Here is a 57671-nt window from a genome sequence, read left to right as displayed (position 1 = left end):
GCTCTCCCCGATGCCGAAGCGGATGAAGACGCCCGCCGCGACGACGACGATGCTCAGCAGGAACGGCACCCGCCAGCCCCAGGACAGCAGTGCCTCGTCCGGCAGGCGCGTGATCAGGGCGAAGACTCCGGCGGCGAACAGGGTGCCGAGGATGATCCCGGCGAAGGCGAGGGAGCCGACGAAACCGCGCCGGTCGCGGGGCGCGAACTCCGTGCAGATCAGGGAGGCCCCCGCCTGTTCGGCGCCGCTGCCGAAGCCCTGGAGCACACGCAGCAGGAGCAGCAGGGCCGGCGCCCAGACCCCGATCTGGCTGTAGGTGGGCAGCAGGCCGATCAGGAGGGTCGCGGCGCCCATCAGCAGCACGGTGGAGAGCAGGACCAGCTTCCTGCCGTAGCGGTCGCCGATGTAGCCGAAGAACAGGCCGCCGAGCGGGCGGGCGCAGAACCCGACGGCGTAGGTGCCGAGGGTGGCGAGCAGCGCGGTCTTGCTGTCGAGGCCGGGGAAGAAGAGCTGGCTGAACACGAGCGCCGACGCGGTGCCGTAGATGGAGAAGTCGTACCACTCCAGAGCGCTGCCGGCGGCGCTCGCGGCGACCACCCGGCGCAGCTCTTTCGGGGGCACCTCGCGGGTGGAGTGCTGTGTGGACATGGCTGATGACGCGGTCGGCACGGTGCCTCCGGGGTGGGTGCGGCTGGGGGGATGCCGGGGACAGTACGCCTTCCTGACTGAAACCGGTATCCCTCTGCGTGAGATCTCCGGGGAAGGGTCTTCAAGTGCCCTTGAAGTTTTCTCTCTCGTGATTAAAAGGCCAGTTCATCGCGGTGAATGGTTGCGGCTTCCATGCTCTCGACCCTTGTCATGGACGGCAGGTGCGTGCTCCACTGTGCCGCGAACTGAAACCGCTTTCAGTGATGGAGCTGGCATGAGACTGACCGGGAAGACCGCCGTGGTGACCGGCGGCGCTTCGGGTATCGGGCGGGCCGTGGTGGACGCCTTCCTCCGGGAGGGGGCACGCGTCGGTGTCGTCGACCTCGACGAACGGGCGGCCCTGGCCGACGGCCCGGAGTTCACCGTCGTCGGCGACGCGGGAGCGCCGCGGACCTGGCAGCGGGTCCACGACCAGGTCGTGGAGCGCTGGGGACGGCTGGACGTCCTGGTCAACAACGCCGGGTACGGGATCCGCGCCTCGGTGACCGACACCTCCTGGGCGGACTGGCAGGCCATCGTCACCGCCAACGTGAGCAGCGTCTTCCTCGGCTGCCGTACCGCGATCCCCCTCATGCGCGAGGCCGGCGGGGGCAGCGTCGTCAACATGGCCTCCGTCGCGGGCCACATCGGCATGTCCGAACGGGCCGCCTACTGCGCCACCAAGGCCGCGGTCGTCGGCCTGTCCAAGGCGATGGCCGTGGACCACGCCGGGGAGAACATCCGGGTCAACTGCGTCGCGCCCGGCACGACCGACACCCCCTACTTCGCGAAGATCTCCGCCCACCTGCCGGACCCCGACGCCTACCGGGCCGACCTCGCCGCACGCCAGCCGCTCGGGCGGCTCGGCCGGCCCGAGGAGATCGCCGCCGCGACCCTGTTCCTGGCCTGCGAGGAATCCTCGTTCGCGACCGGCTCCGTCCTGACCGTCGACGGCGGAATGAGCGTCTGGTGAACAACCCGAACCCGAACCGGACCCGGACCCGGACAGCGGCACCCCGCCTGTGCACCCCGGCCGAACTCGCGGCCCTGGTGCCTGACGGGGCGACCGTCGCCATCACCGGCGCCGGCGGCGGCGTCATCGAGGCGGACGCCGTCTTCGCCGCCCTCGAACAGCGCTTCCTCACCGAGGCGAGCCCCGCCGGCCTCACCCTGGTGCACGCCCTCGGCGTCGGAGACCGGCGCTCACGCGGCACCAACGCCTTCGCCCACCCGAAGCTGGTCCGCAAGGTCATCGGCGGCCACTGGACGTGGTCGCCGGAGATGACGCGGCTCGCCGCCGACGAGGAGATCGAGGCGTACGTCCTGCCCGGCGGCGTGATCAGCCTGCTGCTGCGGGAGATCGGCGCCCGCCGCCCCGGCCTGGTCACCACGACCGGCCTCGGCACCTTCGTCGACCCCCGGCAGTCCGGCGGCCGGGCCAACGCCTCCGCCATCGACACCCTCGTCGAACTGGTCGCCTTCGACGGCCGGGAGTACCTGCGCTACCGCCCGTTCCCGGTGGACGTCGGCATCGTCCGGGGCACAGCCGTCGATCCGAACGGCAACATCACCCTCGCCGGGGAGGCCGCCCAACTCGACGCCCTCGCGGTCGCCCAGGCGGCGAAGGCGTCCGGCGGAATCGTCCTCGCCCAGGTCCAGCGCAGCCGGGAGACGCCGCTTCATCCCCAGGACGTGCATCTGCCGCGCTTCCTCGTCGACGCCGTCGCCGTCGTACCCGGACAGGAGCAGACGTACCTCGGGGCGCACGATCCCGCCCTGTGCGGAGACGCGCCCGCTCCCGCGTACGAGCCCGCCGCCGCGTCCCCCGTCCGCCGGCTGATCGCCCGCCGCGCCGCCGAGGAGGTGCGCACCGGGGACGTGATGAACCTCGGCTTCGGCATCTCCAGCGAGGTCGTCGACGTCCTGGCCGAGCGCGGTCGGCTGGCCGAGGTCACCATCTGCATCGAACAGGGGCACACCGGCGGCACCCCGCTGTCCGGCGACATGTTCGGCGTGTGCGGCGGCCCGGAGATCACCGTCCCGTCGACCACCCAGTTCGACTTCTTCACCGGCGGCGTCCTCGACGCGACCTACCTGGGCATGGCCGAGGTCGACGCGGCCGGCTCCGTCAACGTCAGCCGGATCGGCGGCGGCATCATCGGCCCCGGCGGCTTCATCGACATCTCCCAGTCGGCCCGACGCGTCGTCTTCTGCGGCCAGTTCACCGCCAAGGGCACCCGGCTGACGGTCGCCGACGGCTCCCTGCGCGTCGAACGCGAGGGGGAGGTGGGCAAGTTCGTCGCCGCCGTCGACGAGGTGACCTTCTCAGGACCGCAGGCCCTCGCCCGCGGCCAGGAAGTCCTCTACGTCACCGAGCGCGCCGTCTTCCGGCTCGTCCCGGGCGGCGTCGAGCTGACCGAGGTCGCACCCGGGATCTCCGTGGAGCGCGACATCCTGCCGCACATGGGCTTCACCCCGATCGTCCGGGACCCCAAGGTCATGGACCCGGCCCTGTTCACCACCAGCACCCGCTGAGCACCCGTCAGGAGACAGCCATGGACCTGCGCAGGCAGGGACCCGTCGCCCACATCACCTTCGGCCGGCCCGAGAAACTGCACGCCATGGACGCGGCGGGCTGGACCGGTCTGACCGAGCGGCTCGCGGAGGCCGGCGCCGACCCCGGCGTACGGGCCGTCGTCCTGCACGGCTCACCGCGCGCGTTCTGCGCCGGCAACGACATCGGGGAGTTCTTCCGGCTCACGACCCCGCAGCTGGCCCGCGACTACTTCCTCGGCCTGGTCCTGCCCGCCATACGGGCCATCGCCGAGTGCGAGGTGCCGGTCATCTCCGCCGTACGCGGCCGGGCCGTCGGCGGGGGAGTCGAGATCGTCCAGGTCAGCGACCTCGCCGTGGCCGGCACGGACGCGACCTTCCGGCTGCCCGAGGCCAGGATCGGCGTGTGGCCCACGGTGTTCGCCGCCCTCGCGCCGTACACCCTCGCCCACAAACCCGCCGGACTGCTGGCCCTGACCACCCGGGAACTCGACACGGCGACCGCGCTGCGCTGCGGCCTGGTGCACGAGACCGTCCACGACGAGGACGTCGAGGAGGCGGCCCAGCGTCTCGGGGAGACGATCGCGGAGGGCAGCCGCGACGCCGTGCGCCACACGAAACGGTTCACCACCGCGCGGCTGCGCACCGACGGCATGGCCGCCGTCCACGACGCGCTCGCCGCCCTCGCCGACGACACGCTCGGCGGCCCGGATGCCATGGAGGGCACCCTGGCCTTCCGGGAAAGGCGCACCCCGTCCTTCGCCGTCACCCCCTGAGCGTCAGCCGACCGGCCGGGCCCGTGCGAAGGCGCGCAGTTCCCGGGGGACGTCCGGACCGGTCGGCGTGTAGATCACCTCCTGGAAGCCGAGTCCGCCGAGCCGGGCCAGCTTGCGGCCGACGGAGGCGGTGTCACCGACCATGGTCCGGGTGTCGATGTGCTCCAGGAGCGGCCGGTCGCGGTCGGTGAGGTGCGTGACGTGCCCTTCGAACGTCAGCAGATGGCGCTCGTCGTCCCCGGCGAGGGCCTCCACCGCCGCGCGCCACGCACGCCCCCCGGGTCTGACGTCCACGGCGTCGGCCCCGCCCCGGGCGTAGGCGTCGTGCCAGTCGACGACCCGCCAGGGCCCGATCGCCTCCCGCACCCGCTCGCCGCCCGGATCCTCGCCCTCGTCGAGGACGGTTCCGGACAGGAGCGTCGCCGTGGGGAGCGTCGGATGGGGGCGTCCGATGATCCCCACGGCCAGGTCGGCGGCGAGCGCGGCGCCCCGGGGGCCGAAGAGGCTGACCCAGACCGGGACGTCCACGGGACGGGCTGCCGTGAGCCCGTCGGCGTGCAGCATGCGTGCCGGCCTGCCGTCCAGTACGGCGGTCTCGCCCGCCAGGAGCCGGCGCACGGCCGTGACGTACGCGGTGAACGCGTCCAGCCGCATCGGAGCCCGGCCCAGGGCCCGGCGCGCGGTGAAACCGGTGCCGAAGCAGGCGCGGAGACGGCCCGGGGCCAGCCGCGCGACCGTCGCGACGGACGAGGCCATCGCCATGGCGGAGCGCTCGTCGGGGACGAGGACCGCCGTGGCCAGCCCGATCCGGGCCGTCCGGGCCGCCGCGAGTGCCAGGTGCACGAACGGGTCCTCCCACAGGGGCGCCGAGTCGAAGATCCACACCCGGGTGTAGCCGAGTTCCTCGGCGAGGACGGCCAGGTCGGCGAAGTCCGGACCGGGCGGCAGACCGCACGACAGCTCCGGGGAGTTCGATGTCTTCACGGTCCGCCTTCAGGAGTAGGAGACGGGCTGGGCGTACACGCGTCCGTCCAGGACCGTCGTCATGGTGCCCACCGGCTGGTAGGACCCCTGGAGCGAGGAGAGGGGCGAGACGGTGTAGCCGCCCGGCTCGCTCGTGGTCCGCGTCCCGGTGTGCTCGCCCGAGACCCGCAGCCGGGTGTGGAAGGTCACCGGGCTGGACGCGGTGCCGGCGTTCTCCGCGCTCTCGGTGCCGTCGAGGAAGGTCCTCCCGTCGTCGCTGTAGCGCGTGTACGTCACGGAGATCCGGGTCAGGGCGGTGCCGGCCGCGTTCTCGACGAGGTCCACCGAGGCGTGCCCGCCCCGGCGGCCGTCGAGCGTGTAGTGCCCGGCGGGCAGGTGGGGCCGCTTCGGGTCCGGGTCACCGGGGCGGTACGGCGTCCCCCACGGCACCGCGTCGGAGACCGGGCGGACGGGCGGGAGGTGCAGCGGCCCGCGGCTGGTGAGGTGGGCCAGCATCAGGCGGGAGGTCCGGCCGCCGGGCTCGCTCGACGGCGGGCAGGGGGCCAGGTCGAAGGGGGGCCCGCAGTCGGCCGGGCCGGAGTAGGTCTGGCCGTAGACGATCCGGGTGCCGTCCGGGGACCAGGAGGAGTCGGCGCGCGCGGCCCAGAACGGGGAGTCGGCCTCGCTGCCGGGACCGGTCGCCAGCGTCGAACACGGGCCTGTGGTGCAGGAGTTGAGCTGCTGGTCGCGGTGCGGGCCGATCAGGTACGGCTGGAAGAGCCGGCGCGTACGGATGTTGTAGCCGGCGGACGCGGCGGCCCCGGTGGGCAGCATGTCGACGAGCGGCGGTACGCCCGGCAGGCCCGCCATGAAGAGGAAGCGGTCCCGGTAGCGGACGTCCATCGAGACGGTCCACCTGCCGTCCGGCGAGCTGGTGGCGGGGTCGCTGTACCCGGGGTCGTCGTTGAGCCTGCGGGATGCGCCGGTCGTGAGGCTCGTGGCGAAGTGGTCCAGGTTCACGGAGCGGGTGTTGCCGATCCCGAGCAGGGAGCCGCCGTCGCCGGTGAAGTTCTTGAACTCGCCCACCGCGGCCCGCTGTTCGTACCGCAGCTTGGTGGGGCGGCGCGGGTCCACCCCGAAGAAGTGGCCGTTCAGCGCCGGGTCCGCGCTGTACAGCCCGGTGACCTTCACCAGGTCGTAGCGGGGCGCGAGGGGCGTACCGGTGGTGGGGTGCGCGTCGAAGCGGAGGCGGCCGAAGTAGGCGATCTCGTCGAAGGAGTCACCGGGCGCCGACGGCCGGATGATCTTGTTCCAGCCGACGTGGACGTTGTCGGGATGCAGCTTGAGACCCACGACGGACCCGCCCGGCCCCGACCCGTCGGGCGTGACGTTCCAGCGGACCGGATAGACGTGCGTGACGGCCGGGGTGCAGCGCGGATCGGTCAGCGGGTACGGCGAGCAGTCGACGACCCCCGCCTCCGCCAGCACCCGCCTGCCGTCGCGGAACGGCTGCGCGTACCGGTAGAGCCCGGTGACCCCCTCCCGGTTCGCCGCCGGGACCCCGCAGGTCACGCACTTCCAGGGCGTGCCGTCCGGGAAGAGCCGGCCGTCGGTCCGCACGAGGACGAGCTGACTGCCGGCGTAGGGACTCCCGGCCGGCGCTCCGGCGTACGTGAACGTGGCCGTGACGGTCCGGCTGTCGGGCAGGAACCCGCCGGCGGCCACGGCGCTGACGCAGCCGGTGGGGCTGGTGCAGGATCCGGGGGCCGAGGAGGGGGCGGTGGGCGGGACGGGGATCTCGCGCAGGGAGACCGGCTCGGACCGGGGCGCGGACGACACGGCCGGGGGCCCGGGAACCGGCGTTCGCGAGTCCGCCGAAGCCCCCGGTGTCGAACCCAGCCACAGGGCCAGGACCGCCAGCAGGGAGGTCGCGAGGGGGTGGCGTCCGATGATCGGACGTCTGGTTGCTCCGGTGGGCATGCCTGTTCCTGTCTGGTGGGGACGATCAGGGACGGTGAGTCGGGCGGTCCGGCCCCTGTCGCGGGGGCCGGACCACGCGCGGACGTGCGGCGGGCGATCAGGTTCCGTCGGCGGGCTGGGTGTAGGTCCGCGAGCCGATCGTGGTGGTCAGGGTGCCGGTCGCCCGGAAGACGGTCTGCCAGAGGTCGATCGTGACGTGGAAGCCGTCGGCGCCGGTCTTCTTCGTCGCCAGCGCCTTGCCGTGCCGGTCGGTCCTCACCAGGTCCGAGTACCAGTCGAGGCTGGTCAGCGTCGGGCTGTTGCTGATCCGCGTGACACTCTCGGAACCGTCGAGGAAGGTCCTGCCGTCGTCCGAGTAACGGTGATAGCGCACGGACACCGTCCGGACGGCGGTCCTCGCGTCGTCCCACACGATGTCGACCGTCGCACCGCCGGTCGCCTTCCCGCGCAACGTGTACGTGCCCTGCGGCGGGTAGGGCCGCTGCGGTGTGGCGCTGCCCGGCGCGTAGGGCGTCGCCCACGGGACGGTGTCGGGACGGGGCTTCACCGGCCGGGGACGCACCGGCTCCCGGTCCACGAGCCGGGAGATCATCAGCCGGGTGCGCCGACCGCCCGGCTCCGTGGACACCGGACACGGCAGCGGGTTCGCTCCGCCGCAGGCCGGTGCCGACAGCAGCCGTTCGTTGAAGACGACCGCCGTGCCGTCCGGGGACCAGCGCGGATCGGCGGAGGCGTTCCAGTCCGGGGAGGTGTTGGAGTAGTTGAGCCGTTGCCCGGAGTAGGAGCCGCGGTCGCCGTAACGGTCGATCAGATAGGGCTGGAAGAAGCGCCGCTGGCCGTTGTTGCGGAACGAGGAGACCACGGACGTGGTGAGCAGGTCGGTGACCGCCGGAATCCCGGTCATGCCGGAGGCGAACGTCATGCGGTCGTAGCCGCGGGTGTCCAGGGCCACGATCCACCGGTCGTCCGGTGAGGCGTCCCCAGGGTCGGTGTACCCGGGGTCGGCGGTCATCCGGCGGACCTTGCCCGTGCGCAGGTCGATGGCCATCAGGTCGATGTTGGACGACTCGACCGGATATCCGACGTAGAAGACCTCGCTGCCGTCCTTGGAGAAGCCGCGCAGCTCACCGAAGCCGGGCAGAGCGGGGTCGAACACGAGCTTCGAGCTGTCCCGGGGGTCGACGTGCACCGGCTGGGCGGTGGGGGAGGCGTCGAAGAGACGGGAGACCTTCTCCACCTCGTAGCGGGGCACGAGCGGGGTACCGGTCGTCGGGGCGGGGTCGAAGCGCAGCCTCCCGAAGTAGCCGTACTGGTCGAGGCGCCCGCCGCTGACGGTGACGGCGTTGAAGCCGAGGTGCACCTGGTCGGGGTGCAGGCGCAACTCGCGGATGGAGCCACCGGGTCCGGAGCCGTCGGCGGTGTCGTTCCAGCGGATCGGGTAGATGCGCAGGCGCTCCGGAGTGCAGGCCGGCGTGTCCAGCCGGTAGGGGCCGCAGTCGATCACGTTCGTCCCGTAGAGCACCCGCCTGCCGTCGGCGAACGGCTGGGGATAACTGGTGTCGCCGGTCATGCCCTGCCGGTTGTCGGGAGGAGTGCCGCAGGTCAGACACTTCCAGGCGTCCCCGTTCGGGAAGGTTTCGCCGTCGGCTCGCACCAGGAGCAGGTGGGTTCCGCTGTACACGCTCGCCGGGTCGGGAGCGGCCGGGGCACCCGTGAAGCGCACGCTGACGGTGACGGTCCTGCTGTCCGGCAGGAAGCCGCCGGCGCGCATGGCGAAGCCCCAGTCGGCCGCCATGCAGCCCGTGCCGCGCGGGTTGACGGCGGGCGTGCACGATCCTTGTGTCTCCGAGGGGGCGGTCGGCGGCAGCGGCAGCCTGTCGGTCCGGATCCGCTCGGGGGCGGGAGGGCGTGGCGTGCCGTGGGAGTTCGGGGCGGCCTCGGCGGGGGACAGGAAGGCTGTGACGCCCACCAGAGCCACGAGGGCGGCGAGGCCCTTGGATCTCGTACGCATGGGTCTCCCTTCGGTCAGGGGTGTCGCCGTGGGGAAAGCCGGACTTCTGAGCGGTCAGGTATCTGAGTTCTTTCTATATGAGAATTAGATTCTCGTGAAGACGTGCGACGCCCCCCGAGGCTGCCGCCGTGCTCGTCGCCGCGCCCATGTACGAGGATTTTCACGGGACTTGACCAGTTTCTTGCCTCGGTCTCCTTCCGGTCATCGAAAGATCACCAAAGTGCGTCGACGCCGGGACCTGCCGGAGCCGCCGCACGTCCCCCCACCGATGAAGGGAACCGTCATGAACAAGCCCCTGTCCGTCGTCGTCGCGGGCGGCGCCGCGCCGTCGCGCTGCTCGGCGCCCCCGCCGCCGCGTCGGCGGCCACCGCCCCCTCCTCCGTGACCGGCGGACGCGTGTTCCAGGAGGTGCTGGCCGCGGGGACCGTCGTCCACACGCAGGACTACTGCGAGACGGGACCCAACACCCCGGGCCGCTGTCACTGACCCTGCCCGACCGACGCCCCGCGGGCGCCCTGCCGTGGAGCGGAAAGGACGGTGACGTCGCGGTATGACCGCCTCGCACGCCCTCGTGGTGTCCCTGCGCAAGTCGGGGACACACCTGTTGAAGGAACTGATGACCCGGTCCGGCTACTCCTTGTACGGGGAGGTCTCCGCCGGCCCCGGGGAGCTGCCCGAGCCCGCGGGCGACACGCTGTGGCGGGTGCTGACCATGGTCTACGGCGAGGAAGAACTGCGCCGGCTCACCGGGAGCGAGGACCGGACCGCCGTCGAGTCGGCCGTCGCCGAAGCGGTCGACGCGTTCTACGGGGCCTGGCGGGTCCGGCTCGGCATTCCCTGGCGGGGGCCCGCCGGCGAGGCGCCGCCCGCGGAACTCGTCGCCAGGACCCTGGCGCGCGGCGCCGCGGGCCGGTTCGCGGACACCCCCGGCGGTGTGTGCTGGTTCCTCCACCACCTCGAGCCGCACCAGGTCGACGAGAGGTTCCTGCGCGACTGGCTGGACACCGGCAGTCCGCGGATTCTGTTCAACTACCGCGACCCGCGCGACGTACTGGTGTCCATGGTCAACTTCCTGTCCGGCGAGAGCGGCCGAGGGGTGGGCCACTTCACCGACCACCGCCTCTACCGCGACATCCTGCGGACCGCGCGGAACGTCGGCGAAAGGCTGACCATCGCGCTCACCGACCCCTGCTTTCCCGGCGCGGACGCCTTCGAACGCGGACTGTGGCTGCTGCGGCATCCCGCCGTCTGCAAGGTCTCCTTCGAGGACCTCGTGGGTCCTCGCGGGGGCGGCTCCCGGGAACGCCAGCGCGCGGCCGTCGCGGACCAGCTCTTCAACGATCGCGCGTACTCGTTCCACCGGGGGCGGATCGGCGCCTGGCGTGAGTACTTCACGCCGGAGCACGAGGAGCTCTTCGAGGAACGGTACGGCGCGGTGCTGGACGCCTACGGCTACCGGTAGCCAGGACCGGCCGGGCGGCTCAGTCGCACTCGGTCCGGGAGGGCCGGTCCTTCTTGCGGAACGTCATCTGCGGCGTTCCGTCCTTCTTCAGCTCATCGGCGATTCCGTCGATGTAGTTCCCGTACGAGTAGACACGGTCGTATCCGCGGCCGCGCCACGAGTCGACGACCACCACGTCCTCCCGTTTTCCGGTCGAATTCCAGGTGTACGATTCGACCTTGAAGACCGGATTCACCCGTACCACGCGTTTCGTGGGACTCGCCTCGATCCAGGCGGTTTTCTGCGGGCCGATCTCGATCACGTCGTTGTCGGACACACCCACCGAACGCTCGACGGCCCAGGAATAGCTGTACGAGGCTTCGACCGACGCGCCGAACCACGACCCGATGGACGCCTCGGCGCTGGTGGAGCCGCCGACCGTGTGCGAGTACGACGTGGTGGTCGAGTAGTCGCGGGCCAGCTCCAGGCTGTACCCGCTGTCGGTGCAGTTGGTGCGGGTCTCGCTGATGGGGCGCCAGGAGTCCCGGTAGGTCCAGCTGGACGCCACGGGGTACTCGCAGTGTCCCTCGAAGCGCTCCCAGCCGGGCTGAAGGGTCCACTTGCCGTCGTCCTTGTGCCACACGGGCTCCTCGCGCCACGAGGAGGAGTCGCGGAGTTCACCCGTGCCGGTGTTGACGTACCAGTCCTGGTAGCCGGTGTCACCGCCGGTGCCGCAGACCCGGGACATCATCGCGTCGGTGTCCCAGGACTCCTGGCCCCGGATGTTCACGGCGCCGCCGGGGCCCGCCTGGGCGGGCTGCGCCAGCGCGACGGCCGAGGCGGCGGTCAGGAGCGCGGTGGCCACCGCTGTCGCCCCGCGGACCCAGGATCTGGACTTTAAGGTGCTTTCGGTCACTCGAATTCTCGCCTTTCTGAAAAACGGCCGCCATGTTCAAATCGGCGGGTGGTGAAAATATCAAGTTCTTCCGGTGAGGTGCCAACCGCGCAGGTCTTCCGTCTGGCGTCGAGGAATTAGTTCATATTTCGCCGAGGATTGCCTGAAAGGCTTGAACTGCCTCAAATATCTCCGCGCGTGTGCCGTCCGGCTCGCGGGGGTTCAGGTTTCGGTGATCGTGTGGGTCACCCGGTCGAGGACGGACGGCGCAGTCCGTAGCCCCCGCGACGCGGTATCAACGGCTGATGCAACGCCGTCGGGCCGGCCGCTCGGCCGACAGGACACCCCGCACCGCACGGCGTCACCGGGGGACCGGTCCCGGCACGGCCAGTGGACCTTCAGCCTCGCCCGCGGTCCTCCAGCGCTGTTCCTCCGCCGGGTCCGCGATGTCCGCGTGCACCAGCGCCCGTTCGTCCGGCGCTCCGACGGTCTCAGCCCCGGCGGAAGAGGTGCTTCCAGAGGCTCGCGGTGGGTGTCTCGCGCCGGGCGCAGGTGCAGCGCTGGGACGTGGGGACCCCGGCGAGCACCTGGTCGACGTGCATGCCGCAGCCTTGGTAGGTGATGCCCTGGCAGGTGCGGCAGACGGCTCGCTGGCACATGGTCGTTCTCCTTCGGTCAGTTGTGGCTGAAGCGGATGGCGGGCAGGACCCTGCCGAGCCAGGCGGGTGTGTGCCAGGCGGCCCGGCCTGTCAAGCGCAGCAGTACGGGCAGCAGGACCAGGCGGACGAGCGCCGCGTCGAGCAGGACGGCGATGCCGAGGACGATGCCCATCTCCTTCGGCGGCAGGGGGCCGGACAGCGCGAACGTGAAGAAGACGGCGACCATGACGGCCGCGGCGGCGAAGATGACACGGCCCGAGTGGCCGAGCGCGGCGACCGCGGCCGTGCGGGGGTCCCCGGTCCGCTCGTAGTGCTCCTTGGCCGTGGACAGCAGGAAGACGGTGTAGTCCATGGCGATCGCGAAGATCATGGCGAAGAAGAACACGGGCGCCCAGCCGTCCAGGAAGCCCTGGGGCGTGAAGCCGAGCAGACCGGCGCCGTGGCCGTCCTGGAAGATCAGCCGGGCGGCCCCGAAGGCCGCGGCGGTCGCGAGCAGATTCGTCACCGTGCCGGTCAGCGCCACCAGGGGCGCCTGGAGGGCGACGAGCAGCAGGAGGAAGCCGAGGGCCAGGACGATGCCGATGACGAGGGGCGTTCTGTCGTCGAGGGTGCTGTGCAGATCGAGGTTCTCCACGGCGGCGCCGCCCACGAGGACGTCACCGGGGAGGGCGTCACGCAGCCGGTCGACGGTCTGCCCCAGCGCGGGGTCGGACGGGTCGACGGTGGGCACGGCCTGGATCAGCGACCAGTCGCCGCCGGCCACGGTCGGCATGACTCCCGCGATGCCCTTGTCCCCGCCGAGTATCCGGGCCGCCGTGGCGGCGTCGGCGGTCGGGGCGACGATCTGAAGGGTGCCGGGAGCGCCGTCGCCGAACGCCTTCTGCACGGCCTCGTACCCGACCCGTGACGCGTCGCCTCGGGGGACGACCGTGATGGACGGCATCGCGGTGCGCAGCCCGACGACCGGGGCGGCCAGCGCCGCCAGGACGAGCAGCGCGGGGACGCCGTACCGGAAGGGGTGACGCCACAGCCGCTCGCCCCAGGCGGTGAAGCGGGGCGAGGAGCCGTCGCCCGCGGTGGCGGGCTTGGCGAAAGGCAGGGCGGCGGCGTCGACGCGGGTGCCCAGGCGGCCGATCACCGCGGGCAGCAGGGTCAGCGTCGCCGCCAGCACGAAGACGACGGCGAGCATGATGCCGAGCGCCATCGAGCGGAACGCCGGCGCGGGCACCAGCAGCACGGCCGACAGGCTGACCAGGACGGTGAGCCCGGACAGGGCGACGGCCTTGCCCGCCGTGTCCATCGTCTCCGCGACGGCGCGCAGCGGGGCGCCGTGCCGGGCCAGCGCGGCGCGGAAGCGGACGACGAGGAAGAGCGCGTAGTCGATGCCGAGCGCGAGGGCGAACATCATCGCGAAGTTCATCGCCCAGATCGACGTCGGCGTGAGGTGGTTCAGCAGGACGAGCGCGCCCGCCGAGGCGGCGAGGCCGGCGATGGTCAGCAGCAGCGGCAGCCCCGCGGCGACCAGGGAGCCGAAGGCCAGCACGAGGATGGCCAGCGTCACCGGCCAGGACACCAGCTCGGAACGCATCATCGCGTCGTGGTTGGCGGTGTTGAAGTCGCTCCACATCACCGACGAGCCGGTCGCGTCGACCCGGACGCCGTTCCCGGACAGCTCGGCGAGCGGCTTCTTCAGGTCGTCCGCCGCCTTGACCATGGTGTTGGTGTCGGCGCCCGCGCCCGCCAGGAGGATCGCCGTCCTGCCGTCGCGGCTGACGGTCGCGCCGGGCTGCGGCTGGACGACCGCCGAGATGCGCGCGTCGCCCTCCAGGAGGGCCGTCGCCTCGGCCATCACCTTCCGCACGGAGGGGTCGGACACCGGCTTGTCCGCGGTGACGACCACCTGGAGCGCGGAGGAGGCGTTGCCCGCGAAGTGTTTCTGCGCGAGGTCGCGGACGCGGACGGACTCGGAGCCGTTCGCTTGCCAGCCGGCTCCGGCCAGCGCCGAGGTCACCTGAGGGGCGAAGGCGCCGAGGGCCACGACCAGGATCAGCCACAGCGCCGAGACCAGGCGCAGATGCGTGGCGGCGCGGACGCCCAGGCGTCCCAGGAGGCCGGGGGGTGTGGGTGGTTCGGGGGAGGGGTTTGTCGTGTTCGGCGCGGGTGGGGCGGTCGTCATGGCGTGGCCCTCTCGTGGGGAAATACCCCCAGGGGTATCTGATTCGTGGTGAGCATATACCCGGGGGGGTATTTTTGAGGCCGCAAGGGGGCGATGGGCTGCGATGCGTGAACGTGGTCACCTGGCGGACGGTGCGTACGCAGCCGTCGGCGGTATGAGTGCTGGGGGCGCCCTGGTCTGCCTGCTCTGCTTCCCGCAGGCCGCGGGAAGCGTCAGGTCGGCGATGTCGTGGAGCCGGGGGTGTCGTCAGGCCGGCGCTGTCGTCAGGCCAGCGAGAGGAAGAGCTTCTCCAGGCGGGCCCGCATCTGCTCCTGGCCCTCGCCGCCGGCGCCCTTCTCGGCGTCGGTGAGGCACTGCTGGAGGCCGGTCGCGATGATGGCGAAACCGGCCCGGTCCAGCGCGCGGGAAGCGGCGGCGAGCTGGGTGACGACGTCCTCGCAGTCGCGGCCCTCTTCGATCATCCGGATCACCCCGGAGATCTGCCCCTGCGCCCGGCGCAGCCGGTTCAGCACCGAGCGCAGCTCGGCACCCGCGAGTTCGAGCTCCACGGTCACTCCTTCCAGATACCCCTAGGGGTAACAGTACTGGACGCCTTCCCTGGACAGGCGGCCCCGCAGCCCAGGCTCCCCGGTCTCTCTTCGTGTCGCCCCGGTCACCCGCCGCTATCATGTGGCCCGTCCGCAACACGCCCAGCGGGAGGTCGAGTTGGCCGGTGCCGTGCCGGAGCTGTCCGAGGCCGAGGTGGCCGCGTGGCGGGCGGAGGGAACCCCGGTCGTCGAACTGCTGGCCCGCGCCCAGCGGCTGGGTCCGGTGAGCGGGATCCGGCTGGGGGAGCGGCCCGTCGTGCTGGTGACCGACCCGGACGCCGTACGGCATGTGCTCGCCCGGCATCCGGGGCGGTACGTGAAGCGCTCGCACCGGATGCGGCGGCTGCTCGGCGACGGGGTGCTCACCGTCGACGGCGAGGCGTGGCGGGGGCAACGCCGGTTGTTCCAGCCGCAGTTCACCGTGCAGGGAGTGCGGCGGTACGAGCGGGCCATGCGGGACGCCGTCGGGGTCACCGCGCACACCTGGGCCGAGTCCGCGCGCACCGGGCAGCCCCGGGACCTCGTCGCGGACATGCGGCGCTTCGCCATCGACGTGATCTGGCGGGCCACCACCGGGCTGCCCCTCGACGACACCACCCACCGGCAACTCCTCGCCGCCGCGCGCATCGTCGCCGCTGTCGCGGCACTCGGCCCCTCCGGTGCCCCGGACTTCGACGGCGACCTCGCCGAGGTCGACGCGGCGGCCGGGCGTGCCGTCGCCGCCGCCCGCGCGGGCGAGGGTCCCGGCATCCTCGACGCGCTCCTCGACGCCGTCGAACTCCCCGACCCCGACGGCCGGTTGGTGCGCGACAACTTCGTCACCTTCCTCGTCGCCGGGTACGAGACCACGGCCGCCACGCTCAGCTGGCTCCTGCTGCTCCTGCACGACCATCCCGAGCACCGCGAGTGGGCCCTCGCGCAGGGGCCGGCCGGCTCGTCCGGGCGCACGGCCGCGATCCGGGCGCTGATCAGCGAGACGCTCCGCCTCTACCCGGCGGCGCTGCTGCTGTTCCGGGACGCCACCGAGGACGACGTCCTCGCCGGGCGCCGCATCGAGGCCGGCGCGACCGTCGCCCTCTGCGCCTACCTCACCCACCGGATCCCCGGACTCTGGCCGGATCCCGAGCGGTTCTGGCCCCGGCGGTTCCACGAACCCGCTCCCCGGCCCGCCCTCGGCACGTACTACCCGCTCGGGCTCGGCCCCCGTACGTGTCTGGGCGCGCAGTTCACCCTCCAGGAGATGACCCTCCTCGCGGAGACCCTGCTGCCGGCCTTCGACTTCACGCTCGACGGGGAGCGTCCGGCGCCCGCGTTCGACATCACGATCCATCCCGACGGGCCACTGCCCGCGCGGCTGAGGGAGCGGGGCGGGCGGCCCTGAGGCGGGGGTCACCGGGGTGTCTCCTTGTGCTGTTCCCTGGTCGGTGACGGCGCTCCCGCTGCTCGGCCCGGCGCCGCCCGGTTCCCGCCCCGCCCCGGCCGACCCAGCACCACTCCCGCCAACACCAGCACCAGACCGCCCAGTTGACGCCCGCTCAGACTGTCCCCCGCGACCGTCGTGCCCAGCACCACCCCCGTCACCGGATTGAGCAGCCCCGTCAGCCCCACCGTCCCCGCGGGGAGGTGCCGCAGCCCCGCGAACCACACGGCGAACGCCAGGGCCGTGGCTATGAGCGAGGTGTAACCGACCGCCAGGAGCGCCGTACCGGACAGCGCGGGCGGGGAGCCCTCCACCGCTGCGGCGACCGGGAGCAGGAACAGGCCGCCCGCGGTGAGCTGCCACGCCGTCGCCGCGAGGACGTCGACCCCGGAACCCCAGTGCTTGGTCAGGACGTGCCCGAACGACGACACCAGCATCGCCGCGGCCGAGGCGAGGACGCCCGCGAGGCTCGTCCCGTCCGCGCCCGTGAACAGCATCAGGCACACCCCGGCGAGCCCGACGGCGGCCCCCGCGAGGTGTGCCGCGCGCGGACGCTCGGCGACCAGGCCCCAGGCGATCAGCATCATCGTCAGCGGCGACACCGCCATCACCGTCGACGCCACGCTCGTCGGCAGCAGTTGGGAGGCGAGGTACACGAGGACGAAGAACACGCTCGCGTTCAGCAGGCCCAGGACGGCGGAGCGCCCCCACCACACGCCGCGCGGCAGCCGCCGGGACAGGGTGAGCAGGGCCAGCCCGGCGGGCAGCGCGCGCAGGGCCGCGCCGTACAGGGGGCTGTCGGGCGGCAAGTACTCGTGCGTCACGAAGTAGTTGGCGCCCCACGCCACCGGCGCGAGCGCCGTGAGGAGGGTCCAGCGCACGTTAGCTTCCATGGAAGCGAATGTAACTTCCCGGGAAGGTATTATGGAAGGCGTGAACGAGGACATTCGCTCGGAAGAGTGGCGAACCGAAGACCCGCGGTCCCAGGACCGTGTCGCCCGCATCCAGGCCGAGTGGCGCCGCGAGCGCCCCGACCTCGACGTCTCCCCGCAGGGCGTGATCGGCCGGCTGCACTCCCTCGCCGGGCGGCTGACCGGTGAACTCACCCTGGTCTACGGGCGGTACGGCCTGGGGGAGGGCGAGTTCGACGTCCTGTGCGCGCTGCGGCGCGCGGGAGCGCCGTACGAACGGGCCCCCGGCGAACTCGCCGCGCACACCATGGTCACCACCGGCGCGATGACCAAGCGCATCGACCGGCTGGAGCGCGCGGGCCTCGTCACGCGCCGCCGCGCCGGGGACGACCAGCGCGGCCGGATCGTCGCCCTCACGCCCCCCGGCCGCGATCTGATCGACCGGGCCTTCGCCGACCACATGCGCAACGAACGCCGCCTCCTGGACGTGATGACCCCCACCGAGGCGGCCCTCCTCGAACAACTCCTGGGCGCCTGGCTGGCGAGACTCGACGATCCCCGCACCCCCGAAGCGCCCTGACCTGTCAACTCCGGACCCCGCCCCGTGGTTTCACCGTATGCGCACTCGTCCTCACCAGTTCTTTAGATTTCAAAAGCTACGCTCACGGTCAAGCCGAGCGGCCGAAGACGGCCCCCACGCCGCGGCGCTCGCGTGTTGCACCCCCACAGGTACAGGAGACAGGCCGTGCGCGACGGCGACGTAGTGGTGATCGGCGGCGGGTACGCCGGAGTGCGGCTGGCCAAGCGGCTCGATGCGACCGCGCGGGTCACGCTCGTGGACCGCAAGGAGGTCTTCTTCCACCGGATCGCCTCCCTGCGCGCGGGCGTGCACCCCGACTGGACGTCGACACCGTTCATCCCGTACGACAGGCTGCTGGAGCACGGCCGGGTCGTCGTCGGCAAGGCGCTGCGCATCGACACGGACGCGCGCACGGTCGTCCTCGCGACGGGCGAGCGCATCCCGTACGACGTACTGGTCGTGGCGACCGGCGCGGACTACCCGGAGCCCGCGCGGTTCACCGGCACGACCGTCGACGAGGCGTCGAAGGCGTTCACCGCCCACCAGCAGAAGATCGCCGCCGCGGGCCATGTCCTGGTCGTCGGCGGCGGCCCCTCCGGCGTCGAACTCGCCGCCGAGATACGCCTCGCGCGCCCGCACGCACGCGTGACGCTCGCCCACGCCGGCGAGGCCCTCCTCAACAACACCGGCAGCGCCTGGGCCGGCCGCCGGGCCCGAACCTGGCTGGAGGCCCACGACGTCGACGTACGCCTCGACTCCTTCATGGCCCCCGGCACCGACTTCGGCGTCTACAAGGACACCCGGGGCACCTCCCTGGAGGCCGACGTCTCCTTCTGGGCCACCGGCATCACCCCCAACACGCTCTGGCTGCGCCTCGCCGGACACGGCGACTGGCTCAACGCTGCCGGACACATCCGGGTCGACCGGACGCTGCGCGTCGCGGGCCTGCGGGACGTCTTCGCCGTCGGCGACGTCAACGACGCGGCCGAGCAGAAGATCACCCAGGCCGCCATCGCCCAGGCCGACCTCGCCGCCCACAACATCCGCCTCCACCTCACCACGCACGGCCGCCACCGCAAGGAACCCCGCCTCTACCGCGCCCCCCACCGCAGCCCCCTGATCGTCCCCTTCGGCGGCGCCGACGGCCTCACCCTCCTCCCCGTCCCGGGCGGCGAGAGCGCGGTCCTCGGCAGCCGGACGTCGACCGTCGCCAAGGCGAAGACGCTGATGACGCCGTACATGCGGCGGCAGTTGGGGTACACGGCGGCGTGAGCGCACGTGGAAGGGCCGCCCCGTGAAGGTCACGGGACGGCCCTGGAGCGATCGCTACTTCTTGTTCTTGACCCCGCACGGTGCCTTGCACTTACGGGCAAGCCGAGCCTTCGCGCCGGGCAGATGAAGTCCGGCGGCGACACGCATCAGGAGGAGCGCGGGGCCGGACGGCTGGTCTCCGTCGCGGTACCGGTTCTCGGTCATGTCCTTCTCCCTTCGACCCGCTCACGCGGGTTCGTGATCGCTCACGAGTCTTCGACACCCGCCGTCCCGGCCGCATGGGGCCGATGTCCCGACGTGGTCCCGGGCTCCGCCGGGAAGGCCGCGCGGACGACCGTCCCGGCCCCGTCGCTGGTCAGCGCGAACGCGCCGCCCAGTTCCTCCGAACGCTCCGCCATGGAGCGCAGCCCCACCCCCGCGCAGTGCTCGTGGGTGGGGAAGCCGTCCCCGTTGTCCGTGATCCGCAGACCGACCTTCCCGTCCGTGACCGTGACCAGCGCCCGCGCGCGGTCCGCGTGCGAGTGCCGCACCACGTTGTTGAGCGCCTCGGACGCGATCCGATACACCGCGACCTCCAGCGCGGCGGGCAGCGCGGGCAGCGGATCCGGCTCCACCCCCACCGAGATCCGCAGACTCCGGCTGCTGAGCTGCTCGGCGAGCTGGCGCAGCGCCCGCGCGAGATCCGCCCCGTCCAGCGCGGCCGGCGCCAGCCCGTCGGTGATGTGCCGCAGCTCCTTGATCGCGTACCCGATCCCGTCCGACACCCCGGACAGCGGCTCGGAGACCTGCGGCTCGGCACCCCGCCGTACGGCGTCCACCTGGAGCCGCAGCCCCGACAGGGCCGGGCCCAGCCCGTCGTGCAGCTCGTGCCGCAGCCGCCGCCGCTCCTCCTCGCGCGTGTGGACGATCCGCTCCCGGCTGCTCTTGAGGTCCTCGTACAGCCGCAGCGAGGCCAGCGCTGGTCCGGCCTGCTGCGCCAGCACCTGCACCGCCTCCCGGTCCTGCGGGTCCAGCGCCAGTTCCCCGGGCCTCGGCGACACGTCGAGCCTGCCCGTCTCCTCGCCCTGGTAGAGGATCGGGAACCGCTCCGACCGGGGTCCCGGTTCCCCCACCCGCACCAGCTCGCGCGGCCCCTCCCGGCTGTCCACGACGACCGACGCGCACGGCAGGCCCAGCGTGTGGACGACCGTCCCCGCCAGCAGCCGCGGTGTCTCCCCGGGGTCGACCGCCCGGCTCAGCGCCTTCGCGAGACCCCGCACCACCTGGTAGGGCTGCGCGCGCGAGCCGTAGAACCAGCGGTCCGTCAGCCGCGCCGTCCACCGCGCCGCGGGCCGCAGCAGCAGGCCGAGCAGCAGACCCAGGGCGAGCGCGGGAAGAATCCTCGCCATGTTCTCGTCATGAGGGCCGAGGTCCAGCAGCAGGATCACCGCCACCATGCATTCGGCGAAGATCAGCAGCGTCAGCAGCAGCGCCGTCAGCAGCCGCCGGGCCGCCCGGTCGAGCACCCACGTCCGCGCGCGCACGTGGACGAAGCACAGCGCGATCGGCCACAGCGCCGCCGCCCCGTACGCGAGCAGCTTCTCCAGTGGCTCGGGGATGGCCCCGCTGAGCAGGATGCGGGCACACCACGCCGCGTACGGCACGTTCACCCAGTACGTCGCCCGCCGGTACTCCCGCGACAGGGCCATGCGGACGACCATCAGCAGCAGCGCGGCACCCAGGAGCACGTTGGTGGCGTTGTCGTCGACCCACCGGGTGACCGGCGAGGTCCAGCGCCAGAAGTCGGCCCACCCGCCCCGCGTCATCGGATTGACGACGGTCATCCGTGCGTCGATCTCCTGGCTCCACCGATAGCCCTGCTGGGCGATCGCCACCACCAGCAGGATCCCGACGTACCCGCGCGCCCACCGGCTGCCCAGCCGGCCGCTGGGCAGCCACAGGGGCTGCGTGTACAGGAGCAGCAGGAACAGGACGAAGTAGAGCATCCCGCTGCCGAACACGACCCCGCTCAGCGCCCTCGGGGCATAGCCCAGGAGGATCATGAGCTGGAGGACGTAGAACAGGAGTCCGGTCACCGCCGTGGACATCAGGAACCAGCCGAAGACGACCCCCGGACCACGGGCGACGAACACCATCCCGGACAGCGCGAAACCGACGGTGAGCAGCATGTTCTGGGCCGCGTAGTGGAACTCGGGGAAGTCGGTGACGCGGTCGAAGTGGGTGAGCGCCACCACCGTCCACGCCACTCCCGTCAGCGCGGCGACCGCGCACACCAGGTACGCCGGAAGCAGGTCCCTCCCGGTGCCTGGAGCCTTGGTGCCGCTCGCGCCCATGGTCACTCCTCGCCGTCGCCGACTGGATCCCCCCAGCCTCACCCGCCCGCTGTCCCGGACGCCTGAGGCACCGGTCCCGACCCGCTACCGCTCCTCGCCGAGCCCCGCGTCCCGCGCGCGGGCGACGGCCTCCGCGCGGGTGGCGACGTGGAGCTTCTCGAAGATGTGGGTGACGTGGTTGCGGACGGTCTTCTCGGACAGGACGAGCTCACGGGCGATCCGCCGGTTGTCGAGCCCGCGCGCGATGAGCCCGAGGACCTCGACCTCGCGGGTCGTCAGCGCGGGGAAGAGCTGCTCGGCGTCCCGGCGCCGGCCGCCCGCGACGAGATCGCTGAGCCGCGCCGCGATCCCGGCGCCGAACACGGCGCCGCCCGCCGCGACGGTCCGTACGGCGTGCAGGACCTCCTCGGCGGGGGCGCCCTTGACGATGTAGCCGCGCGCGCCGGCCTGGAGGGCGGCGAGGAGGTCGCCCTCGTCGTCGGACATGGTGAGGGTCAGGACGGGCAGCCCGGGATGTTCCTCGGCGAGGGCGCGGATCGCGGAGATGCCGGAGCCGTCGGGCAGCCCGAGGTCCATGATGATCACGTCGGGGGTGCTCGCGGACACCGCGGCCGGCACCTCCGCGACGGTCTCCGCCTCCGCGACGACGACCACCTCGCCGAGGCTCTCCAGAGCCGACTTCAGACCGCTGCGGAACAGTGGGTGGTCCTCGACGACGAGCGCCCGCAGCACGGACCGGTCCAGGGGCGGTGCGGGATCCTCGTTCACTCTCGAAAGGTAATCCCTCAGGGGTAGGATCGTCATATTTTGTGCTCATGTGATCCCGTATGTGACGCTCACGGCATCAGCAGCACCGGCTTCACCGCCTCCCCCCGCACCGCAGCCGCCCCCGCCTCCTCGACCGCCTCGAACGGGAACACCGACACGATCGCGTCGACCGGCAGCCGTCCCGCGAGATACAGCTCCACCAGCGCCGGCACGAACACCCGGGGCACCGCCTCCCCCTGATTGACGCCCACCACCCGAGGCCCCCGGTCCAGCATCGCCGGCACGTCGAACGCCGCCTCGGTCCCGGCCGGCGGCGCCCCCACCACCCCGCACACCCCGCTCACCGCGAGCCCGTCCACCGCCTGCCGCAGCACCCTCGGCACCCCGCTCGTCTCCAGGGCCCGCTCGGCACCCCGCCCGCACGTCAGATCCCGTACGGCGGTCAGCGGGTCGTCCTCGTCCGGGTTCACGGCGTCGGTCGCCCCGAGCCGCCGCGCGAGCGCCAGCCGACGGGGGTCCGGATCGACGGCGATCACCCGCGTCGCCGCCGTCAGCCGCGCCGCCGTCACCGCCGCGAGCCCCACCGACCCGACCCCGTACACGACGAGCGTGTGCCCCGCCTCGGGCCGCAGCACGTTCAGCACCGACCCCGCCCCCGTCTGCACCCCGCACCCCAGCGGCGCCAGCACCTCCGGCGGCAGCCCCGCGGGGACGGGCACGACGGCCCGCTCGGTGCTCAGCGCGAGCGTCGAGAACGACGACTGCCCGAAGAAATGCCCGTGCAGCGCCTCACGCGTACGCCGGCCCGTGCCCGACAGCGTCGCGCTGCCGTCGAGCCTGCTGCCGCCGAAGAGGTTCAGCGCGGGCCAGTGCGCGCACCGCACCGGCCGCCCGGTCAGGCACGCCGGGCAGCGCCCGCAGGACGCGAAGCTCAGGACGACGCTGTCGCCGGGCGCCACGGACGTGACCCCCGCACCGACCGCCTCCACGGTCCCCATCCCCTCGTGCCCCAGCACCGCCGGGACAGGGAAGGGCGTGTGACCCGCACGGACGCTGAGGTCGGTGTGGCAGACGCCGGCCGCCCGGATCCGGACCAGGACCTCGTCGGCGCGCGGCTCGTCGACGCGGATCTCCTCCAGGACGAAGGGGGCGCCGTGGTGGCGGACGACGGCGGCGGTGGCGGTGTACATGTCGGGTCTCCCAGGGTCTCGCGGGGCGTTCACGGCGGGTCTCGCGGGGCGTTCACGGCAGCACTCCTCCCTCCCGCGCCACCCGCAGCGCCTGCGCCGCGATCGTCAGGGTCGGGTTGACGGCCGCCGACGACGGGAAGAAGCCGCCGTCGACGACGAAGAGGTTCGCCACCTCGTGGCTGCGGCAGTACGGGTCGAGGACGGACCGCGCGGGATCGGTCCCGGCGGCGGTCGTGCCGCACTGGTGGCCGGTCGCCTCGACGCCCAACTGCCGGGAGAACACGAGGGGATAGCCGGCCCGGCGCATCATCGCGGCGGCGGCGCGCACCAGCCTGCGGTGCGTACGGGTGTTGGTCGGGCGCCAGCGGACGGTCACCCCGTCGGCGCCGGGCCCTGGCAGGACCCGGTTGTCCGGGTCGGGCAGGTCCTCCGACATCACCCACCAGTCGACGCTGCGCGCGGCCAGGGCACCCAACAGCCGCCGGGGCAGGCGCGGATGGGCGGCGGCGAGCGTCGCCTCGTACACCTTGCCCATCAGCTGGAGGTTGCCCAGCGGATGCCGGCCGTGCGGGCCGTCCGGGAGGTAGAAGTCGTTGACGGCCAGGGTCTTCTGGAACGTCACGGGGTTGCGGCGGCGCGGATCGACCGCCATCAGCACGGAGTTGTTGTGCAGCATGAGGTTGCGCCCGACCAGCCCGCTCCCGTTGCCGAGCCCGTCCGGGTGCGCCGCGCCGCCCGAACGCAGCAGCAGGACGGCCGAGTTGACGGCCCCGCACGCCACCACGACCGTACCGGCCCGCAGTTGGACCGGACGCCCGTCGCGCACCGCGTCCACGGACGTGACCCGCTTCCCGTCGGGGCCGGTCCGCAGCCGGACGACTCGCGTACGGGTCAGGAGCCTTACCGTCGGCGTGCGCAGCGCGGGCCGCAGCGCCCGGGTCTCCGCGTCGCTCTTCGCGCCGACCTTGCACGGGAACGCGTCACAGGTGGCGCACCGCTCGCACGCCCCGCCCGGCGCCAGGTCGACGCCGAGTTCGACGGGGTAGGGGTGCAGGCCCTGCGCCGTGAGCCGGTCGGCGAGTTCGGCGATCACCGGCTCGTGCGGCACCGGCGGCCACGGGTACGGGGTGCTGCGCGGCGGCCCGGTCGGGTCGGTGTCCCCGGCGCCGTGCACGCGGTAGAGGCGCTCGGCCTCCGCGTAGTACGGCTCCAGGTCGCCGTACGTGAACGGCCAGGCGGGCGAGGTGCCGTCGAGGTGTTCGACCGCCCGGAAGTCGCTCGCGCGCAGCCGGGGCAGGGCCGCGCCGTACACCTTGGTGGTGCCGCCGACGCCGTAGAAGCCGCCGGAGGTGAAGGCGCGGCCGTCGGCCGTGTGCCAGGAGCCCGTGTTGTGGTAGCGGCCCTGCTCGAACACGGCCTCGGGGGAGCGGTTCTCGGGCTCGCGGGGCAGGAAGTCGCCCCGCTCGACGACGAGGACCCGCGCCCCCGTCGAGGCCAGCGCCCAGGCGGTGGTGGCACCGCCGGCGCCGGACCCGACGACGAGGACGTCCGCCTCGTACACGTCCCGCTCCCGCATGACGACCGGCGGTGAGCCGGGACCCCAGATACCGGTCATGACGCGGCCCTCGGCGGGTCGTAGAGGCGCACGGGCGTCTGGGCGTGGAAGGGCAACTCCTCGGGGATCTCGGAGAGTTCGAGGTGGAGGCCGAAGGGGGTGCGCAGATAGACGAACCGGACGCCGGCGATGGGGCCGTCGGTGACGGTCTGCGGCACGCCGAGGGCGACCACCCCGTCGTACGCGGTGAGATGGGCCAGCGAAGCGTCCAGGTCCTGCGTGCCCAGGGCGAGATGGTGGCCGCCCCAGTCGCTGTTGCGGGGGTAGACGCGGCGCTGGTCCGGCGAGGTGTACTCGAACAGCTCGACGTTGGTGACCGGGCCGAGGCGCAGCATCGCGATGTGCGCGACCGCGTCGCGGTGGACGCCGAGCTGGCGCAGCATCCACAGGCCCGCCGAATCCGCCACCGGCCCGGTGAGATAGGCGAGTTGGGCGCCGAGCGCGTCGGTGAAGAAGGCCACGGCCTGGTCGAGGTCGGGGACGGTGAAGGCGACGTGGTGGACGGCGCCGACGCCGGGGACGGTCATCATGGCTGGTCCTCACGGGAGTCGGGGGACTTGCGGGCGGTGCTGGGGGTGCGTTCGGGCAGGGCGCGGGTCACGGCCGCCGGGCCGAGCGTCAGGCACAGCAGCCGGGCGCCGTGCCGGCCCGCGGTGAGGGTGGCGCCGCCGCCGTGCGGGGCGAGGACGAGGCCGCCCGCGGTGAGCGGGACCGGCCGCCGGTCGGCGTGCACCGTCCCGGTCAGCACGTACCAGACGGTCTCGGCGCCGCCCGCGCCCGCCGGCTCCCAGTGGGTGCCGGGGGACAGCTCGACCTCGTCGAACGCCTCGCACTCGCTGTGCAGCATCCCCCGCCGGGCGAGGCAGCGGACGCTCGCCCGCTCCTCGCCCGGCCCGAACAGGACGGCACTCGACGGTCCGTCGTGGACGATCACGGCCAACTCCCTTGCTGTCAGGATGAATACGGCTATGCCGCGAGCCGGCGCTCGGCCGGCAGCGGGACGTCCAGGACGGCGTGGAAGAACTCCAGCCCGCCGTCCCCGGCCCACAGCCGCACCGACCCGCCCAGCGGCAGCGTCAGCGCGGTCCCCGAGGCGAGGCGGACCTCGCGGTCGGCGGTGCGGGCGACACCCGTGCCGCTCAGCACGAACACCGTGTGCTCGGTGCCGCGCGCCGCGAACTCCACGCCCGCGTGCGGCGGCAGGTCCTGGACGCGGATCGTGCGCAGCGGACCGGTCAGGACGCTCTGGGCGTCCAGCGGACCGTGGGAGCGCAGATCCCTGACGACGACGCTGTTCACGGAAGCCTCCTTCTCGTCGTGCGGCCGGCGGGGCCGCGGGAAGACGGCGGGCAACTCCACCACCAGCCAGGACAGCGGCCGTTGCCCGGTGTTGTGCAGCGCGTGCCGGGAACCGAGCCCGGTGAGGACCGCGTCCCCGGCGCGCACCGGATGCGCCGTGCCGTCGAGGTGGATCTCACCCCGGCCACGGAGCAGGAAGTACAACTCCTCGGTACGGGAGTGCAGATGCTCCCCGCTGACCCCGCCCGGCGGCAGCCACGCCCACTCGACGGCCTCCCAGCCGCCGTGCAGGGCGGTCCGCCGGGCCAGGCAGGACCAGCGGGAGATCCCGTCCGAGTCGTGCACGCCGTGCACCACGGCGGGGGCGTGCACATCGGCCACTACCAGTGCGTCACGCATGGGAACGCACCTCCTTCGCGGCGCGCGCCAACTTCTCGGCCGCGCCGGTGATCTCACGATCCGTCAGATCGTTCACGAACACCGCGTCACCGATGCCGACCGGCAGCGGCAGCCGCTGCATGCCGTCCCGGTGACGGACGGTGTCCGCGAGGGCGGAGCGGAGCAACTCCGGCTCCATCAGGGGGTGGTGGACCGGCAGACGCAGGGCGCGCATCGTGTCCAGGACACGCGTGCACTGACGGTCCGTCATGAGGCCGCGCCCGCGCGCGATCACGGTGGTCAACGCCATGTCGAGGTTGACCGCCTCGCCGTGCAGCAGGGCCGGCAGGGCCCGCATCTCCAGCGTCGGGCTGAAGGAGTGGCCGTAGTCGACGACCCGTTCGAGCCGGTGCTCCCACAGGTTGTCGTGGAGTTCTTCGAGCATGCCGTGCACCGCGCGGGCCAGGACGTGGTGGGCCGTGGTCCGCAGCGGGCCGTCCGTCTGGAAGCGGCCGGCGAGCAGCCGCTCGCCGCTGCTCTCCAGGAGGTCGAACAGGTCGCGGTCCTTGATCAGCGCGATCTTCAGGATCTCGGCCAGGCCGTTGGCGATGTGCCGCTCGTCCAGCGTCGCGAGGAACGCCGGGTCGAGGAGCGTCTCGGTGGCCGGGTGGTAGGTGCCGAGGCGGTTCTTGCCGGCGCCGAAGTTCACGCCGGTCTTCGCGCCGACCCCGGCGTCCACCAGGCCGATCAGCGTCGTCGGCACCCTGACGTACGGGGTGCTGCGCCGGTACAGGCTGCACGCGAGGCCCACGATGTCCAGCAGCACACCGCCGCCGATCGCCACGACCGGCTCGCGCCGGCGGTCCAGACCGAACCGGTCCATCGCGTCGACCACGGAGTACACCGAGTCCATCGTCTTCAGCCGCTCGTGCGCGGGCAGCACGTGGACCGTGTACGACGCGTGCCGCGCCGCCTCGCAGTAGGCGCGCAGCGCGGCGCCGTACAGCACGTCCACGTCCTCCTCGACGACCAGCAGCCGACGGGCCGGGGTCCCCTCCCCGTCCGGAAGTCCGGCGAGGGCGAGGGCGGGATTACGGGGGTCCAGAACACCGGGGGCGAACCGGACCCGGTAGCTGACGGGCTTCGCGGTGGCCACGGTCCAGCTACGCGCCGGCCCGGGCCCGTCCGTCGTGGTCAGGCCGTGGGTGGTGGGAGGGGGGAAGGGCATGGCGGGTCCTTCGGTGGTGGAACGGGGGTGAGGGGTCGGGGGTGCCGGGGGCCACGAGGGGCGGGAGTGTTCCCGCGCTCCGGTGTCGGGTGCCGGGTGTTTCGGGAGGGCGGTGAGTGCCCGCGCTCCGCATGGGGTCGCCGGAGGGACCGGGGCGGCCCCATGCGGGCGGGGCCGGGAGGCCGGACCGGAGGACGCGTTCGCCTGCCGCCGCTGCGCCGTACCCCCACGGCGCCCCCGTCGGCGGCCGGCGGCGCGGGCAGCTCGCGCGAGGCGCGTCGTCCGGTCCGGCTGGTCGGTGTGCGGGGCCCGCCGGGGGAGTCCGAGGGCTGCGGCGGAACCTGTGCCGTGCGACATGTGGACCACCGCCTTCGGAATCGGCCTTCGCGGAACCTTGCTCACTCAAGGTCCTCCGCCCGACGTCCCGACGGCTTGAGCCCCCGGCCCCGTCAGAGCCCCGGCCCGGTCCGACGGGGCATGGGACCGGGGCCCGGGGAGAGTGGGGCTGCCGGGTGGGGGCGGTCTCGGGGGTGAGGTGGGGCCGGGGCCCTACTCTCCCCAAGCCCCACCTCTCCTCGGCCCCGACGCCTGGCCCTCCTTGGCCCAGGGCTCTCCTCGTCCCCCAGCTCCCGCTCCCTGGCACTCCCCGGCTCCCGGCCCACCCCGGCCCTTCTCGGTGCCCGGCCCACCCCTGCCCCCGCACCTTGTCTTCCCGGGCCCTTGGCCTTCCCGGCCGTCCTCCTCCTTGGCCCCGCTCCCTGGCCCTCCCCGGTTCCCGACTCACCCCGGCCTTTCCCGGCCCCCGGCCCACCCCGGCCCCTGTCTTCCCCGGCCGTCCTCCTCCCCGGCCCCGGCGCCTGGCCCCCACCCCCCTCGGCCCCGGGCTCTCCTCGGCCTCGGCTCCCGACCCCTGGCCCTCGGCCCACCCTGGCCCCGGCCCACCCTGGCCCCCGCCCCTTGCCTCCCCCGGCCCTTGGTCCTCCCCAGCCGTACTTCTCCCCTGCCCCTGCCCCGGTCCTGCTGCGAACTCCCCGCGCACCCCCCCTCGCGCCCAGCGAAAAGCCCCCGCGAAGTGTGTCTCGCGGGGGCTGTGATCCGGCGTCAGGTCAGGCGGAGTTCTGGGGCGCGGTCTCCGGACTTGGCTTGCGGGCAGGGGACTTGGCGGCCGAGGTCGTACCGGCGGGGGACTTCGTACCGGCGGGCGACTTCGCGGTCGTGCCCCGGGGTGTGGCCGGCTTGCGGGCCGGAGTCTTCTTGGCCGGCGGAGCGGGCGCGGCCGGTGCGCCCGTGATGCCGCCGAGGCAGAACGACCAGACCTCCTCCGCCGAGATGGGGGAGGGGTGCGCGCCCACGGGAGCGGCGGGCGCGCGGGCCGTGAACATCGCCGTCTGCATGATGAGCGAGGCGATCCGGCGGGGCTTGGGTGCCACCGCCTGCCCCGCGGCGACCGCCTCCTCGACCAGTTCCGTGAAGAAGCCGAGGAGCGGCAGGTGCGCGGTGGCGACCTGGTCGGGGTGGGTGACCAGGAGCTGGATGGCGAAGTCGGTGAACAGGGGGGACTGCGCACCGGGTTTGGGCTCGGAGGAGTGGTAGAGGAGGTCGACCGAGATCCGCAGCTTCTCCAGGGGATCCCGGCCCGCCGCGGCGGCCTCGCGGATCTCCCCGGCCGACCTCGACAGCGCGTCCTCGAAGAGGGCGAGCAGCAACTCGTGCTTACCGTCGAAGTGTTGATAGAAACTGCGCAGCGACTGACGCGAACGCTCCACGACCTCCTGCACGGTGAAGTCGGTGGTGCCCTTGTCGGCGATCAACTCCTGCGCGGCGTCGAGGAATCGCTGCACGCGCTGTTCCGCGCGAAGCTTCGCGGCCCGGGTGGACCGCTCGACGGCACGCTGCCGCCAGGCGGGCTCCGGGGACTCGACCGGTTCTACGGGGACGGCACTCATGAGTAGAACGCTACTCCACGTATGTGAAAAGCGAGGCCGTTCCCCCTACCGAATTCCGCTCCCCCGGAAACGAGATCGACATGTCCGCTGCCAAGAATCCGGTTCTCCCCGACTCAGTCCTCGGACGCCCCCTTGACGCCCCCGGTGCCCCGCCCGACACTCGAACGGGGAATCCTAGTGAACGGGTAGGGAATCATGGGGCGCCTGGAGCCGATCGCCAGCCGGACGAGCCGCACGGCCTGGTCGTCGCCCCTTCTCACCTCCCGCCGGCACATCGACCTGCTGCGCGTGTGCAGCGCACAACGCTGACCCCGGCACTCCCAGGTCCCACCCCCCTCCGACGCCGCAAACCGCCGCCGCGCGCACGTCCCCGCGCGCCCGCCTCCGGGGAGACCCATGTCCATCGCCCAGCCGGCCGCCCACGCCTGCGACCATCCGGCCCCCGCCTTCCGGGGCCGCATCGGCCACGACGCCCGCAGCGGCCACTACGCGGTGCCGCGCCGCTACCGCCTCCACCTGTCCACCGCCGACCCCGACGGCCTGCGCATCGCCGTCACCCACGGCCTGCTGCGCCTCGGCGCGGCGTGTCCGGTCACCTTCCTGCCCGCTGTCCCCGACTGTCCCGACGGCGGCCACGCGAGCCTGCGCCCGCTGTACGACGCGAGCGCGCACCGCTACCGGGGCCCCGCCCTCGCGCCCGTCCTCAGCGACGACTGGTCCGGCCGGATCGTCTCCACCCACGGCCCCGACATCGCCCGCGACCTGGCCCGCCACTTCGGCGGCGGCCGCCCCTCCCTGCACCCGTGCGGCACCGAGCGGGAGGCCGAGACGGTGGTACGGCTGTGCGCCGAGGCCGAGCGCTCCGCCCAACTCGCCGGTGACGCGGGCGTACCGGAGCCGGGACGCGCACTCGACGACCTGGTCCGCGTGCTGGACCGCCTGGAGCAACTCCTCGCCACGGGGCCGTATGTGACGGGCGATCACATCACCGCCGCCGACGTCGACCTGTGGGTCACCCTCGTCCAGCTCGACACCGTCCACCGCCACCACCTCGACGCCGCCGCCGTCCAGCGGGTCGCCGCCCATGACGCCCTGTGGTCCTACGCCCGCCGCCTCACCGCCCACCCCGCCTTCGGCACCCACCTCGACCTCGACGGCATCGACCGCCGCCACCGCGCCCGCTGCCAGGGCCTCGAAGCCGCCGGCTCCGCTGTCCAGATCCTGGACTGGGCGGCGTACCGCAGCGAAGAGGACCGCACCCACCAGGGCTGATCCGGTCCGACCCGTGGACGGGCGTTGACAAGGCCCCGACCGACTGGCTTAACTCTGCGAACCGGAACAGTCTTCCGGCTCCCGCGCCGCACCTCTTCCGCCGGCCGCCAGGCCGCCGCCCGAAGCAGAAGCAGAGGACGACATGTACGCAGCTCCCAGGACGGCGCCCCGCCGCTCCCGGGGCTGCGTACGCCCGTACCTCAGCCACCTCGTCGCGAACCGCGCCGTCGATCTCCTGCGCGTCAGCAGCGCACTGTGTACCGCACCGGGCCGAGCCCGCTGTCGGGTCTGACCTCGAAGCCGACCCCGACCGCAGCGCCCTCGCCGGCCACCGCCCACGCGGTGCGCCGCCCGCCGCCCTCAACCCCGGTACCGTACGCGGCCGTCGCGCGCCGACCTTCCGTCGCAGCCGTGCGCCCGTGACCCCGGGGTAGTCCGCCTCCCGCCGGAGCCCCTCATGAGCGAATCACCGGGCGCCGTGTCCCTCGCCACGGCACCGCCACCCGACGTACCGTCAAAAGCCCTCACCGCACAGCGAGTTCAGCCACTGCGCCGACCCGGACGCTGGATCGCCACCGCGATCGTCCTCGTCCTGGCCGCCCAGTTTGTCCACGGCCTGGTCACCAACCCGTTCTACCAGTGGGACCGCTTCGGCTACTGGTTCCTGCGCCCGACCATCCTCGACGGACTCCTCATCACCCTCCAGGTCACCGCCTACAGCGCCGCGTCGGGCCTGCTCGGCGGCATCCTCCTCGCCCTCGCCCGGCTGTCGAGGAGCCCGGTGCTGCGCGCCGTGAGCTGGACCTACGTCTGGGCGTTCCGCTCGGTGCCGCTCATCGTGATCCTGCTGTTCCTGTACAACTTCAGCGCCCTGTACCAGACGTTGAGCGTCGGCGTCCCCTTCGGCCCCGCCTTCTTCACCTTCGACGAGTCCCGCCTCGCCACCGACATGGTCATCGCCGTCGTCGGCCTCAGCCTCCACGAGGCCGCGTACGCCGCCGAGGTCGTCCGGGGCGGCATCCTCTCCGTCGACCAGGGCCAGCACGAGGCCGCCGCCGCCCTCGGCCTCCCCAAGGGCTACCAGTTCCGCCGGGTGGTCTTCCCGCAGGCCCTGCGCTCGATCGTGCCGAACTACGTCAACCAGCTGATCGGCCTGGTCAAAGCCACCTCGCTGGTCTTCTACGTCTCCCTGCTCGACCTGTTCGGCGCCGCGCAGACCATGGGCTCCACCTACCCCGGCGACATCGTCCCGCTGCTGCTCGTCGTCACCGTCTGGTACCTGATCCTCACGAGCCTCGTCTCGGTCGTCCAGTTCTACGTCGAGCGGTACTACGCGCGCGGCGCCACCCGCACCCTCCCGCCCACCCCGCTCCAGCAACTCCGGTCCGCCTTCGGCCGGTTCCGGGAGCGCCTGCGCAAGGAGGCCGCCGTATGAGCGCCGCCACCGCCACCGCGCCCGCCGCCGTCGAACTCCACGGCGTCCACAAGTGGTTCGGCACCCACCAGGTCCTCGACGGCATCGACCTGACCGTCCGGCCCGGCGAAGTCACCGCCCTGCTCGGCCCGTCCGGCTCCGGCAAGTCCACGCTCCTGCGCGTCATCAACCACCTGGAGAAACCCGAACGCGGCTACGTCAGCGTCAACGGCGAACTCATCGGCGTGCGCCGACACGGCGACCGGCTACGGGAGTTGAGCGAGCGCGCCATCCTGACCCAGCGTGCCAGGATCGGCTTCGTCTTCCAGAACTTCAACCTCTTCCCGCACCTCACCGTGCTGGACAACGTCGCCGCCGCGCCCGCCGCCACCGGCCGCCTCGCCAGACCCGCGGCCCAGGAACTCGCCCGCGAACTCCTCGACCGCGTCGGCCTCGCCGACAAGTCGGCCGCCTATCCACGGCAGTTGTCCGGCGGACAGCAGCAGCGCGTCGCCATCGCCCGCGCCCTCGCGCTGCGCCCCGGCGTCATCCTCTTCGACGAGCCGACCTCCGCGCTCGACCCCGAACTGGTCGGTGAAGTCCTCGCCGTCATCAAGGACCTGGCGACCAGCGGCACCACCCTGCTCATCGTCACGCACGAGATCGGCTTCGCCCGCGAGGTGGCCGACCGGGTGGTGTTCCTGGACGCCGGGAAGATCGTCGAACAGGGCCCGCCGGAACAGGTGTTGGACAAGCCGCAGCACGAACGGACCCGGGACTTCCTCGCCAAGGTCCTCTGAACCAGGGCCCTCCACGCGCCAAGTCGCTCTCGAATCAACCCCGTTGACCCACGCACGACCCACTCATCCCTAAGGACAGCCATGCCCGCGCCCCTCTCCCGACGTGCCCTGATCCGAGGCATCACCGCGACGGCCGCCGTCGCCTCCCTCGCCGGCGGGCTCGCCGCCTGCGGCGGGGACAGCGAGGCCGCCACCACCGCCGCCGACTCCTCGGGCTCCGTCACCATCGGCCGCGTCTCCAACGGGGCCGCGAAGGAGACGACGGTGAAGCTCTCCGAGGTGAAGTCGATCAGCGCCGAGGTCCCGGAGGCGATACGCAAGCGCGGCACGCTCGTCATCGGCAGCGGCTCCCTCCCCTCCAGCTCCCCGCCGCTCGGCTTCGTCGGCAGCGACCAGAAGACCTTCACCGGTGCCGAACCCGACCTCGCCCGCCTCGTCGCCACCGTCCTCGGCCTCAAGTCCGAGACGAAGCGCTTCACTTGGGAGAACCTCTTCGTCGGCATCGACAGCGGCAAGGTCGACGTCGGCTTCTCGAACATCACCGACACCGAGGAACGCAAGCGGAAGTACGAGTTCGCCTCCTACCGCGAGGACAACCTCGGCTTCGAGAAGCTCAAGTCCAACTCCTGGACGTTCGACGGCACTTACCAGAGCCTCGCGGGCAAGACGGTCACCGTCGGCGCCGGCACCAACCAGGAACGCCTGCTGCTCGAATGGCAGAAGAAGCTGAAGGCGGAAGGCAAGAACCTCACCATCAAGTACTTCCAGGACAGCAACAGCATCTATCTCGCCCTCAACAGCGGCAAGATCGACGCCTACCTCGGCCCCAACCCGCCCTTGGCCTACCACGTCACCCAGACCGCCAAGTCCCCCTCGCCGACGGCCATCGCGGGCACCTACTCCGGCGCCGGCTCGACCCTCCAGGGCCTCATCGCGGCGACCGCCAAGAAGGACAGCGGCCTCGCCAAGCCGATCGCCGACGCCATCAACTACCTGATCGACAACGGCCAGTACGCCACCTGGCTCGACACCTGGAACCTCGCCAACGAGGCCGTCACCAAGTCCGAGATCAACCCGCCCGGCCTGCCCCTCACCAACTCCTGACACACCGTCACCCTCCCTCCGACCGAAAGGACTTCGCATCCGTGACCCACCCGGACGACCCCCGCGGAGGCGGAGCCCCGGCCGAGAGTGCGACACCGGCTCTCGCCACCGCACCCCACCCGCTCGACAACGCTATCTGGACCGCCCTCGACGGACCCCACGCCCACCTCGCCGAACGCCTCGGCCGGGCCGCCCGCTACCCCGCCGACGTCTACGCCTTCGCCGCGCTCGACGACCCCGCCGACCCGGCCGCGTGGACCGACCTGCACCGGCTCGCGGGGGCCGCGACAGCCGTACGTGTCAAGCCTGTCGACGTCGTTCCCGACGGCTGGGAGCTGATCCGGGCGGGGCGGGGTGTCCAGCTCGTCGGCGCCTCGCTGCGGGCCGAGCCCGATGCCGAGGCCGTGCGGCTCGGGGTGGACGACGTGCCGGAGATCCTGGACCTCGTCGGGCGTACCCGGCCGGGGCCGTATCTGCGGCGGACGATCCTGCTCGGCGCCTACCTCGGCATCCGGCGCGAAGGGCGGCTGGTCGCGCTCGCCGGGGAGCGGCTCAAGCCGCCCGGGTGGACGGAGATCAGCGCGGTCTGCACCGATCCCGCGTATCGGGGGAGGGGGCTCGCGACCCGGCTGATCCGGGCCGTCGCCTTCGGGATCCGGGAGCGGGGGGACACGCCGTTCCTGCATGCCGCTGCGGACAACGTGGACGCGATCCGGCTGTACGAGTCGATCGGGTTCGAGCTGCGGCGGTCCTCTCGGATCGTGGAGGTGCGGACTCCGGCGGAGTTCACCCCATGACTGCCCGTGACTGCGGTGCCGCGGTGCGCAGAATCGATTTCGCACAAAAGTTCGAGAATTTCTCGGGAATCGGGAACACGGCGGGCGAACGGCCCGTTGTGACGGATGAGAGCCACGATCGGGCCGCACAGAGCGAGGACGAAGGGGGGACGGCAGTGACCGACATACACATACGCCACGCCGCGCACCTCCACTCCCGGCCCCACATCGACCTCCTGCGCGTGGCCGGCGCGCTCTGTAGCTGACCCCAGCCAGCCCCCAGCACCCCCTGCCCCGCCCCAGCCCTGCCGCCGAAGCCCGAGTCCCGGGCGGGCCCGGCGTTCTCGTACGGACCTCCAGGAAGGCACTCCACCCGTGTCCCCTTCATCTCCCGCACCCCTGCACCTCGCGGTCGCCCTAGACGGCACCGGCTGGCACCCCGCCTCCTGGCGCGAGCAAGTCGCCCGCCCCCGTGACCTGTTCACCGCCGGATACTGGACCGACCTGGTCACCGAGGCCGAGCGCGGCCTCCTCGATTTCGTGACGATCGAGGACGGCCTCGGCCCCCAGTCCTCCCGCTTCCTCGACCCCGACGACCGCACCGACCAGGTGAGGGGCCGGCTGGACGCGGTCCTGATCGCCTCCCGCGTCGCCCCCCTCACCCGGCACATCGGCCTCGTCCCCACCACCGTCGCCACCCACACCGAGCCCTTCCACATCTCCAAGGCCATCGCCACCCTCGACTACGTCAGCACCGGCCGCGCGGGCCTGCGCGTCCAGATCACCGCCCGCCCGAACGAGGCCGCCCACTTCGGCCGCCGCACGATCGAGCGCATCGAGTCGTACGACCACCACGACCCCGCCACCCACGCCCTGGTCACCGACCTCTTCGACGAGGCCGCCGATCACGTCGAAGCCGTCCGGCGCCTGTGGGACAGCTGGGAGGACGACGCGGAGATCCGCGACGCCGCCACCGGCCGCTTCGTCGACCGCGAGAAACTCCACTACATCGACTTCGAGGGCCGCCGCTTCAGCGTCAAGGGCCCCTCGATCACCCCCCGCCCGCCCCAGGGCCAGCCCCTCGTCACAGCCCTCGCGCACGCGACGGTGCCCTACCGGCTGGTGGCGCGCGCGGCGGACGTCGGCTTCGTCACCCCGCACGACACCGGGCAGGCCCGCGCCGTCGTCGAGGAGATACGCGCCGAACAGGAGGCCGCCGGCCGGGCCGCCGACCCGCTGCACGTCTTCGCCGACCTCGTCGTGTTCCTCGACGACGACCCCGCCGAGGCGCGGGCACGCCGGGCCCGGCTCGACGAACTCGCGGGCGAGCCCTACACCAGCGACGCACGGATCTTCGCCGGCGGCCCCGCCGAACTCGCCGACCTGCTCCAGGAGTTCCAGACGGCCGGCCTCACCGGATTCCGACTGCGCCCCGCCGTCGCCGGACACGACCTGCCCGCCATCACCCGGGGCCTGGTCCCCGAACTCCAGCGGCGCGGCGCCTTCCGCGAGGCGTACGAGGCCGACACCCTGCGCGGACTGCTCGGCCTGACCCGTCCCGCCAACCGTTACGCAGCTGTCTGAACGCGAGGAAGAGACCGACGATGAGCAAGCCGCTGAAGCAGATCCACCTCGCCGCCCACTTCCCCGGCGTCAACAACACCACCGTCTGGAGTGACCCGCAGGCGGGCAGCCACATCGAGTTCAGCTCCTTCGCGCACCTCGCCCGCACCGCCGAACGCGCCAAGTTCGACTTCCTGTTCCTCGCCGAGGGCCTGCGCCTGCGCGAACAGGGCGGCCAGATCTACGACCTGGACGTCGTCGGCCGCCCGGACACGTTCACCGTCCTCGCCGCGCTCGCCGCCGTCACCGACCGCCTCGGCCTGACCGGCACGATCAACTCGACGTTCAACGAACCGTACGAGGTGGCACGGCAGTTCGCGAGCCTCGACCATCTCTCCGCCGGCCGCGCCGCGTGGAACGTCGTCACCTCCTGGGACGCGTTCACCGGCGAGAACTTCCGGCGCGGCGGCTTCCTCCCGCAGGGCGAGCGCTACTCCCGCGCCCAGGAGTTCCTGGCCACGGCCCACGAACTGTTCGACTCCTGGCAGGGCGACGAGATCCTCGCCGACCAGGCGACCGGTACCTTCCTGCGGGACGCGAAGGCCGGCTCCTTCGTCCACACCGGGCAGCACTTCGACATCCACGGCCGGTTCAACGTCCCGCGCAGCCCCCAGGGCCGCCCCGTGATCTTCCAGGCCGGGGACTCCGAGGAGGGCCGCGAGTTCGCCGCCGCCGAGGCCGACGCCATCTTCAGCCGCCACGCACAGCTCGACCAGGGCCAGGCGTTCTACCGGGACGTCAAGAGCCGCCTCGCCAAGTACGGCCGCCGCGCCGACCAGCTGCTGATCCTGCCCGCCGCGACGTTCGTCCTCGGCGACACCGACGCGCAGGCCGAGGAAGCCGCCAAGGAGGTGCGCCGGCAGCAGGTCAGCGGGGCCACCGCGCTCAAGCACCTGGAGTTCGTGTGGAACCGCGACCTCTCCGCGTACGACCCCGAGGGCCCGCTGCCCGAGATCGATCCCGACGTCAGCGCCGACCACATCTCCCGGGGCCGCGCCCAGGTCCGGATGTACCGGGACCCGCTCGCCACCGCCCGCGAATGGCGGGAGCTGGCCGAGGCCAACAAGTGGTCGATCCGCGACCTCGTCATCGAGACCGGCAACCGGCAGAACTTCGTCGGCACCCCCGAGACCGTCGCCCGCACGATCAACGAGTACGTCCAGGCGGACGCCGCCGACGGCTTCATCCTCGTCCCCCACATCACCCCCGGCGGACTCGACGACTTCGCCGACCAGGTCGTCCCGCTCCTCCAGGAACAGGGCGTCTTCCGCGCCGACTACGAGGGCACCACCCTGCGCGACCACCTCGGCCTCGCCCACCCCGACGCGGCGCGCGACACCCGGGCGGCATCGTGAAATTCCTCGCGATCACCCTCATCGTCCACCGCCCCGACCCCACGACCGGCGTCCAGAAGTCCACGCAGGACCGGTTCCGGGAGGTCCTCGACAACGCGCTGCTCGCCGAGGAACTCGGCTTCGACGGCTTCGGGGTGGGGGAGCGGCACGAACGCCCGTTCATCTCCTCCTCGCCCACCGTCGTCCTCAGCCACATCGCCGCCCTCACCCGCCGCATCCGCCTCTTCACCGCCGTCACCACCCTCAGCCTCCTCGACCCGGTCCGCGCCTACGAGGACTACGCCACCCTCGACCACCTCTCCGCCGGCCGCCTCGACCTGATCATCGGCAAGGGCAACGGCGCCGCCCAGCGCGAGCTGTTCCAGGTCACCCCCGAGGACCAGTGGGACCGCAACGCCGAGAGCTACGAGGTGTTCCGGCAGCTCTGGCGGCAGGACAAGGTCACCGCCGACACCCGCTTCCGCCCGCCCCTCACCGACGCCGAGGTCTGGCCCAGGCCCTACCAGCGGCCCGTACGGGTCTGGCACGGCAGCGCCACCAGCAAGGAGTCCGTCGACCTCGCCGCCCGCTACGGCGACCCGCTGTTCTCGGCGAACGTCACCAACCCCATCGAGCCGTACGCCGAGCTGATCCGCCACTACCGCGAGCGGTGGGAGCACTACGGGCACGACCCGGCGGCGATCGCCGTCGGCGCCGGTACGGCCGGGCTGTACGTGGCGCGGACCTCGCAGGAAGCCGTCGAGACCTACCGGCCCGTCTTCGACAGCACCCTCGACTTCCAGCGCAGGGCCGGACTGCCCGTCGTGTTCGAGACCGTCGAGGACTTCGTCGAGCGCAGCTCCGCGCTCATCGGCAGCCCTCAGCAGGTCATCGAGAAGGTCCACCGCTACCACGCCGAGTTCGGGCACACCGTCCTGCACCTCCACGCGGACGCCGGCGGACTCACCGACACCCAGCACCGCGACTCCCTGGAACGCTTCCAGAACGAGGTCGCGAGCGTCCTGCGCAAGGAGATCCCCGACCCGCCCTTCGACTGGGCGCCCGCCTCACCCACCGCCTGACCGAGGAAGGACACGACGATGCCCGGCACGCCCCTAGGAATCCTCGACCTGGTGCCGATCTCCTCCGGCTCCACCGCCGCCGGCGCCCTGCGCAACTCCATCGACCTCGCCCGGCACGCCGAACGCCTCGGCTACACGCGGTACTGGTTCGCCGAACACCACCTCAACCCCGGCGTCGCGGGCACGTCCCCGGCCGTCGTCCTCGCCCTCACCGCCTCCGCCACCACCACGATCCGCCTCGGCTCCGGTGCCGTCCAGCTCGGCCACCGGACGGCGCTGAGCACGGTGGAGGAGTTCGGGCTGGTGGACGCGCTGCATCCGGGACGCCTGGACCTGGGGCTGGGCAGGTCGGGGGGACCGGGGAGAGGGGCGGCGGGGGAGCGGCCTGCCGGCACGGAGCCGGGTCCGGGCAGACGCGCGCAGGAGGACGCGGGAGCGCAGTCGAGGAAGCGGCCTGCCGGAGCGGCGCTGCCGGGGCAGCGGGTCTCCGGAGCGGGCCCGGCCGGGGAGCCGTCCGGCAGGGTGCCTGTCGTCGACGGCCGTGCCCCCAACGGGCTGCTCATCCCGCCCCCGTTCTCCTTCGAAGCCGTCCTGGAATCCCCCCGGTTCGCGCTCCAGCGCGGGCTGCTCCAACTGCCCGGCGCCCGGCCCCCGGAGTACGCCGGGCAGATCGACGACGTCCTCGCGCTCCTCGCGGGGACCTACCGTTCGGCGGACGGCGAGGAGGCGCACGTCGTGCCCGGCGAGGGAGCCGACATCGAGGTGTGGATCCTCGGCAGCAGCGGCGGCGAGAGCGCCGAGGCCGCCGGGGCCCGGGGCCTGAGGTTCGCCGCGAACTACCACGTCAGCCCGGCGTCCGTGCTCGACGCGGTGGCCGCCTACCGGCAGCACTTCACCCCGTCGGCGACCCTGCACCGCCCGTACGTCACGGTCTCGGCGGACGTCGTCGTCGCCGAGGACGAGGCACACGCCCGCGAGCTGGCCACCGGCTACCCCCTGTGGGTGCGCAGCATCCGCACCGCCGAGGGCGCGATCCCCTACCCGACCCCCGAGGAGGCCCGCGCCCACACCTGGACCGACGAGGACCGGGCCCTCGTCCAGGACCGGGTCGACACCCAGCTCGTCGGCACGGCCCCCCAGGTCGCCGACCGCCTCGAACAACTCCGGCAGGCCACGCAGGCCGACGAACTCCTCGTCACGACCATCACCCACGCCCACCCCGACAGGGTCCGCTCCTACCGCCTGCTCGCGCAGGAGTGGACCCGCAGAGGCCACTCGGCGCTACGACCATGAGCCGGGGCACCGGACGACCTGGAGCTCGGCCACCGGGCGTACCGGCAGGACACCGCACACCCGTTGACATCCGTCCGCCCCTGATTCGAGACTCGGACGAGTCATAAGTGAATCAAGTTTCACCAGGCGAACGAGATGGTCTCCGGGTCGGTGCACCCCCTGCCGGAAAGAGGACTCACCCGATGAACAGGCGATCAGAGTCAAGGCGTCGGCGTCCGCAGCGCGTACCCCGGACGCTGGGCGCGGCGGCCGCGGCGGTGACGGTGGCGGCGACGCTCGTCACGACGGCGAGTGCCGCCACGAAGGCGCCCGAGCCGGCCGTCCGGGTGGTGAAGGACCTCGCGTACGCCCCCGCCCAGCCCGCCGGCACCGAGGGACACCTGCTCGACCTGTACGTCCCCCGGTCCGGCAAACCCGTCCCGCTGGTGATCTCCACACGGGGTTCCGCCTGGCTGCTGGACAACGGCCGCCGGGACGCCGACCAGGTGGCCGCCAAGCTCAACCCGGCCGGTTACGCCGTAGCCGGCGTGTCCGTCCGCTCCAGCTCCCAGGCCCGCTTCCCGGCCCAGCTCCACGACATCAAGGCCGCCATCCGCTGGCTGCGCGCCAACGCGAAGACGTACAACCTCGACCCGAAGCGCGTCGCGGTCATGGGCGACTCCTCCGGCGGCTGGGCCGCCGCGATGGCCGCCGTCACCAGCGGCGACCCCACGACGGAGGGCGACGTCGGCGTACGCGGCCCCTCCAGCGCCGTACAGGCCGCCCTCCCCTTCTACCCGCCGACCGACTTCCTCCAGATGGACGCGCACATGCCGGACGGCTGCGCGGAGTTCAACGCGATCATGGGGATCACCGGCTGCCACAGCGACCCGCTGTCCCCGGAGTTGCGGCTGCTCGGCTGCACCATCACCGAGTGCGCTCCTGACCGGATCGCCCCGGCGAACCCGCTCACCCACATAGGCACCCGCCCCGTCCCGCCGACGCTGATCCTCCACGGCGAGCCGGACGCCCTCGTCCCCTACCACCAGGGCCGCCTGCTGTTCGAGAAACTCGCCGTCACCGGCCACGACACGAGCCTGTACTCCTTCCCGAACGCGGCCCACGGCACCCTCTTCGAGATGCTCGCCGACGACGCGACCCGCGAGGGCGCCTACGTCGAGACCGCCCACGGCGGACGGACCTCCCCCGCCCGCCCGGTCACCCCGACCTGGGACACCGTCATCACGTTCCTGGACCGGACCCTGCGCTGACGCCCGCGCCGCACGACGCGGCTCAGTCGGGCAACGGCTCGGCGAAGCGGCGGAACCCGTCCCGTCGCCGGTGCATGTCGTACAGGACGTCCGCCAGTGCGCCGGGGCTGCTCGGCCCGGCGCCGGGCCGGATGGCCCCGGGGACGATCAGCTGGGCGACGTGGACGTTCTCCGGGGCGAGCACGTCGTGCAGCATCCGGGCGTAAGCGCTCTGCGCGGCGTACGCGACCGACGTACCGGCGACCTTCGGGTTCGGCCGTACGGCGCTCGCGCCGTTGACGAACAGGACGGTGCCGCCCCCGAGTTCACGCATCCCGGGCAGGACCGCGTCGACGGCGGTGACCGGGCCCTTGACCGAGAAGGACAGCGGGGCGTCGAGGTCGTCGGCGCCGGTGTCCAGGACCGTCCTCATGAAGTCGGCGCGGGGCGCGGGACTGTACTGGAGGATCTCGACGGGGCCCAGCGCGTCCGCCGCGTCCCGCAGGGCCGTACGCAGCGACTCGGCGTCGAGGACATCGGCGGTGAACGCCCTCACCTCGGCGGCGCCGGAGGACAGTTCGGCGACGAGGGTCGCGAGGCGTCCGGCGTGCCGCGAGAGGAGGGCGACCGCGTGGCCCGCGCCGGCGAACCTGCGGGCGGCGGCGAGCCCGAGACCGGGGCCGGCACCGATGAGGGCGAAGGTGGTCACGTGAGTCCTTGTCCTTGTCCGGGGGAGTGCGTGACGATCTCGTACCCGCCCCCTCGCCCCACAAGCCGGTGCGGCCGGGCCGTCCCCCCTCCCCCGAGAGTGGACGACCCGGCCTTTTCCCCCGGCGCCGGACCATGGTTCGCGTGCGGTCACCAGCACATGACCGCGGTCCTCCCCGCCCCCCAGGCCGAGTACAGACGCATCCGTACGACGTACCGCCGCCCCTTCACGAGGCGCGCGCGCAGTGTCGCGTTCCCCGGCGTCCCCCCGTCGTCGTCCCCCGCGAGGAAGCGCGGCTCCCCCTCGCGCTCCTCGAAGAGGACGACGACCGTGTCGCAGTCGCCGAACGCGGCGAGCCGGTAGTCGCGGGTCTCGGGCGGCTCCAGCGTGAAGTCCGCCTGCTCACCCGGCCCCAGCCGCAGCGGCGCCGACCGGAACGGCACGAGCGGGGCGGGCCGGGGCGTGACCGGTGGCGGGTACCAGCGCTGCACGAACTCCTTGTCCAGCGCGGACAGTCCGCCCGGCGGATGCACGCCCTGCCGGAACTGCTCGGGCTCCAGGATCAGCCCCGCCGGGAAGGGGTACTCCATCACCGAATGCGGATCCCACACCGTGCCGTTGACCTCGGTGGCGTCCAGCTTGCGCAGGATGTTGACGTACGTCCGCTCCCGGCTCCAGTGGTTCGGCGGGCCCGCGAGGTCCGCGTACACGGCCTCCTCGTCCCAGTGGATGCCCGCGTACGGGCTCTGGTGCTCGTGCTGCATGCCCAGCGCGTGGCCGATCTGGTGCAGGGCCGTCGCCCGCTCGCCGGGGGCCGTGAGGTCCCAGCCGAAGTTCATCGTCCGCTCGTGCAGCCCCGCGAGCAGCGCCTCGCGCCCCACGGCGGACCAGGAGCCGTCGCCCCCCTCGAACCCGATGCGGACCTCGGCCTCGGACCGGTCGTCGACCTCCGCGAAGGTCACGCCGATACCGAGGCCCTGCCACTCCCGGAAGCAGTCGCGCACCACCTCGCGCTGCGCCTCGCCGCCCGCCCACGAGACCCGCCGGCTCCCCCCGGTGCCGGCGTTCTCGGAGTCGAAGAAGCAGTAGTGCAGGACCGTGCCGTTGACCCACATCCGCCGGCCGCTCATGAGCGCGCCGAGCCGCTCGGCGGCCAGTCCCGGGGTGAACCCGGGCTCCGGCTGCCTCACGAGCGAGCAGTAGCGGGCGGTCATGGCTCCAGCGTGCCCGGTCCAAGGTCACCGCGCCTGAGTCGGCAGCTACTCAAGTCACCTGTATCAGACCTGAGTACCCCCGCTCATGATGACGTGACGACTCTCGAACGCGACCCGAAGTCCCTCGACACACCCTGGCCGTTCACCGGCCGCGAGGAGGAACTCGCCCTGATCCGCCAGGCCCTGACCGCCGCCCGCCCCGGCATCATCCTCACCGGCCCGCCCGGCCACGGCCGCACCCGCCTCGCGGCGGAGGCGGTGAAGGACCTCGAACCCGGGGGAGCGCGGAGCGGATCGCGGGGGGCGCGCGGAAGATCGGCGCGCGGGCCGTTCCCGGGGGCGCGCGGCACGGGTACGCGCGGGGCGCACGGGCGTACGGCGCCCGCCGGGCAGCACGGACGCGCCGAGACCGCCGACACCCCCCGCGAAGGCCGCGCGCGCGGTACGCACACCGCCGAACTCCACGCCTACGCGCGCGTGTCCGGCACCCCCGAGACCCGTCACCTCCCCTTCGCCGCCTTCGCCCACCTCCTCCCCGAGGACGTCACCCTCCACCGCGCGGTCGAACTCCTCGCCCCCGTGCGCCTGTTGCTCGTCGACGACGCGCACCTCCTGGACGACGCCTCCGCCGCCCTCGTCCACCAGCTCGCCGTGCAGGGCCGCACCCGCCTCCTGGTCGTCACCACCGAAGGCGCCCCCGCCCCCACCCCGATCACCCGCCTGTGGGCCGACGAACTCCTCCCCAGACTCGCCCTCGGCCCCCTCCCGTACGACGCGACGGCCCAGCTCCTGACCGCCGGCGCGGGCGTCCCCCTCGACGCCCTCACCACCGACCGCCTCGACCGCCTGGCCCGGGGCGACCTCAGACTCCTGCGCGCCCTCCTGGACGCCGTCCGCGAACAGGACCTGCTGGCACCCGCCGGGGACGACACGTACGCCTGGCGGGGCCCCGTGCCGCTCACCCCGGCCGTGAGGGAACGGGCCGCCGGGGTCCTCGCGCGCGCGGACGCCGACCGCGAGACCCTCGACCGGCTGGCGTTCGCCGAACCCCTGCCCGTGCGTGCCGAGGGCCTCGACCTGGACGTCCTGGAACGGCTGGAGGCCGACGGCCTCATCGAGGTCGGCGCCGACACCGCCGTACGCCTCGCGGACCCCCTGCACGGGCCCGTGCTGCGCGCCGCCGCCGGCCGGCTGCGGACGCTGAGGCTCAGCGGCGACCGGGAGCCGCACGACAGGGCGCTCGCCGAGGAGTCCGCCGAACTGGTCCGGCGGATCGGCGCGGCGGACGTCCGGGACACGCGCGCGCCCGTGGGGGAGTGGCTCGTCGCCGAGGGGGAACCGCTGCCGCCGGTCCACGCGTGCGTGCGCGCCCGCTTCGCCCGGCTGCGCGGCGAACTGCGCCAGGCGGCGTCCTGGGCACGCGAGGGGCTGCGCCACAGCCCCGGCGACGTGGACTGCCGTACGGAACTGGCGCGGGCCGAGGCGGGCGGCGTACGGCTCGACGAGATGGCGGGCGGCGACGGGGTGTTCGCGCACTACGCGCGGGCGCTCGCGCAGGGCGACGCGGCCGCGCTGGACGAGGTGGCGGGGGACCTGGAGGAACGCGGGTTCCTGCTGTACGCCGCTCAGGCGCGGGCCCGTGCCGCGCACGCCCACCGCGACCCCCGCGCCGCCCGCGCGGCCCGCACCCGCGCGGTCGCCCTGGCCCGCCGTTGCCAGGCCCCCGGCGCCCCCGCCCTGACGGGCCTCGCCCTCGACGACCTCACCGCCCGCCAGCGCCAGATCGTCACCCTCGCCGCTGCGGGCCTCAGCAACCGCCAGATCGCCGAACGCCTGACACTGTCGATCCGGACGGTCGGGAACCACCTCTACAGCGCGTACACGCGCCTCGGGGCGAGCGACAGGGGCGCGCTGCCGTGGCTGGTGGGGCAACCGGCGTGAGAACGCCCCTCACGCCGCCCCGAACGCCGTGAACGCCCACCCCGTCGCCTGGTGCAGCGCGTCCCCCGGCACCGCCCCGCGCGCGTCCCGCAGGGCCTCCGCCAGCGTGCGGCCGTCCGCGAGGCTCTTGTGGAGGGCCAGCATCAGGGGGACGACGGCCGCGTCGTTGACCGGCGCGCTGCTCGCGAGGACGCCCGCCGTGCCCAGCGGGAGCAGCGCGGTGACGAGGCCGAGGAGCTCGTCGGCGCCGACGGAGGCGAGGCGGGCGGTGTCGCAGCTGGAGAGGATGATGCGGTAGGGGCTGCGGTCGAGGCGTTCGAAGTCGTGGACGATCAAAGGGCCGTCGGCCATCCGCAACGACGAGAACAGGGGGCTGTCCGCGCGGAACGTGCCGTGCGCGGCGATGTGCGCGAGCGCGGCACCGTCCAGCTCCGCGAGCACACGCGGCACGCGCGCCCCGTCGTGCTCCAGGACGACGGGACGGCCGTACCGCCCGGCGACCTCCGGGACCTCGGCGCCGCCCGACGCGAGCCCGGGCCCGCGCACCAGGACGTGCCGCCCCCGGGAGGGCGCCGGGGTCTCCTTCGCGCGCAGCCAACTGCTCGCCGACGGCGACACGCTGAGCACCCGCTCGCGCAGCGCGGGCAGCAGCGCCCACGGCACCTGGTGCAGGCGCGCGGGCGGCACGACGACCACGGGCCCGTCGCCGAGGCGTTCGGCGGCGGGGCCGAGCAGCAGCTCCTGGAGCCGGCGGCCCATCTCCTCGACGACCGGCAGCCGCCCCTCCGCACCCGGGTGCGCGAGCCTGCGCAGGGCGACCTGGACGTGTGCGGCCTCCCGCTCCGCGTCCGCGACCCGCCCGCCCGCGAACCGCCGCACCCGCCCGCCGCCGACCAGCAGCACCTGCACCCGCCCGTCGAGCACGGCGAGTTCGACGAGCCGCCCGCCTTCCAGCCGGTCCAGCAGCCGCCCCACGGCCAGCCGGTCCCCGCCCTCGGGGGACTCGCCCCGGATGTGCAGGGTCCGGGAGCGGATCTCCCGCTCCAGACGCCGCTGCTCGCGCTCCAGGGCGGGCAGGGGGCGCCCGCCGATGCGGGCCTGCTCCGCCTGGTCGGCGATGACGCGGAAGGCCGTCAGACCGCTCAGGAGGGCCGCGTCGGCGGGCGGCCGGGTGGGCGGCGCCGACAGCACCGTGGCCCGCCACCGCTCGCTCCACAGCAGCAGCTGGCGCGGCCCGCCCCGCTCCAGGCTCACCTGCTGGGCCAGCGCGGCCAGTTCGGCGCCCTGCGCGGTCGCCCGCGCGCGCAGCTCGGAGGCGCCCAGCGTCATCCGGTGGTCGTCCAGGACGTCCAGACCGCGCCGGCACGCCTCCAGGACACCCCGCCCCGAGCCCGCCGCGCGTGCCCGCAGTGCCTGCGCCGCCCACCCGGTCACCCGGGCCAGCGGAGGCCCGCTGTGGCGGCTGCGGGCGGCCAGCGCGAGATACCGCTCGGCGTCGGCCGTCCAGTCCAGGACCAGCGCGATACGGCCCGCCAGGAGCCACGCCTCGGGCGCGGCGGGCGCACCGAAGGAGGCGAGCCGTCCGGCGACCTTCGCGGCGTCCGCGACGAGCCGCCCCGACGCCCGCCCGGCCGTCAGCTTTGCCTCGATCAGCACCAGTTGGGCGTGCGTCTCCCACCAGGAGCGCCGCTGCCCCGCGAACAGCCTGACCGCGACCGCCGCGCGGGCGATGGCGGTGCCGGTGTCGCCCGCGAGCCGGGCCGCCTTCGCCGCCGTCAGCAGCAGCTCCGCCTTGCGCGTGGACTGCCCCCTGATGCCGTCCAGGACGGCGATCGCCGCGTCCGCCTCCGCCAGCGCCTCCGGGGCGAGCCCGGCGGCCATCAGGACCTCGCAGCGCCGGATGTTGAGCATGATCCCGGGGGTGCCGAGCTTCGCGTACCGCTCCTCCGCGTCGTCCAGCAGGCTCAGCGCGCGCGGGATGTCGCCGGAGCGGAACGCGGCGATGCCCTGGCTCTCAAGGGCGTCCGCCTTGTCGTGCTCCTGGTCGGTGGTGTCCCACAGGGCCTGCGCCGCCGCGTAGTCGGCGTCCGCGCGGTCCACCGCGCCCAGTGCCAGATGGACCGTCGCCCGCAGGTTCAGCGCCCGCGCCGTCCAGATCGTGTCCCCCACCTGACGCAGCACCGGCACCGCCCGCCGCAGGTCCTCCAGCGCCTCCGGATGGTGACCCAGCACCTCCCACGAGTACGCCCGCCGGAACAGCACCCGCGCGCGGGTGTGCCCGCTGCCGCGCTCCACCCCCCGCTCGAACGCGGCGAGCCCCTGCCGGGTACGGCCCGCGTGCACGAGAGCCACCCCCAGGGTGCCCAGGATGTCCGCCTCCCGGTCGGCCGAGTCCGCGCGCGCCGCCAGCACGCCCGCGCGCCGCAGATGCTTCAGGGCCAGGCGCAGATCGCCCCAGTCCCGCTGCCAGATCCCGATCACCTGATGCGCGATCGAGGCGTGCAGCGCCGGCGGATCGGCGCGGAGCAGTTCCTCCGCGCGCGCCAGCGCCTCATGGGGGGCGGCGAACACCAGAGGCAGCAGTTCGAGGACCGGTTCGTGTGCCGCTGTCACCCCACGGATGGTATCGGGCAGCGGAGCGCATCACACCGGTTGGTGCGCTTCCGGGACAGCGCCCCACCGCCGTGCCCCGCCGGACGCGCGGCGCGCACCCCGGCGCACGTCACATCGCACGCCCCCAGTACGCTCGCACACCACCTCCACCGCGCCCCCACCACCAAGGCGAAACGATCCTCCAGGCGGAACGCCCCCCTCCCCTGTATCAACCGCCGCACTCGGGGGTCTGACTGACGACCATCGCCTCAGGGGAAGAGGACAGCCATGGCACCACAGCGATTCCACGAGCAGTTCGCCCACATACAGCGTTCGATGCCGGACGTGCCGCTCGCCATGGGCCCGGACGATCTCGGGGAGTTCGTCTACGAGAAGGGCGTCGTCCTCGCGCGCGACGGTGAGGAGGCGCGTCTCGTCGAGGACACCGTGCGCGCGCACTTCACCGAGGCGCCCAGCCTGACCGCCGACCACATCCGCCGCGCCGGCCCCGAGACCAACCGCTCGGGCATCACCCGCATCCAGGTCGGCGACCCCGGCCAGGGCGTGCGCGCGGGCGGCGACGACCAGTCCGTCGCCCACGCCCTGCGCGCCCTGAGCGCCCGCGAGGGCCGCGCCGGACACCGGCTGATCAGCCGCAACCACGTCGTCCACATCGCCACCAACGCCTGCCCCGGCGACGAGCCGGTGCCCGCCACCCGCGCCGAGGGCACCAACCCGGCCCCCGCCGACGCCGTCCACGACCCCGACACCGCCGTCCGTGTTCTGGTCATCGACAACGGCCTCACCCGCGACTACCGCGCCTGCCCCGGCCTCGGCCACGTGACGGGCGACGCCCAGCTGAGCGAGACCGACGACCAGGGCGTCCTGCGCCAGTACGCGGGACACGGCACGTTCATAGCGGGCCTGCTCACCGCCGTCGCCCCCAACACCGACGTCACCGTGCGCGGCACCCTCAACGACGCCGGGGCCATCCTGGAGTCCGAGTTCGGCGAGCGCCTCTTCGACGCCGTCGCCGACGGCTGGCCCGACATCCTCAGCCTCTCCGCCGGCAGCGTCAACGGCCGCACCGACGGCCTCCTCGGCGTCGAGGCGTTCATGACCGCCCTCCAGACACAGCGCACCCTCCTGGTGGCCGCCGCCGGGAACGACAGCAGGGCCACGCCGTTCTGGCCCGCCGCCTACGCCGGCCTGCCCGAGCACGCCGACTCCGTCCTGTCCGTCGGCGCCCTGCGCGCGGACGGCGCGTTCGGCGCCTGCTTCACCAACTACGGCCCCTGGGTGAAGGTCTACGCCCCCGGCGAGCGCCTGGTCAGCGCCCTCACCGGCTTCGCCGCCCCCGTGCCGTACGTCTACCAGCACTCCACCTACGACACCTGCCGCTACGGCTTCGGCTACGCCTGCACCTGCTGCACCCCCCGCCACACCGGCGCCCTCAGCGACCCGGACGAGAAGCCCGACCAGGTGATGTTCGAGGGGTACGCCGCGTGGAGCGGCACCTCCTTCGCCACCCCCCTGGTCGCCGGGCTCGTCGCCGCCTGGATGACCGCCAGCAGGGAGACCGACCCGCGCGCCGCCGCCCGCGGCCTCCTCACCGCGTGCGCGGACTTCGCCGAGGTGCGCGGCGCGCACGTGACGGCGCTGCGCCCGCCGACCTGGCTCCCGGCCCAGGCCGGGCAGCTCGTCGCCCACTCATGAGGGCCGTCGCCACCCCCGTCACGGCGTACGATGACATGCCGTACACGAGGGGTGGGGCCGTGGACCGTACTGATGTCGGCGCGCTCGTCCAGGCCGCGATCGACGGTGACGCGGCGGCCTGGAAAGCGCTGGTGGAAGGGCTCAGCCCGCTGGTCTGGTCGGTGGTGCGCGCACACCGGCTCTCCGAGGCCGACGGGCACGAGGTGTGCCAGACCGTGTGGTTCCGCTTCGCCCAGCACCTGGGGCGCATCCGCGAACCCGAGAAAGCGGGCGCCTGGCTCGCCAGCACCGCCCGCAACGAGTGCCTGAAGGTCATCAAGGGCCTTCGGCGCCTCACCCCGACCGACGACCCCCAGGTCCTGGACCGGGTCAGCGAGGACCGCACCCCCGAGCAGTCCGTCCTCGACTCCGAGGAGGCCGCCGCACAGAGTGAACGCGTGCGCCGCCTCTGGCAGGAGTTCGACGCCCTCGGCGAACGCTGCCGGGAACTGCTGCGGGTGCTCATCGCCTCGCCCCCGCCCAGCTACCAGGAGATCGCGGACGGCCTCGGCATCGCCGTCGGCAGCATCGGCCCGATGCGCCAGCGCTGCCTGCGCCGTCTGCGCGCCCGCCTGGAAGGCCGGGGGCCGAAGTGACCCACGACGTGTACGACGGGATGGACGAACCGATGAACGAGGCCCCGCACGACGACGAGGCCGGCGACGGTTTCGAGGACGACCGGCTGGAGGAGGAACTGCGCCAGGCCGCCGCGATCCTCGACCCGGTCCCCGCGGAGGTGTACCGCGCCGCCCTGGAGGCGTACGCCTTGGTCGACCTCGACGCCAAGATCGCCGGGCTGACCTTCGACTCGCTGACCCACGGCATCCCGGTACGGGGGGTGACGGACGCGCCCCGCATGCTGACGTTCGACACCGGCGAGCTGACCGTCGACGTCGAGGTCACGCCGCACGGCATGTTCGGTCAGCTGATGCCCCCGCAGGCGGCCCGGATCGAGGTCCTCGGCGGGGCCAGGACCGCCCGCGCGCTCGACGCCGACGAACTGGGCCGCTTCACCAGCGACGACCCGCTCTCCGGCCCCTTCGCCCTCAAGGTACGGGCCGGTCAGGACGTCGTCGTCACGGAGTGGCTGCGCGCCTGAGGGACCGCGGGGCTCTCACCAGGTGACCGGCAGCGTCCGCGGTCCCCGGATCATGGTCTTGCTCCGCCACTCGACCTGGTCCGCGGGGACCGCGAGCCGCAGCCCCGGCAGCCGCCCGAGCAGCGTCTCCAGCAGCAGGTCGATCTGGAGGCGCGCGAGGACGGCGCCGGTGCAGTAGTGGGCGCCGTTCCCGAACGCCAGGTGCGGGTTCGGGTCCCGGCCCACGTCGATGACGTCCGGGCCCGGGAAGACCTCCGGGTCACGGTTGGCGGCCAGGTACGACACGTACACCGCCTCGCCCGCGCGGATCACGTGCCCCGCCAGCTCGACGTCCTCCCGGGCGATCCGCGCCAGGCCCACGCTGCTGCGGTGCGGGATGTAGCGCAGCAGTTCGTCGATCAGCGCACCGCGCGCGTGAGGGCGTTCCCGCATCCGCACCAGCAGCTCCGGGCGCGTCAGCAGCAGGTACAGCATCTGGCCGACGTTGTGCGTGACCGCCTCACCGCCGATCTGGAGCGGGCCCGCGAGACCGATCGCCTCCTCCTCGCGCACGTCCCCACGTGCGACGGCCGCTCCCAGCAGCGTGTACACGTCCTCGCCGGGCTCCTGCGCGCGGGCGCGGATCGTGTCCGCGATCCACCCGTACAACCCCTCCTTCGCCTGCCCCGCGCCCGCCGCGCCGCCCGACGTCGAGATGATCTCCCGCGTCCACGCGTGCACCTGCTCGCGCTCCCCCTCGGGCACCCCCATCACCTCGCTCACCACCGCCAGCGGGAACGGCTCCAGCACGCGCGCGACGAGGTCCGCGGGCGGGCCCTCCCGGACGACGCCGTCGACCAGGTCGTCGAGGATCGCCTGTGCCGTCGGGCGCAGGCGCTTCATGCCGCCCACCGTGAACGCGCCCGCGACCGCCCTGCGCAGCCGGTTGTGGTCCGGCTGGTCGGCGAACGCCAGCGAGCCCGGGCGCGGGGCGAAATGCGGGGCCATCCTCGTGACCTGGCACTTCGTCACCTCCGCGCGGCTGAAGCGGGGATCGTTCGTCACCGTGCGCACATCGTCGTACCGCGTCGCCAGCCACGCCCAGCCCTCGCCGAACGGCAGCCGGACCCGGGTCAGCGGGCCCTCCCGCATCAGCTCCGCGAGGACCGGGTCGAACGCCGTGCCCTCCAGGTCGGGGGTGGGCCAGTCCCGTACGGCGGGGCGCTGCGGCGCGGTGATCTCCTCGGTCATGCGTCCACCCTCGCCGAGTCCCGGCGGTGTGTCGCGCGGGAGTGCTGCGTCAGCGTGAGACCGCGTCCACGAGAACGGCGAGCGCCGCCGCGACACCGTCCAGACCGGGACCGGGAGCTCCGCCGGGCTCAGCCATGTAGACGTCCCGCCGGACCTCGATCATCAACGCCGTCACCCGGGCGTCGACCCCGTAGTACCTGAGCGGTACGTACGTCCCGCTGAACGGGCTGTCGAGCCCCACCTCGAACCCCGCGAACGCGTCCCGGGCGGCGGCCAGGAGCTCCGGCGGCGTGTGGAACGGGTCCGTCCCCAGACACACGGCGGGCCGCGCGCCGCCGCCGTGCAGCTCGTACGGCAGGGCCGCGCTGGGGTACGAGTGCACGTCGATCACGACCGCCCGCCCGGTCTCCTCCAGCCGCTCACCGACGGCCTCGGTCATCGCGCGCGCGTACGGACGGAAGTACCGCTCGACAAGGGGCCCCGGATCGACGGAGTCCTCCCGCAGCACCTCCCGGTGAGTCGTCCGCGTGTACACGGCCCCCATCCCCACCGCCCGCATCTCCTCCCGCTCGTCCGGGAACCGCTCCGGATCCACCACCAGCCGCGACAGCAGATTGACGAACCGCCACGGCCGCACCCCCGCCCCCTCGGCCGCCCTCTCGGCGATCCGCGCGGTATGCGCGTCCACGATGTGATCCGACTCCCGCTCCAGCGCCGTGTCCCCCAGCACGATCCCCTCGCGCACCTCCACCGGGATCTCCCGCGCCGAGTGCGGCACATGCAGGATCACCGGAGACCCCTCCGCCCCGGGAAGACACACGAAGGAGGACGGTACTGCGCTGGTCACGGCTGCTCCCGGGGGGTTGTCAGTGGCGTGGTGCACCATCGGACCAAGGTGTCACACGGACGACGCGGGAGGACCGGTGGGTTTCGGGGACGAGCAGGTCGCGGGGCGGATGTTCCTGGAAGTGCTGCACGGGGACGACTACTTTCCCGATCACCTCCTGGACAAGGGACGGGCGGTCCTCGTGCGGCTCTGCGAGCGGATCGAGGCGGAGCGGCCCGCCGAGAACGCCGTACCGGCGCAAAGCCCTTGCCGACACGCACTGTTCACGACCCCCGGAAGGACCCGCCGTCATGTCCATGTGGCTCGACCTGGTGAAGATCGACCCCGCCCCCCTCACCACCGCGGTCCACCGCCCCACCCACTGGGACCCGGCCGCCGAGGACCGCGACCTCACGGAACTGGCGCCGTTCTTCGCGAAGGCGGCGCAGGAGGGGAAGGCGGTGCTGGGAGGGGTGAGCTGAAGTGCGGGCCGCACCGAAAGCTGAATCGCAGGCCGCATCGGAGGCCGAACCAGTGGCCGAACCGACAAAGAGCCCGCCCCGGCCGGAAACCTCCCGGCCGGGGCGGACCCCTACGTCACCTGCACGATCCCTACAGCGCGGCCAGCGCCGCGTTCCACGTCGCCGACGGCCGCATGACCGCCGCCGCCTTCGCCGGGTCGGGCTGGTAGTAGCCGCCGATGTCGGCGGAGGAGCCCTGGACGGCGTTCAGCTCGCCGACGATGGTCTCCTCGTTCGCCGCGAGGGACTCCGCGAAGGACGCGAACGCCTTCGCGAGGTCCGCGTCCTCGGTCTGCGCGGCCAGCTCCTGCGCCCAGTACAGGGAGAGGAAGAAGTGGCTGCCGCGGTTGTCGATGCCGCCGACGCGCCGGGTCGGGGACTTGTCCTCGTTGAGGAAGGTCGCCGTGGCGCGGTCGAGGGTGTCGGCGAGGACCTTGGCCTTCGTGTTGCCCGTGGCCTCGGCGTACTGCTCCAGGGACGGCACCAGCGCGAAGAACTCACCGAGGGAGTCCCAGCGCAGGTAGTTCTCCTTGACGAGCTGCTGGACGTGCTTGGGCGCGGAGCCGCCGGCGCCCGTCTCGAAGAGGCCGCCGCCCGCCATCAGCGGGACGACCGACAGCATCTTGGCGCTGGTGCCCAGCTCCAGGATGGGGAAGAGGTCGGTCAGGTAGTCGCGCAGCACGTTGCCGGTGACGGAGATGGTGTTCTCGCCCCGGCGGATCCGCTCGATGGACAGCTTCGTGGCGTCGACCGGCGCGAGGATGCGGATGTCCAGGCCCTCGGTGTCGTGCTCCGGCAGGTACGCCTTGACCTTCTCGATGATCACGGCGTCGTGGCCGCGCGTCTCGTCGAGCCAGAAGACGGCCGGGTCACCGGTGGCCCGCGCGCGGGTGACGGCGAGCTTCACCCAGTCACGGATCGGCGCGTCCTTGGTCTGGCAGGCGCGGAAGATGTCGCCCTCGGCGACCTCCTGCTCAAGGACGACGTTCCCGGCCTGGTCGACCAGGCGGACCGTGCCGGCGGCCTTGATCTCGAAGGTCTTGTCGTGGGAGCCGTACTCCTCGGCCTTCTGCGCCATGAGGCCGACGTTCGGGACGGAGCCCATGGTCGACGGGTCGTAGGCGCCGTTGGCGCGGCAGTCCTCGATGACGGCCTGGTAGACGCCCGCGTACGACGAGTCGGGCAGCACGGCGAGGGTGTCGGCCTCCTGGCCGTCCGGGCCCCACATGTGGCCGGAGGTGCGGATCATCGCCGGCATCGAGGCGTCGACGATGACGTCGGACGGCACGTGCAGGTTGGTGATGCCCTTGTCGGAGTCGACCATCGCGAGCGCCGGGCCCTCGGCCAGCTCGGCGTCGAAGGACGCCTTGATCGCGGCGCCGTCGGCGAGCGCGTCGAGGCCCTTGAGGATGCCGCCCAGACCGTCGTTCGGGGAGAGGCCGGCGGCGGCCAGCGCGGCGCCGTACTGGGCGAACGTCTTCGGGAAGAACGCGCGGACCACGTGGCCGAAGACGATCGGGTCGGAGACCTTCATCATCGTCGCCTTGAGGTGCACGGAGAACAGCACGTCCTCGGCCTTGGCGCGGGCGATCTGCGCGGTGAGGAACTCGCGCAGCGCGGCCACGTGCAGCACGGACGCGTCCACGACCTCGCCCGCGAGGACCGGTACGGACTCGCGCAGCACGGTCGTCGTGCCGTCGGCGGCGGCCAGCTCGATCTTCAGCGTGCCGGCCTCGGAGATCACGACGGACTTCTCGGTGGAGCGGAAGTCGTTCACACCCATCGTCGCGACGTTCGTCTTGGACTCGGGGGTCCAGGCGCCCATGCGGTGCGGGTGGGTCTTCGCGTAGTTCTTGACCGACGCGGGGGCGCGGCGGTCGGAGTTGCCCTCGCGCAGGACCGGGTTCACGGCGGAGCCCTTGACCTTGTCGTAGCGGGCCTGGATCTCCCGCTCCTCGTCGGTCTTCGGGTCGTCCGGGTAGTCCGGCAGCGCGTAGCCCTGGCCCTGGAGCTCGGCGATCGCGGCCTTCAGCTGCGGGATGGACGCCGAGATGTTCGGCAGCTTGATGATGTTCGCGGCCGGCGTCTTGGCCAGCTCGCCCAGCTCGGCGAGGGCGTCCGGGATCCGCTGGTCCTCGGTGAGGTGCTCAGGGAACACGGCGATGATGCGCCCGGCCAGCGAGATGTCCCGGGTCTCCACGGAGACGCCCGCCTGGCCGGCGTACGCCTCGACCACCGGCAGGAACGAATACGTCGCCAGGGCCGGGGCCTCGTCAGTGTGGGTGTAGATGATGGTCGAGTCAGTCACCGGGTGCTCCGCTCCACGTCTGCAACATTGCTCGACATCAAGATATCTCGTGACGCGGACGCGCTCGACAGGGGTCCACACCGCTCCGGCCGCCGGCCGGTTTCCACCAGGGGCACCCGGCCGGCGAGCGCCCCTCGGGGACTAGGAGGCCGCCTCCCGCTGCTGGGGTATCACCAGCGACCCCGGCTGCAACGACACGTTCCGTGCCGGCGCCGGGATCCTGATGCCCTCCGCCCGGTACCGCTTGTGCAGCCGCTTGATGAACTCGTGCTTGATCCGGTACTGGTCGCTGAACTCCCCGACGCCGAGGATCACGGTGAAGCCGATGCGGTTGTCGCCGAAGGTGTGGAAGCGGACCGCGGGCTCGTGGTCCGGCACCGCGCCGGTGATCTCCGTCATCACCTCGGCGATGACCTCCATGGTGACCTTCTCGACCTGGTCCAGGTCGCTGTCGTACGCCACCCCGACCTGGACGAGGATCGTCAGCTGCTGCTCGGGGCGCATGAAGTTGGTCATGTTGGCCTTGGCGAGCTGCCCGTTGGGGATGACGATGAGGTTGTTGGACAGGGCGCGGACGGTCGTCTGACGCCAGTTGATGTCCTCGACGTACCCTTCCTCGCCGCTGCTCAGCTTGATGTAGTCGCCGGGCTGGACGGTCTTCGAGGCGAGGATGTGGATGCCGGCGAACAGGTTCGCCAGGGTGTCCTGGAGGGCCAGCGCGACGGCGAGACCGCCCACGCCGAGGGCGGTGAGCATCGGCGCTATGGAGATGCCGAGGGACTGGAGCATCACGAGGAAGCCGATCGCGAGGATCAGCACCCGCGTGATGTTCACGAAGATCGTCGCGGACCCGGCGACGCCCGGCCGGGACTGCGTGATCGTCTGCATGAACCCCGCGACGACCCGCGCCACCGACACGGTCACCACGAAGATCAGGACGACGGTGAACGCCTGGTTCGCGGTGCGGTGCCACACCTTCGCCAGCGGCAGCACGGCCGCCCCCGAGGCGATGCCCCCGGCGATGGCCGCCCACGGCACGACGCCGCGCAGCGCGGACACGAACACGTCGTCGCCGGCCCACTTCGTGCGCTTGGCGTGCTTGCCCAGCCACAGCAGCAACGAGCGGGACACGAACGCCACCAGCAGCCCGGACCCCACCGCGATTCCGGCCAACACCGCGTCGTGGACGGTGAGTTCACGGGTCAGCACCGGTCACCTCCCGCCAACTCGCCCATAAGAGGCCGGATGTGAAATGTCGTCACCTGGTCACCTGCTCGATTCCGGGATGTGCTGACACGCCCGCGAGCGGAGCGTGATCATCCATCCTGCCGTATCCGCGAAAGAGCTTTCGCACGCCCTTTCGATGTGTCAGGATCTGCGCGTTCAACGGGGGAAGAGGGCGGCCGTCCACTCCCGACCACTGTGACGGCCCTGCCTGATTCAAGGAAATTCTTCACGCGCCACGTGGCGCCGTCATGCCCGCCGTCGGCTGTCCGACGGCCCGTCAGGACGTCACGTGTGCCCGCTTCCTCCCGGTACGTACGACGTGAGAGGGAGCCACATGCTCAGACACCGACGGTTAGGACGAGCAATCGCGGGAACGGCGCTCACCACCGCCGTCTCCCTGCTGACCGGCCTGGCGTACGCCCTGCCCGCACAGGCGGCCGACCCGCTGCCGGACAACGGCGCCGGAGCCCGCATCACCTTCGGCCAGGGCGCCCGCGCCGACCGCTGTGAGGTCGGCCACGCCCTCCACATCGGGGGCGCCGCCGTCAAGGCCGCCGCCGCGAAGGCCCTGAACGGCACCGACGCCGACCTCGCCGCCGCCTTGTTCCGCAAGGACAACATCTACCCGAGCCCCCTCGACGACGCCCTGCGCAC

Annotated in this window: 51 protein-coding genes and 1 pseudogene (2 of these 52 running past the window's edge); 26 read left to right on the top strand and 26 right to left on the bottom strand. The window is 72.8% G+C overall.

Annotated features, from left to right (window positions below; genetic code table 11):
- Positions 1–648: the 5' end (the start) of an MFS transporter gene (locus ACLZOT_RS22460; protein WP_416970793.1), read on the bottom strand. The gene continues 657 nt to the left of window position 1, outside the view; the window shows 648 of its 1305 coding nt (coding positions 1–648); it begins with the start codon at positions 646–648; its stop codon lies beyond the left edge, outside the window.
- Positions 649–922: 274 nt separating this feature from the next.
- Here ACLZOT_RS22460 and ACLZOT_RS22455 point away from each other — a divergent pair, with 274 nt between their 5' ends.
- From ACLZOT_RS22455 to ACLZOT_RS22445, 3 genes are read left to right on the top strand one after another with little or no spacing between them, the layout of a single operon-like run.
- A complete protein-coding gene (locus tag ACLZOT_RS22455) occupies positions 923–1660 on the top strand; it encodes a glucose 1-dehydrogenase (RefSeq protein WP_416970792.1) in 738 nt (245 codons plus the stop codon).
- Positions 1657–3222, top strand: a complete 1566-nt coding sequence (locus ACLZOT_RS22450) for a CoA-transferase (RefSeq protein ID WP_416970791.1) — start codon at positions 1657–1659, stop codon at positions 3220–3222. The genes ACLZOT_RS22455 and ACLZOT_RS22450 overlap by 4 nt, the downstream gene beginning before the upstream one ends.
- Positions 3223–3242: 20 nt before the next feature.
- Positions 3243–4016, top strand: coding sequence for an enoyl-CoA hydratase/isomerase family protein (locus ACLZOT_RS22445; RefSeq protein ID WP_416970790.1), 774 nt, complete (start codon positions 3243–3245; stop codon positions 4014–4016).
- A gap of 3 nt (positions 4017–4019) precedes the next feature.
- Here ACLZOT_RS22445 and ACLZOT_RS22440 read toward each other — a convergent pair whose 3' ends face one another.
- From ACLZOT_RS22440 to ACLZOT_RS22430, 3 genes are all read right to left on the bottom strand, one after another.
- Complete coding sequence (locus ACLZOT_RS22440) at positions 4020–5000, bottom strand: LLM class flavin-dependent oxidoreductase (protein WP_416970789.1); 981 nt, start codon at positions 4998–5000, stop codon at positions 4020–4022.
- A gap of 9 nt (positions 5001–5009) precedes the next feature.
- On the bottom strand, positions 5010–6959 hold the full coding sequence (locus ACLZOT_RS22435) for a hypothetical protein (RefSeq protein ID WP_416970788.1): 1950 nt from the start codon (positions 6957–6959) through the stop codon (positions 5010–5012).
- A gap of 97 nt (positions 6960–7056) precedes the next feature.
- A complete protein-coding gene (locus ACLZOT_RS22430) occupies positions 7057–8970 on the bottom strand; it encodes a TolB family protein (RefSeq protein WP_416970787.1) in 1914 nt (637 codons plus the stop codon).
- A gap of 550 nt (positions 8971–9520) precedes the next feature.
- Between ACLZOT_RS22430 and ACLZOT_RS22425 the strand changes: the two genes are divergently transcribed.
- The gene (locus ACLZOT_RS22425) at positions 9521–10432 is read left to right on the top strand and encodes a hypothetical protein (protein ID WP_416970786.1); all 912 of its coding nucleotides are present in this window, start codon (positions 9521–9523) and stop codon (positions 10430–10432) included.
- Between the two features lie 19 nt (positions 10433–10451).
- Here ACLZOT_RS22425 and ACLZOT_RS22420 read toward each other — a convergent pair whose 3' ends face one another.
- The 4 genes from ACLZOT_RS22420 to ACLZOT_RS22405 all read right to left on the bottom strand — a co-directional run bounded on the left by ACLZOT_RS22420 (position 10452) and on the right by ACLZOT_RS22405 (position 14689).
- The gene (locus ACLZOT_RS22420) at positions 10452–11276 is read right to left on the bottom strand and encodes a hypothetical protein (protein ID WP_416970785.1); all 825 of its coding nucleotides are present in this window, start codon (positions 11274–11276) and stop codon (positions 10452–10454) included.
- Positions 11277–11797: 521 nt separating this feature from the next.
- Entirely contained in the window at positions 11798–11965 is a 168-nt protein-coding gene (locus tag ACLZOT_RS22415; protein WP_416970784.1) for a hypothetical protein, read from the bottom strand.
- A 16-nt stretch (positions 11966–11981) separates the two neighbouring features.
- Positions 11982–14141, bottom strand: coding sequence for an MMPL family transporter (locus ACLZOT_RS22410; protein WP_416970783.1), 2160 nt, complete (start codon positions 14139–14141; stop codon positions 11982–11984).
- 263 nt (positions 14142–14404) lie between these two features.
- Positions 14405–14689, bottom strand: coding sequence for a metal-sensitive transcriptional regulator (locus ACLZOT_RS22405; RefSeq protein WP_416970782.1), 285 nt, complete (start codon positions 14687–14689; stop codon positions 14405–14407).
- Between the two features lie 121 nt (positions 14690–14810).
- Here ACLZOT_RS22405 and ACLZOT_RS22400 point away from each other — a divergent pair, with 121 nt between their 5' ends.
- Positions 14811–16109 carry a cytochrome P450 gene (locus tag ACLZOT_RS22400; RefSeq protein ID WP_416970781.1) on the top strand — a complete coding sequence of 433 codons (1299 nt, stop codon included), beginning with the start codon at positions 14811–14813 and terminating at the stop codon, positions 16107–16109.
- A gap of 8 nt (positions 16110–16117) precedes the next feature.
- Here ACLZOT_RS22400 and ACLZOT_RS22395 read toward each other — a convergent pair whose 3' ends face one another.
- The gene (locus ACLZOT_RS22395) at positions 16118–17041 is read right to left on the bottom strand and encodes an EamA family transporter (RefSeq protein ID WP_416970780.1); all 924 of its coding nucleotides are present in this window, start codon (positions 17039–17041) and stop codon (positions 16118–16120) included.
- Positions 17042–17081: 40 nt separating this feature from the next.
- Between ACLZOT_RS22395 and ACLZOT_RS22390 the strand changes: the two genes are divergently transcribed.
- Both ACLZOT_RS22390 and ACLZOT_RS22385 read left to right on the top strand, forming a co-directional pair.
- A complete protein-coding gene (locus tag ACLZOT_RS22390) occupies positions 17082–17639 on the top strand; it encodes a MarR family winged helix-turn-helix transcriptional regulator (RefSeq protein ID WP_416970779.1) in 558 nt (185 codons plus the stop codon).
- Positions 17640–17804: 165 nt separating this feature from the next.
- Positions 17805–18911: an NAD(P)/FAD-dependent oxidoreductase gene (locus ACLZOT_RS22385; protein WP_416970778.1), complete on the top strand. Its 1107-nt coding sequence runs from the start codon at positions 17805–17807 to the stop codon at positions 18909–18911.
- 54 nt (positions 18912–18965) lie between these two features.
- On the opposite strand, the gene ACLZOT_RS22380 is transcribed toward ACLZOT_RS22385, so the two are convergent.
- From ACLZOT_RS22380 to ACLZOT_RS22335, 10 genes are all read right to left on the bottom strand, one after another.
- Entirely contained in the window at positions 18966–19115 is a 150-nt protein-coding gene (locus tag ACLZOT_RS22380; protein ID WP_416970777.1) for a hypothetical protein, read from the bottom strand.
- A gap of 41 nt (positions 19116–19156) precedes the next feature.
- Complete coding sequence (locus tag ACLZOT_RS22375) at positions 19157–21244, bottom strand: GAF domain-containing sensor histidine kinase (RefSeq protein WP_416970776.1); 2088 nt, start codon at positions 21242–21244, stop codon at positions 19157–19159.
- An 84-nt stretch (positions 21245–21328) separates the two neighbouring features.
- Positions 21329–22012, bottom strand: a complete 684-nt coding sequence (locus ACLZOT_RS22370; RefSeq protein ID WP_416970775.1) for a response regulator transcription factor — start codon at positions 22010–22012, stop codon at positions 21329–21331.
- A gap of 68 nt (positions 22013–22080) precedes the next feature.
- Complete coding sequence (locus ACLZOT_RS22365) at positions 22081–23202, bottom strand: NAD(P)-dependent alcohol dehydrogenase (protein ID WP_416970774.1); 1122 nt, start codon at positions 23200–23202, stop codon at positions 22081–22083.
- Between the two features lie 52 nt (positions 23203–23254).
- Positions 23255–24817, bottom strand: a complete 1563-nt coding sequence (locus ACLZOT_RS22360) for an FAD-dependent oxidoreductase (protein ID WP_416970773.1) — start codon at positions 24815–24817, stop codon at positions 23255–23257.
- A complete protein-coding gene (locus ACLZOT_RS22355; RefSeq protein ID WP_416970772.1) occupies positions 24814–25347 on the bottom strand; it encodes a VOC family protein in 534 nt (177 codons plus the stop codon). Before ACLZOT_RS22355 ends, ACLZOT_RS22360 begins: the two co-directional genes overlap by 4 nt.
- Positions 25344–25751, bottom strand: a complete 408-nt coding sequence (locus ACLZOT_RS22350; RefSeq protein ID WP_416970771.1) for a hypothetical protein — start codon at positions 25749–25751, stop codon at positions 25344–25346. The genes ACLZOT_RS22355 and ACLZOT_RS22350 overlap by 4 nt, the downstream gene beginning before the upstream one ends.
- A gap of 32 nt (positions 25752–25783) precedes the next feature.
- On the bottom strand, positions 25784–26515 hold the full coding sequence (locus ACLZOT_RS22345; RefSeq protein WP_416970770.1) for a cupin domain-containing protein: 732 nt from the start codon (positions 26513–26515) through the stop codon (positions 25784–25786).
- A complete protein-coding gene (locus tag ACLZOT_RS22340) occupies positions 26508–27722 on the bottom strand; it encodes a sedoheptulose 7-phosphate cyclase (RefSeq protein ID WP_416970769.1) in 1215 nt (404 codons plus the stop codon). Before ACLZOT_RS22340 ends, ACLZOT_RS22345 begins: the two co-directional genes overlap by 8 nt.
- A 1106-nt stretch (positions 27723–28828) precedes the next feature.
- Positions 28829–29668, bottom strand: a complete 840-nt coding sequence (locus tag ACLZOT_RS22335; protein ID WP_416970768.1) for a TetR/AcrR family transcriptional regulator — start codon at positions 29666–29668, stop codon at positions 28829–28831.
- Positions 29669–29863: 195 nt separating this feature from the next.
- Here ACLZOT_RS22335 and ACLZOT_RS22330 point away from each other — a divergent pair, with 195 nt between their 5' ends.
- The 12 genes from ACLZOT_RS22330 (at position 29864) to ACLZOT_RS22275 (ending at position 41616) form a co-directional block, all read left to right on the top strand.
- Positions 29864–29977: a putative leader peptide gene (locus ACLZOT_RS22330; protein ID WP_355863829.1), complete on the top strand. Its 114-nt coding sequence runs from the start codon at positions 29864–29866 to the stop codon at positions 29975–29977.
- Between the two features lie 87 nt (positions 29978–30064).
- On the top strand, positions 30065–30940 hold the full coding sequence (locus tag ACLZOT_RS22325; RefSeq protein WP_416970767.1) for a glutathione S-transferase C-terminal domain-containing protein: 876 nt from the start codon (positions 30065–30067) through the stop codon (positions 30938–30940).
- Between the two features lie 457 nt (positions 30941–31397).
- Positions 31398–32375, top strand: coding sequence for an amino acid ABC transporter permease (locus ACLZOT_RS22320; RefSeq protein ID WP_416970766.1), 978 nt, complete (start codon positions 31398–31400; stop codon positions 32373–32375).
- Positions 32372–33154 carry an amino acid ABC transporter ATP-binding protein gene (locus tag ACLZOT_RS22315; RefSeq protein ID WP_416970765.1) on the top strand — a complete coding sequence of 261 codons (783 nt, stop codon included), beginning with the start codon at positions 32372–32374 and terminating at the stop codon, positions 33152–33154. Before ACLZOT_RS22320 ends, ACLZOT_RS22315 begins: the two co-directional genes overlap by 4 nt.
- Positions 33155–33235: 81 nt before the next feature.
- Positions 33236–34258: a transporter substrate-binding domain-containing protein gene (locus ACLZOT_RS22310; RefSeq protein WP_416970764.1), complete on the top strand. Its 1023-nt coding sequence runs from the start codon at positions 33236–33238 to the stop codon at positions 34256–34258.
- A 41-nt stretch (positions 34259–34299) separates the two neighbouring features.
- Complete coding sequence (locus ACLZOT_RS22305) at positions 34300–35055, top strand: GNAT family N-acetyltransferase (RefSeq protein WP_416970763.1); 756 nt, start codon at positions 34300–34302, stop codon at positions 35053–35055.
- 155 nt (positions 35056–35210) lie between these two features.
- Positions 35211–35300, top strand: a complete 90-nt coding sequence (locus ACLZOT_RS22300) for a putative leader peptide (RefSeq protein WP_355863841.1) — start codon at positions 35211–35213, stop codon at positions 35298–35300.
- Positions 35301–35409: 109 nt separating this feature from the next.
- Positions 35410–36618, top strand: coding sequence for an LLM class flavin-dependent oxidoreductase (locus tag ACLZOT_RS22295; RefSeq protein WP_416970762.1), 1209 nt, complete (start codon positions 35410–35412; stop codon positions 36616–36618).
- A gap of 20 nt (positions 36619–36638) precedes the next feature.
- Positions 36639–38012, top strand: coding sequence for an NtaA/DmoA family FMN-dependent monooxygenase (locus ACLZOT_RS22290; RefSeq protein ID WP_416970761.1), 1374 nt, complete (start codon positions 36639–36641; stop codon positions 38010–38012).
- The gene (locus ACLZOT_RS22285; protein ID WP_416970760.1) at positions 38009–39073 is read left to right on the top strand and encodes an LLM class flavin-dependent oxidoreductase; all 1065 of its coding nucleotides are present in this window, start codon (positions 38009–38011) and stop codon (positions 39071–39073) included. Before ACLZOT_RS22290 ends, ACLZOT_RS22285 begins: the two co-directional genes overlap by 4 nt.
- A gap of 18 nt (positions 39074–39091) precedes the next feature.
- On the top strand, positions 39092–40366 hold the full coding sequence (locus ACLZOT_RS22280; RefSeq protein ID WP_416970759.1) for an LLM class flavin-dependent oxidoreductase: 1275 nt from the start codon (positions 39092–39094) through the stop codon (positions 40364–40366).
- Positions 40367–40548: 182 nt separating this feature from the next.
- Entirely contained in the window at positions 40549–41616 is a 1068-nt protein-coding gene (locus ACLZOT_RS22275) for an alpha/beta hydrolase fold domain-containing protein (RefSeq protein ID WP_416970758.1), read from the top strand.
- 22 nt (positions 41617–41638) lie between these two features.
- On the opposite strand, the gene ACLZOT_RS22270 is transcribed toward ACLZOT_RS22275, so the two are convergent.
- Positions 41639–42304 carry an SDR family NAD(P)-dependent oxidoreductase gene (locus ACLZOT_RS22270; protein WP_416970757.1) on the bottom strand — a complete coding sequence of 222 codons (666 nt, stop codon included), beginning with the start codon at positions 42302–42304 and terminating at the stop codon, positions 41639–41641.
- Between the two features lie 149 nt (positions 42305–42453).
- The gene (locus tag ACLZOT_RS22265; protein WP_416970756.1) at positions 42454–43518 is read right to left on the bottom strand and encodes a M12 family metallopeptidase; all 1065 of its coding nucleotides are present in this window, start codon (positions 43516–43518) and stop codon (positions 42454–42456) included.
- Between the two features lie 93 nt (positions 43519–43611).
- Between ACLZOT_RS22265 and ACLZOT_RS22260 the strand changes: the two genes are divergently transcribed.
- On the top strand, positions 43612–45459 hold the full coding sequence (locus tag ACLZOT_RS22260) for a LuxR C-terminal-related transcriptional regulator (protein WP_416970755.1): 1848 nt from the start codon (positions 43612–43614) through the stop codon (positions 45457–45459).
- Positions 45460–45468: 9 nt separating this feature from the next.
- On the opposite strand, the gene ACLZOT_RS22255 is transcribed toward ACLZOT_RS22260, so the two are convergent.
- Complete coding sequence (locus ACLZOT_RS22255; RefSeq protein WP_416970754.1) at positions 45469–48072, bottom strand: CHAT domain-containing protein; 2604 nt, start codon at positions 48070–48072, stop codon at positions 45469–45471.
- 267 nt (positions 48073–48339) lie between these two features.
- Here ACLZOT_RS22255 and ACLZOT_RS22250 point away from each other — a divergent pair, with 267 nt between their 5' ends.
- The 3 genes from ACLZOT_RS22250 to ACLZOT_RS22240 are packed head-to-tail and all read left to right on the top strand — an operon-like array spanning position 48340 to position 50905.
- Entirely contained in the window at positions 48340–49767 is a 1428-nt protein-coding gene (locus tag ACLZOT_RS22250; protein WP_416970753.1) for a S8/S53 family peptidase, read from the top strand.
- 35 nt (positions 49768–49802) lie between these two features.
- Positions 49803–50402 (top strand): RNA polymerase sigma factor, encoded by a 600-nt coding sequence (locus ACLZOT_RS22245; protein WP_416970752.1) that lies wholly within the window; start codon positions 49803–49805, stop codon positions 50400–50402.
- Between the two features lie 20 nt (positions 50403–50422).
- The gene (locus ACLZOT_RS22240) at positions 50423–50905 is read left to right on the top strand and encodes a hypothetical protein (protein ID WP_416970878.1); all 483 of its coding nucleotides are present in this window, start codon (positions 50423–50425) and stop codon (positions 50903–50905) included.
- Positions 50906–50920: 15 nt separating this feature from the next.
- Here the strand turns inward: ACLZOT_RS22240 and ACLZOT_RS22235 are convergent, their stop codons facing one another.
- Together ACLZOT_RS22235 and ACLZOT_RS22230 are read right to left on the bottom strand one after the other, a co-directional pair.
- Complete coding sequence (locus tag ACLZOT_RS22235) at positions 50921–52135, bottom strand: cytochrome P450 (protein ID WP_416970751.1); 1215 nt, start codon at positions 52133–52135, stop codon at positions 50921–50923.
- Positions 52136–52184: 49 nt separating this feature from the next.
- Positions 52185–53021 carry an N-formylglutamate amidohydrolase gene (locus ACLZOT_RS22230; protein ID WP_416970750.1) on the bottom strand — a complete coding sequence of 279 codons (837 nt, stop codon included), beginning with the start codon at positions 53019–53021 and terminating at the stop codon, positions 52185–52187.
- 70 nt (positions 53022–53091) lie between these two features.
- Here ACLZOT_RS22230 and ACLZOT_RS22225 point away from each other — a divergent pair.
- Positions 53092–53196: pseudogene (locus tag ACLZOT_RS22225) on the top strand (DUF5713 family protein); the annotation flags it as partial.
- 76 nt (positions 53197–53272) lie between these two features.
- Entirely contained in the window at positions 53273–53443 is a 171-nt protein-coding gene (locus tag ACLZOT_RS22220; protein ID WP_416970880.1) for a hypothetical protein, read from the top strand.
- Positions 53444–53573: 130 nt separating this feature from the next.
- On the opposite strand, the gene ACLZOT_RS22215 is transcribed toward ACLZOT_RS22220, so the two are convergent.
- Positions 53574–55790 carry an NADP-dependent isocitrate dehydrogenase gene (locus ACLZOT_RS22215; protein WP_416970749.1) on the bottom strand — a complete coding sequence of 739 codons (2217 nt, stop codon included), beginning with the start codon at positions 55788–55790 and terminating at the stop codon, positions 53574–53576.
- 141 nt (positions 55791–55931) lie between these two features.
- Positions 55932–56996: a mechanosensitive ion channel family protein gene (locus tag ACLZOT_RS22210; RefSeq protein WP_416970877.1), complete on the bottom strand. Its 1065-nt coding sequence runs from the start codon at positions 56994–56996 to the stop codon at positions 55932–55934.
- A 355-nt stretch (positions 56997–57351) separates the two neighbouring features.
- Here ACLZOT_RS22210 and ACLZOT_RS22205 point away from each other — a divergent pair, with 355 nt between their 5' ends.
- On the top strand, positions 57352–57671 hold the beginning of the coding sequence (locus ACLZOT_RS22205; protein ID WP_416970748.1) for a hypothetical protein. 3445 nt of this gene lie beyond the right edge of the window; the window shows 320 of its 3765 coding nt (coding positions 1–320); it begins with the start codon at positions 57352–57354; the stop codon falls past the right edge of the window.

Origin of the sequence: Streptomyces sp. 4F14, assembly GCF_048159485.1 — a bacterium.
In the GTDB taxonomy this organism is placed as follows: Bacteria; Actinomycetota; Actinomycetes; order Streptomycetales; family Streptomycetaceae; genus Streptomyces.
This window is presented reverse-complemented; position numbering and strand designations above follow the sequence as displayed.

Coding starts and splice junctions, on each gene's coding strand:
- ACLZOT_RS22455 (WP_416970792.1), top strand. CDS start 923: ATGAGACTGACCGGGAAGACCGCCGTGGTGACCGGCGGCGCTTCGGGT.
- ACLZOT_RS22445 (WP_416970790.1), top strand. CDS start 3,243: ATGGACCTGCGCAGGCAGGGACCCGTCGCCCACATCACCTTCGGCCGG.
- ACLZOT_RS22435 (WP_416970788.1), bottom strand. CDS start 6,959: ATGCCCACCGGAGCAACCAGACGTCCGATCATCGGACGCCACCCCCTC.
- ACLZOT_RS22430 (WP_416970787.1), bottom strand. CDS start 8,970: ATGCGTACGAGATCCAAGGGCCTCGCCGCCCTCGTGGCTCTGGTGGGC.
- ACLZOT_RS22425 (WP_416970786.1), top strand. CDS start 9,521: ATGACCGCCTCGCACGCCCTCGTGGTGTCCCTGCGCAAGTCGGGGACA.
- ACLZOT_RS22415 (WP_416970784.1), bottom strand. CDS start 11,965: ATGTGCCAGCGAGCCGTCTGCCGCACCTGCCAGGGCATCACCTACCAA.
- ACLZOT_RS22410 (WP_416970783.1), bottom strand. CDS start 14,141: ATGACGACCGCCCCACCCGCGCCGAACACGACAAACCCCTCCCCCGAA.
- ACLZOT_RS22395 (WP_416970780.1), bottom strand. CDS start 17,041: ATGGAAGCTAACGTGCGCTGGACCCTCCTCACGGCGCTCGCGCCGGTG.
- ACLZOT_RS22380 (WP_416970777.1), bottom strand. CDS start 19,115: ATGACCGAGAACCGGTACCGCGACGGAGACCAGCCGTCCGGCCCCGCG.
- ACLZOT_RS22375 (WP_416970776.1), bottom strand. CDS start 21,244: ATGGGCGCGAGCGGCACCAAGGCTCCAGGCACCGGGAGGGACCTGCTT.
- ACLZOT_RS22365 (WP_416970774.1), bottom strand. CDS start 23,202: ATGTACACCGCCACCGCCGCCGTCGTCCGCCACCACGGCGCCCCCTTC.
- ACLZOT_RS22360 (WP_416970773.1), bottom strand. CDS start 24,817: ATGACCGGTATCTGGGGTCCCGGCTCACCGCCGGTCGTCATGCGGGAG.
- ACLZOT_RS22355 (WP_416970772.1), bottom strand. CDS start 25,347: ATGATGACCGTCCCCGGCGTCGGCGCCGTCCACCACGTCGCCTTCACC.
- ACLZOT_RS22345 (WP_416970770.1), bottom strand. CDS start 26,515: ATGCGTGACGCACTGGTAGTGGCCGATGTGCACGCCCCCGCCGTGGTG.
- ACLZOT_RS22340 (WP_416970769.1), bottom strand. CDS start 27,722: ATGCCCTTCCCCCCTCCCACCACCCACGGCCTGACCACGACGGACGGG.
- ACLZOT_RS22335 (WP_416970768.1), bottom strand. CDS start 29,668: ATGAGTGCCGTCCCCGTAGAACCGGTCGAGTCCCCGGAGCCCGCCTGG.
- ACLZOT_RS22330 (WP_355863829.1), top strand. CDS start 29,864: ATGGGGCGCCTGGAGCCGATCGCCAGCCGGACGAGCCGCACGGCCTGG.
- ACLZOT_RS22325 (WP_416970767.1), top strand. CDS start 30,065: ATGTCCATCGCCCAGCCGGCCGCCCACGCCTGCGACCATCCGGCCCCC.
- ACLZOT_RS22320 (WP_416970766.1), top strand. CDS start 31,398: ATGAGCGAATCACCGGGCGCCGTGTCCCTCGCCACGGCACCGCCACCC.
- ACLZOT_RS22315 (WP_416970765.1), top strand. CDS start 32,372: ATGAGCGCCGCCACCGCCACCGCGCCCGCCGCCGTCGAACTCCACGGC.
- ACLZOT_RS22310 (WP_416970764.1), top strand. CDS start 33,236: ATGCCCGCGCCCCTCTCCCGACGTGCCCTGATCCGAGGCATCACCGCG.
- ACLZOT_RS22290 (WP_416970761.1), top strand. CDS start 36,639: ATGAGCAAGCCGCTGAAGCAGATCCACCTCGCCGCCCACTTCCCCGGC.
- ACLZOT_RS22280 (WP_416970759.1), top strand. CDS start 39,092: ATGCCCGGCACGCCCCTAGGAATCCTCGACCTGGTGCCGATCTCCTCC.
- ACLZOT_RS22275 (WP_416970758.1), top strand. CDS start 40,549: ATGAACAGGCGATCAGAGTCAAGGCGTCGGCGTCCGCAGCGCGTACCC.
- ACLZOT_RS22265 (WP_416970756.1), bottom strand. CDS start 43,518: ATGACCGCCCGCTACTGCTCGCTCGTGAGGCAGCCGGAGCCCGGGTTC.
- ACLZOT_RS22250 (WP_416970753.1), top strand. CDS start 48,340: ATGGCACCACAGCGATTCCACGAGCAGTTCGCCCACATACAGCGTTCG.
- ACLZOT_RS22245 (WP_416970752.1), top strand. CDS start 49,803: ATGCCGTACACGAGGGGTGGGGCCGTGGACCGTACTGATGTCGGCGCG.
- ACLZOT_RS22240 (WP_416970878.1), top strand. CDS start 50,423: ATGGACGAACCGATGAACGAGGCCCCGCACGACGACGAGGCCGGCGAC.
- ACLZOT_RS22235 (WP_416970751.1), bottom strand. CDS start 52,135: ATGACCGAGGAGATCACCGCGCCGCAGCGCCCCGCCGTACGGGACTGG.
- ACLZOT_RS22230 (WP_416970750.1), bottom strand. CDS start 53,021: ATGGTGCACCACGCCACTGACAACCCCCCGGGAGCAGCCGTGACCAGC.
- ACLZOT_RS22220 (WP_416970880.1), top strand. CDS start 53,273: ATGTCCATGTGGCTCGACCTGGTGAAGATCGACCCCGCCCCCCTCACC.